Here is a 56536-nt window from a genome sequence, read left to right on the forward strand (position 1 = left end):
GCTGGTCGAGGCCCGGCTGCCCGAGCCCACCGTCGGCCGGGCCCGCGACCGCCTGCTGCGCGCGCTGCACACCGACGGCGCCGCCGAGACCCCCGACGGGCTGCTCCGGGTGGACCCCGGCGACGGCCGGATCCTCGACGGCGCCGGGCGGCCGCATCCCCGGCGCTTCGCGCTCGGCCCGTACACCGACGCCCGCACCCCCGGCGCCTTCACCCGGCCGCGCACCGGCGGGGCCGCGTTCCGGCAGAACGACGCCACCGCCCGGGCGGCGCTGTCCTTCCTGAGCACCTCACTCGAGAGGGAACTCGCGCGATGAGCGTCATGGCCGGCATCCGGTCGGTGCACAAGAGCTTCGCGGCTGTCCTGCTGTGCGACGAGCCGACCTCGGCGCTCGGGCCCGAACTCGAACAGGGGCCGCCGGGCGAGGGGCTGGACCGGGCGCGGCACGAGCGGGCGCGGGCATTTGTGGCGAAGGCGCTGTGAGGGTGGGCGTCGCTGTGGGGTGCGGTGCGTTCGGCACCGCCGGTCCGAGCCCTTGTGGTTGCCCGCCGTCCCGGCGGAGGCAAGGGATGCCGAGGCAAGGGGAGCGGAGGCCTCGGGTATGAGCCAGCTGCTGCATCTCGCCGCCGCCGTCGATCTGCCGGGCTGTTCCGCTGCCGAACCGTACGTCGAGCTGGTCCGGCTGGCCGAGCGCGGGCGGCTGGACTTCGTCACGCTGGAGGACTCCTTCGCCCGGCCCGGGCCCGACGCGCTCGCCGTGCTGTGCCGGGCGGCGCCCGCGACCCGGCGCATCGGTCTGGTCCCGACCGTCACCACCACCCCCACCGAACCCCTGGTGGCGCAGGCGGCCGTGGCGACGCTGGACCGGGTCAGCGGTGGGCGGGCCGGCTGGCGGCTGGACGTGTCCGCCGGTGCGGAGGAGCCGCACCACATCGACTTCACCGGCACCGCCTTCTCGGTCCGGGACCCCTCGACCGTGCCCCGGCCGCCGCAGGGTCACCCCGTCCGCCTGGTCGACGCCACCGAGCGCCATGCCCGTACCGTCGCCGCCCGGTACGCCGACGTGGCCCTGGTGCGCGCCGCGACCCCGGCGCAGGCCACCGCCGTACGCGACGAACTGCGCGCCCGTGCCGCCGAGTTCGGGCGGGATCCGGACGCTCTCCGGGTCCTGACGGGTCTGCTGGTCGACCTCGGCGACGGCGAGCACGCGGCCGAGCCCGGACACGGGGGCGGGGGTCCGCGGGCGACCGGGCGGGGGCCGCTCTACCGGGGCGGCCCGGTCGACCTGGCCGAACTGGTCGCCGGCTGGCACGCCGACGGTGTCACCGACGGCTTCCACTTCGTGCCCGTCGAGCCGCGCCGTGATCTGGAGCGGCTGGTCAACGGCACGGTGGCGCTGCTCCAGCACCGCGGCCGGTTCCGCACCTTCTACCCGGGCAGCACCCTGCGCGAGCACCTGGGCCTCACCCGGCCCGCCAACCGGTACGCCATGAACATGAGATATGTGGATGAAGGGAACGACGGCATGACGACGGACGCGGCCGACGCATGGAAGCAGTGGCACGAGGAGCGGGTCGAGAAGGTGTCCGCGCCCTACGGTCCGCTCGCGCTGACCGCCACGCACTGGATCGAGGACTATCCGGAGGGGCGAATTCCGGACATTCCCGGGACCTGGGTGGTGGCCGAGCGGGAGGGCGTGCTGCTCACCGCTGTCGAGGCTGACGGCCTGAGCGTGGACGGGCGGCCGTTCGCGGGCGAGGTCCGGCTCGCCGCCGATCGCGGACCGGAGGCGGAGGCGCGCGTCGCGCTGGGGGAGAAGCGGCTGTTCGTGCTGGTGCGGGAAGGGGTGTGGGGGGTGCGGGTGTACGACCCCGAGGCCGCGGCCCGGCGTGCCTTCCGGGGGATCGAGGCCTCGCCGTACGACCCCCGCTGGTCGGTGCCGGGGCGGTTCACGCCGTACGACGGCACCCGCACCGTGCGGGTCGGCAACGCGGACGGGCGTGAGCGGGGGCTCGCCCTCGCCGGTGAGCTCGCCTTCGCCCTGGACGGGCGGGAGCTGACGCTGCAGGTCGCCCAGCAGGGCGACGGGCCGCTGTGGGCGGTGTTCGCCGACGCCACCAGCGGCGACACCAGCTTCCGGTTCCGCTTCCTCCACCCGGCCGCGCCGGACGCCGAGGGGCGTACGACCGTCGACCTCAACCGCGCCCAACTCCCGCCGTGCGCCTTCGCCGACCACTTCATCTGCCCGTTCCCGCCGCCCGGCAACACACTGGACGTGGCGATCGAGGCGGGGGAGCGGGCGGTGCGCTGACCCTGTGGTGACGGCCGCGGTCACCGCCGGCGGCGTGTGCTGAGCGGGTGTCAGGGGGGTCCTGCGTAAAGGTGGTTTAAAAGCCAACGGCCGAAAGCCACTCTTGTGGCGACCGGTCGTTCGGCCGAATACTCCCCCTCAGCGCTTGCCAGGGGGCATGCATGTTCGCAACCCGGCGCACCCCCTGGCTGCGCCTCACCGGGCCCCGACCCCACGCGGGCCCCCGACTTCCCCTGGGAGGGAACGAAAAGTGAGGATCAAGCGCAACACTCCCCGCAGCGGCACCGCGAGACGGACCCGGCTGATCGCCGTGGCCACCGGCCTCCTGGCCGCGGCCGCGCTCGCCGCCCCCACCGCGCACGCCGGCGACGACCACACGTTCAGCGCAGCCCAGCTCAGCAAGGCGAACGACGCCGTTCTCAAGGCCGACGTACCCGGTACGGCCTGGGCGACGGACAGCAGGACCAACCGCGTCGTCGTCACCGTCGACAGCACGGTGTCCAAGGCCGAGATCGCCAAGATCAAGCAGCAGGCCGGCGGCGAGGCGAACGCGCTCACCATCAAGCACACCCCCGGCAAGTTCAACAAGCTGATCACCGGCGGCGACGCCATCTACGGCGGCCAGTACCGCTGCTCGCTCGGCTTCAACGTGCACAGCGGCAGCACGTACTACTTCCTCACCGCCGGTCACTGCGGTCAGGTGGCGTCCACCTGGTACAGCAACTCCAGCCACAGCACGGTGCTCGGCACCAACGTCGGCTACAGCTTCCCGGGCAACGACTTCGCGCTCGTGCGCTACACCAACTCCTCGATCTCGCACCCGAGTTCGGTGGGCAGCCAGTCCATCACGAGCGCGGCCACGCCGTCCGTGGGCACGACCGTGTACCGGCGCGGTTCCACCACCGGTACGCACAGCGGGCGGGTCACCGCACTGAACGCCACCGTCAACTACGGCAGCGGCGACATCGTCTACGGGCTGATCCAGACCACGGTGTGCGCCGAGGGCGGCGACAGCGGTGGTCCGCTGTACGCGGGGACCGTGGCGTACGGGCTGACCTCCGGGGGCAGTGGTGACTGCACCTCCGGCGGTACGACGTTCTTCCAGCCGGTGACCGAGGCGTTGAGTTACTACGGGGTCACGCTGCCCTGACGCTCCGCTCCTGTGGGCCCCCGCATGCCGGTTGGTGTGCGGGGGCTTCTTGGTGGGTGTGGTGCGTATGGTTTCGGCCAGTCGCTTTGGTCACCGTCCGGTGTGGGTCACGTGCGTGTTGTGTTTGCTGTGCGAATCACGCTGGGGTGACCGTGTACGGTCAAACAGGGGAGGGGTGTGCAAGACCCGTCCGTGCGCGGCCTGAAGTCAACCTTGTGTGCCCCTGTGTCATTCGGAAGAGTGGACGCTCGTCAACCAGCCTTCCGGTCCGTCGAGTCCCCACAACTCGCGGGCCATCCCCCCACAGGAGGACGTGAGTTGAAGCACCGACGCATACCCAGGCGGCGGGTCGCCGTGGCCGGGGCGGGAATCGCCGCACTGGTCGCCGCGGGTGTCACCTTGCAGAACGCGAACGCCAGCGAGCCTGTGAAGTCGGCTCCGGAGCCGCAGGTTCTGTCCGCTCCGGCGGCTGGAAACCTCGCCTCGACGCTGTTGAGTCGCCTCGGGTCCGAGGCCGCGGGCAGCTACTACGACGCCTCGGCCAAGAGGCTCGTCGTCAACGTGGTCGACAAGGGTGCGGTGAACGCCGTCGAGGCGGCCGGGGCCAAGGCGAGACTCGTCACCAACTCGCTGGCCGCGCTCGACGGCGCGCGGACGACGCTGAAGAAGGACGCGACCATACCGGGGACGTCGTGGGCGGCCGACCCGGTGAGCAACAAAGTCGTCGTCACCGCCGACAAGACGGTCTCCGGCGCGCAGTGGGCCAAGCTGAGCAAGGTGGTCGACGGGCTCGGCGGCACGGCGGAGCTGAGGAGGTCGAAGGGGGAGTTCAAGCCCTTCATCGCCGGTGGTGATGCCATCAGCGGGTCCGGCGGGCGCTGCTCGCTCGGCTTCAACGTGGTCAAGGACGGGCAGCCGTACTTCCTGACCGCCGGGCACTGCACCGCGGCGATCTCCAACTGGTCGGACTCCAGTGGCCAGGAGATCGGGCAGAACGCGGAGTCCCACTTCCCGGGGACCGACTTCGGGCTCGTGAAGTACACGGCGCAGGTGGACCACCCGAGTGAGGTCGACCTGTACGACGGGTCCACCCAGAAGATCACCGGTGCCGCCGAGGCGACGGTGGGGATGAAGGTGACGCGCAGTGGGTCGACGACCCATGTGCACGACGGTACGGTCACCGGGCTGAACGCCACGGTGAACTACCAGGAGGGCACCGTCAGCGGTCTCATCCAGACCGACGTGTGCGCCGAGCCCGGTGACAGTGGTGGGTCGCTGTTCTCGGGGAGCGAGGCCATCGGGCTGACGTCCGGCGGCAGTGGTGACTGCACCTCCGGTGGGGAGACGTTCTTCCAGCCGGTCACCGCTGCGTTGTCCGCCACGGGGGCGCAGATCGGCTGACGCCTTTGGTGAGCGGTTCGTGGAGTCCCGTCCCCGGGTGCGTGGGGGCGGGGCTTCGTGTCGTATGCCTGCGCCGGCCCTTCCCGCCGTGCGCGGCCGCGGGCCGTCGGGAGCGCGCCGTCGCATGGATCACGAGCGCGGGGTCGTGGGGTGCCTCGGGCGAGTGTTTGTGCAGGTGAAAGGCGGTCGAGCGGGTGTCGTACGCATGTTCGAGAAAGGGGGTATGGTGGGGGTGGAAGTAGGGAACTGATGTTCGAGAGCTGTTCGGGGCTCACGAGTGCGGGAGGTGCGTGTGCCGGGCTTCGCGCATCTGCACACCGTCTCCGGGTTCTCCCTGAGGTACGGGGCATCCCATCCGGAGCGGCTGGCCGAGCGTGCCTCGGAGCGGGGGATGGAGGTGCTCGCTCTCACCGACCGGGACACCGTCGCGGGGGCGGTGCGCTTCGCCAAGGCCTGCGCCGGGGTGGGGGTGCGGCCGGTCTTCGGGGTGGATCTGGCGGTGGGCGAGGCCGAGGCCGTACGGCATGCGCGGCGGAAGGTGCCGGTGCGGGGCGGGGCCTTCGTGGACGAGTCGGCTCCCCGGGTGACCTTTCTCGCCCGGGACGGGGCGCGGGGGTGGGCCGACCTGTGCCGGATCGTCACGGCGGCGCACGCGGGAGAGGGCGCTCCGCTGCTTCCCTGGCCCGGGAATCACGGGGAGGGACTCGTGGTGCTGCTCGGGCCAGGGTCGGATGTGGGGCGGGCTCTTGCGGCGGGGCGTCCGGACCGGGCCGCGCGGCTGCTCGGGGCGTGGCGTGAGGTCTACGGCGACGCGCTGCGGCTGGAGGCCGTCTGGCACGGGCGTGGGGGTACGGGGCCCGGTTCGCTGCGGCTGGCCGCCCGTACCGTCGGGTTCGCCGCCGAGCAGGGGGTCCGGCCGGTGCTCAGCAACGCCGTCCGGTATGCCGATCCGGGGGCGGGGCCCGTCGCCGATGTGCTGGATGCCGCGCGGCGGCTGGTTCCGATCGATCCGCGCGGGGAGCTGGACTCCGGTGAGGCCTGGCTGAAGGACGCGCAGGCGATGGTGGGGGTTGCCGAGCGGGTGGTGGAGGCTGCCGGGTACCGGCGGGACACCGCCCTGCGGCTGGTGGAGCAGACCCTGGCCGCGGCCGAGGAGTGCCGGGTCGATCCCGAGAGGGATCTCGGGATCGGGACCGTGCACTTTCCCGAGGCCCATCTGGTCGGTGCCGGGCTGCGTACCGCCCAGCGGGCTCTTGCCTCGCGGGCGGTGGCGGGGATGGTGCGGCTCGGGTATGGGGGGAGGCGTGCGTACTGGGAGCGGATGCACCATGAGCTGGACATCATCGCCCATCACGGCTTCGCCTCTTATTTTCTGACGGTTGCTCAGGTCGTGGACGATGTACGGGAGATGGGGATCCGGGTGGCCGCCCGGGGGTCCGGGGCCGGGTCGCTCGTCAATCATCTCCTGGGGATCGCGCACGCCGATCCGGTCGAGCACGGGTTGCTGATGGAGCGCTTCCTGTCCAAGGAGCGTGTGGTGCTGCCCGATATCGACATCGATGTGGAGTCCGCCCGGCGGCTGGAGGTGTATCGGGCGATCATCCGGCGGTTCGGTGAGGAGCGGGTGGCGACCGTTTCCATGCCGGAGACCTATCGGGTGCGGCATGCCATCCGGGATGTGGGTGCCGCCCTGTCCATGGATCCGGGCGAGATCGATCGGGTGGCCAAGTCCTTTCCGCATATCCGGGCCCGGGACGCGCGGGCGGCGCTGGAGGAGCTGCCCGAGTTGAGGCGGCTCGCGGGGGAGAAGAAGCGGTACGGCAGGCTGTGGGAGCTGGTCGAGGCGCTCGACGCCCTGCCGCGCGGCGTCGCCATGCATCCGTGCGGGGTGCTGCTGTCCGATGCCTCGCTCCTCGCCCGTACGCCGGTGGTGCCGACCAGCGGTGAGGGGCTGCCCATGTCGCAGTTCGACAAGGAGGACGTGGAGGACCTCGGGCTGCTCAAGCTCGATGTGCTGGGCGTGCGGATGCAGTCGGCCATGGCGCACGCGGTCGCCGAGGTGGAGCGGGTGACGGGGGAGCGGATCGATCTGGACGCGGTGCCGGCGGGGGATCCGGAGACCTATCGGCTGATCCGGTCCACCGAGACGCTGGGGTGCTTCCAGATCGAGTCGCCCGGGCAGCGGGATCTGGTGGGGCGGCTGCAGCCGAGCACCTTTCATGATCTCGTCGTGGATATTTCGCTGTTCCGGCCCGGGCCCGTCGCAGCCGACATGGTGCGGCCCTTCATCGAGGCACGGCACGGGCGGGCGCCGGTGCGTTATCCGCATCCTGATCTGGAAGAGCCGTTGCGCGGGACGTACGGCGTTGTCGTCTTTCACGAGCAGGTCATCGACATCGTCGCCATCATGACCGGATGCGGGCGGGGTGAGGCCGACCGGGTGCGGCGGGGGCTGTCCGACCCGGAGTCGCAGGGGCGGATCAAGGTGTGGTTCGCGCAGCAGGCCGCGGCCAGGGGGTATGGGGCGGAAACGATTCAGCGGACCTGGGAGATCGTGGAGGCCTTCGGGTCGTACGGGTTCTGCAAGGCGCACGCCGTCGCCTTCGCCGTGCCGACGTATCAGTCGGCCTGGCTGAAGGCCCATCATCCGGCCGCCTTCTATGCCGGGCTGCTCACGCATGATCCGGGGATGTATCCGAAGCGGCTGCTGCTGGCCGACGCGCGGCGGCGCGGGGTGCCGATCCTGCCGTTGGACGTGAATGTGTCCGGGGTCGCTCACCGGATCGAACTGGTGTCCGAGTCCGGGGTATGGGGGCTGCGGCTCGCCCTCTCCGATGTGCACGGCATCAGTGAGGCGGAGGCGAAGAGGATCGCGGACGGGCAGCCGTACTCCTCCCTGGTGGACTTCTGGGAGCGGGCGCGGCCGAGCCGGCCGTTGGCTCAAAGGCTCGCCCAGGTCGGCGCGTTGGATGCCTTCGGTGCCAACCGGCGGGATCTGCAACTGCACCTGACCGAGCTGCACCGGGGCGCCCGGAGTGGTGGTGGCGGTCAGCTGCCGTTGGCGGGCGGGCGGAAGACCGCGCCGGCGGGGCTGCCGGACCTGACGTCGGCGGAACGGCTCAGCGCCGAGCTGGGTGTGCTGTCCATGGACGCCTCGCGCAATCTGATGGACGACCACCGGGAGTTCCTCAGGGAGCTGGGCGTGGTCTCCGCGCGCCGGCTGCGCGAGGCGCGGCACGGCGAGACCGTGCTGGTCGCGGGCGCCAAGGCGGCCACCCAGACCCCGCCGATCCGCTCCGGCAAGCGGGTCGTCTTCTCCACGCTGGACGACGGCACGGGCCTGGTCGACCTGGCGTTCTTCGACGATTCGCATGACGCGTGTGCCCACACCGTCTTCCACTCGTGGCTGCTGCTGGTGCGGGGAGTGGTGCAGCGGCGTGGTCCGCGCAGTCTGAGCGTGGTGGGGTCCGCCGCCTGGAACCTCGCCGAGCTGGTGGAACTGCGTGCCGAGGGTGGCCTCGACGAGGTGGCGGCGCGGCTCGCGGAGCCCGTGGCCGAGGGCGCGGGCGGTGATCCGACCGGTGGGCGGCGGATCCAGCTGCCGACCGGATACCAGATGCATCCGTGGGCCGATCTGCGGCCCGCGGGGCAGGAGGCCGCACAAGGGCCTGCTGCCGTACGGAAGTTGTGGCACCAGAGTCCGGGGAGTGCGGGATGACCATTCTCTGCGTACGTTTCCAGCTGCCGCCGATGGACGAGGCGGCCCTGCCGGGACTGCTCGGACTGCTGGAGGACTTCACCCCGGTCGTGGAGGCGCTGCCGCCGGACGGGGCGCTGGCCGATCTGCGCGGTGCCGAGCGGTACTTCGGGCGCAGCGCGGTGGAGCTGGCCTCGGTGATCCGGGTGCGGGCGCTCGCGCGGTACGGCGTCGACTGTGTGATCGGCGCCGGTCCCGGCCCGATGCTGGCCCGTGTGGCGCTGCGGGACGCCGGGCCCGGGGTGACGTGTGTCGTGCCCGAGGATCCGGAGGGCATCGCGGAGTTCCTCGCCGAGCGGCCCGTGTCCGCGCTGCCCGGCGTCGGCACGGCGACCGCCCGCACCCTGAGCGAGTACGGCCTGGACACCCTGGGCCTGGTCGCCGGTGCGCCGCTGTCCACGCTCCAGCGGCTGACCGGCGCGAAGGCGGGCCGTGAGCTGCACGAGAAGGCGAGTGGCATCGACCGGGGCCGGGTCGTGCCGAACGCCGTCTCGCGGTCGCTGGCCACGGAACGGGCCTTCGACCTCGACGAGCTGGACCCCGGCCGGCACCGCAGGGCGCTGCTGTCCGCCGCCGAGGAACTGGGCGCCCGGTTGCGCGCGGTGCGGAAGATCTGCCGCACCCTGACCCTCACCGTGCGCTACGCCGACCGGTCCTCGACCACCCGTAGCCGCACCCTGAAGGAGCCGACCGCGCACTCGGCGGCCCTGACCAGGGCGGCCTACGACATGTACGAGGCGCTCGGCCTGCAGCGTGCCCGGGTCCGCGCGATCACCTTGCGGGCCGAGGGCCTGGCCCCCGCCGACCAGGCCTCCTACCAGCTCACCTTCGACCCCGTGGACGAGAGGATCCGCCGTATCGAGGAGGTCGCGGACCGCGCGCGGGCGAAGTTCGGGCCCCGGGCGGTGATGCCGGGGGCGCTGGGGCGTGACGGCGGCTCGACGGCCGTCAGTTGGCCCAGGGTGGCGTGATACGGGCGCCGTCGGCCAGCTCCGCCTCCAGGCCGACGGAGGTGGTGACCCAGGAGAGCGCGGTGTGGTCGGTCGGGTTCTCCACGGTGAGGGTGGCGCCGGGGTTCACGATCACCGTGTCGCCGGCGGAGATCCGCTCGGTCCGGCCGTCGAGCGTGATCAGCAGTTCCCCGACGAGCAGATGGAAGATCTCCTCTCGGCTGACGGTGTGGGCGGGCGCCCTGGTGCCCGCCGGGATCTCCCCGCGCCAGGCGCAGAGCTCCTTGCTGCCGGTGAGTGGGGTGGCGTACGAGACGAAGCGGGCGCCGTGGATCTCATGGGTCGTGGCCTCCGACGAGCGGACGACGGGCATGGCGGTGATCTCCGTTCAGTGGTCAAGCAACTTGACTATATGGTCAAGCTACTTGACCAACCTGTCAAGGGTGTTTCAATGCCTCCGTGCAGAACTCCGAAGCCATGGCCCTGTCCGCCGCCCTGCTCGCCGTCGCCGGCGACCTCACGCAACGCATCCATGACGGGGTCACGGCGCGCGGATTCACCGATCTGCGGCCGGCGCACGGCTTCGCCTTCGCGCGGCTCGCCCCGGACGGGGCCACCGTCACCGACCTCGCGGCGCACCTCGGGGTGACCAAGCAGGCCGCGAGTCAGCTGGTGGACGAGGTCGTACGCAAGGGATACGCCGAGCGCCGGCCGCATCCGCAGGATGCGCGGGCCCGGCTGGTCGTGCTGACGGAGCGGGGGTGGGCCTGCACCCGGGCGGCCGAGGAGGCGGCGGCCGAGGTCGTAGGGGTGTGGGCCGGCCTGCTGGGCGAACGTGAAGTGCGCGCGCTGGGTGAGCGTTTGGCGCGGATCGCTCCCTATGGTCCGATCAGGCCTGCCTGGTGACGGTCCGTCAGTGTTCGACGGCGCTCCGGTTACCACTGGAAGTTTTTACTGACGCGTAACTTCACGTCTGCACTACTCGCTCGTAACTTGACGAGTGAACAGCATCCTCGTGATCCGGATCACAGGGCAAGGCCCCCACCTCCCTTGAGCCGCAAGGAGATCACACGATGCTGCCCTGGAAGCGAGTGCTCAGACCGCTTGCCGCGCTGCTCCTCACCGCCGCCGTCGCCACCGTTCCCGCCGCAACGGCGGCTGCCGCGGACGCCGCCCCGAGCACCGGCTGGAACGACTTCTCCTGCAAGCCCTCCGCCGCCCACCCCCGCCCGGTCGTCCTGGTGCACGGCACCCTGGGCAACTCGGTCGACAACTGGCTCTCCCTCGCGCCCTATCTGGAGACTCGCGGGTACTGCGTCTTCTCCCTCGACTACGGACAGCTGACCGGCGTCCCCGTCTTCTACGGCCTCGGCCCCATCGACACGTCGGCCGGGCAGCTGTCGGCCTTCGTGGACAGGGTGCTCGCTGCGACCGGAGCCGCCAAGGCCGACCTGGTCGGGCACTCCCAAGGCGGCCTGATGCCCCGCTACTACCTGAAGTTCCTCGGCGGAGCCGCCAAGGTGAACGCCCTCGTCGGCCTGGCCCCCGACAACCACGGCGCCACGCTGAGCGGCCTCACCAACCTGCTGCCGTACTTCCCCGGCGCCTCGGACCTGGTCAAGGCCACCACCCCCGGCCTCGCCGACCAGATCCCCGGCTCCGGCTTCCTCACCAAGCTCGACGCGGGCGGCGACACCGTCCCCGGAGTGCACTACACGGTCATCGCCACCAAGTACGACGAGGTGGCCACCCCTTGGCAGAGCCAGTACCTGAGCGGCTCCGACGTGCACAACGTCCTGCTCCAGGACCTGTGCCCGCTCGATCTCTCCGAGCACGTCGCCATCGGCCTGTTCGACCGCATCGCCTTCCACGAGGTGGCGAACGCGCTCGACCCGCCCCACGCCACCGCCACCACCTGCGCGTCGGCCTTCAGCTGACGCGCCGCCGGGGCCTGTCCGGCCTGAGCCGCCGGACAGGCCCCGGAACCTCAGCGGCGGTGGGCGGCACCCGCCGCGCGCCGCCGCACCGACAGGAACAGCGCCGCCGAACCGAGCGCCAGCGCCGCCGCGCCGCCGATCGCGGCATAGGCGGTACCGGAGGAGGCGCCGGTCTCCGCCAGATCGCGCGAAGTGCCCGCCGCCCGGGGTGCATTGGGGGCGGTCGAGGGCTGCCCTGCGGGCTGCTGGGACGGGGTGGCCGTGGCGTCGCCGCCGTGACCGTGGTGCCGCATCGTCGACTTGTCGGCACCGGCCGCGATCTGCCGGTCGGAGGGCGCGGAGGCGGTCGGGGCGGGAGTGGAGCCCGTGCTCCCCGTGCCGGCGCCGCCGAAGTCCACGTCCGAGCAGGAGTAGAACGCCTCCGGGCTGTCCGAGCGCTGCCAGATCGCGTACAGCAGCTGCCGGCCGGACCGCGCGGGAAGGGTGCCGGAGAACGTGTAGAAGCCGCCCGAGGCGACCGGGTCGGTGACCGTCGCCACCGGGTGCTGCAGATCCAGCTCGGACCAGGCCGGCGGCTTGGCGGGGTCGTAACCCGGCTTGGTGAGGTAGACCTTGAAGGTGCCCTTGTGCGGCGCCGTCACCCGGTACTTGAAGGTGTACGACCCGCCGTGCACGCTCGTCGCCGGCCAGTCGGCGCGGGCCAGATCGAGGCCCTTGAACTCCTCGTTGTTCGCGCTGCACAGCTTGCCGTCCGGGATCAGCTTCTGGTGCTGCCCGGCGGCATCGCCGATCCGGATGCCGTTCCAGTCGTACAGCGCCTGCGTGCCGCCGGCCGCCACGGCCGCCTTGCATGCCGCCGACTTCGGGCTCTGAGGACCCTCCGCGTAGCACTGCGAGACACGGCTGACCGGGTCACCCATCGAACCGTGCGCGGAAGCCGGAGCGGCGGCGAGCCCGGTCAGGGCAAGGGGCGGCAGACCGAGCACGGCGACGACGGCGGCCGTGCGGCGGGCGCGAGCGGACATGCGGAACTCCTCGGCAGACGGTCCTTCGGTGGGGCGGAACCCGTGGGGGGCGATCCGAAGCTAGCCCCAAGAACCCCCGAAACGGCCTGCTGAGGGCGGGTGGAGGACATCCTTATGGTGCCGTTAAGGCGGGACTAACCGGGGGCTCAGGCTGCCCACACGCGGTGACTTCGTCATTCCGTGCCGTAGTACAGCCGCAGGAACTCCTCCATCGCCGCGTCCACGCCGGCGCGGTCGCCGGTGGCGAGCAGGTCGAGCAGCAGGCCGCGGACGGTGGCGAGTCCCAGCCGGGCGCGGCTCCGGGCCGTGGCGGGCTCCGTGCCCGCGGCGGTCTCGGCGGCCACGAGCGGCTCCAGCCAGTCCGTCACCAGCCCTTCGAGGACGGGGGCGGCCTCGGGGCGGCCGCGCAGCGCCTGTCCGCAGATCTCGAAGAAGAGCCGCTCCTGCCCGGCCAGCCGAGGGTCCGTCAGCTGCCGCCACAGCAGCCGGGCGACATCGGCGGGCGGGCGTCCGGGCTCCAGGTGGAGCCGGGACAGCAGCTCGCGCTGGCGCCGTTCCGACGTCCGGACGATCTCGACGAGCAGCTGTTCCTTGGACCCGAAGTAGTGGATCAGCATGCGGTGACTGACGCCGATCGCGGCGCCGAGGCGGCGCAGGCTCAGATCCGCGATGCCGTGCGCCGCGACGTGGTCGACGGCCGCGTCCACGAGGTGTGCGCGCCGGTCCTGGTCCACGCCGCTCCCGGCCTCGTCCTCGGGATGCGGGTCGCCCGTATTCGCCACGACGTGAGTGTACCAATTGGTACATGGGCCATGTACCGTGTGGTACATGAAGCCGGTCACCGTGTCGATCGACGTACCGCAGACACCCGAGCAGGTCTACGACTTCCTCGATGTCATGGCCCACCACGAGCGATTCACCGACCACTACCTGACCGACTGGCGCTACAGCGGCCCCCGCCGGGGCGTCGGATCGTGCGCCACGGTCACCGCCGCGCTGGGCGGCGTGCGGACCGACGTCACCATCGAGGTCGTCGAGGCCGAGGCGCCACGGCGGATCGTCGAACACAACGTCAGCGCGGCCGGCCGGCGCCGGGCCCGCGGCACCTACGTCATCGACCCCCTGCCCGCCGGCGGGAGCCGCGTCTCGTTCACGTACACCTGGGTGCGCGCCCCGCTGGCCGACCGGCTGCTGGCTCCCGTCGTACGGACCACCATGCGGCGCGCCAACGGCACGGTCATGCGGCGCCTGGCCACCGAGTTGGCTCGGGTGGATACCGTGCGTCCATGATCGAAGAGAACCCGGAGCGCGTGCGGCCGGCCGTCGCCGAGGACGTGCCGGCCGTCAAGGCCGTGACGGACGCGGCCTACCACCCCTACATCGAGCGCATCGGAGTGGTGCCGCAGCCCATGGCGGCGGACCACGCCGCGAACGTGGCCGCCGGAAGGGTGTTCGTCACCGGAGAGCCCGTCGACGGGCTGGTCGTGATCGAGGCGTTCGCCGACCATCTCTTCCTGGACAGCATCGCCGTCCGCCCCGGTGCCCACGGCACGGGCGTCGGACGGCGGCTGCTGCGTTTCGTCGACGCACGCGCGCGTGAGCTGGGCCTCGGCGAGATCAGGCTCTACACGAACGCGTTGATGTGGGAGAACCAGAAGATCTATCCGAAGTACGGATACGAGGTCGTGGAACGCCGTGTCGACGGCCCCTACGACCGCATCCACTACCGCAAGCGGCTGGCCTGACGGCCCGCCGGCGGGGTCAGTCGTCGGGCCACCAGGTGCGCGCGATGTCCTTGCGCACCTCGGGACGTTTCGCGGGGCGTTCCTCCGCCTCTTCGTGGATCCGGCGGCTGTCCGTCTTCTTCAGGGGCTTGTGCACGATGCGGCGCATGGCTGCCTCCTTCAGAGCCTACCGAGTTTCCGTGTCGTCACGGTGGTAGACGCTTTTGCCGAGAGTTCCTCATCGGAGCCGGGTTGTCAGTGGTGGCTGTCACTCTTGGGGCATGACGAACGTGAATGACGACACGGTCGCGGCGGGCACCCCGGACCTGGACTGGGACGCCGCGGCCGGCGCCTTCGACGACGAGCCGGACCACGGCCTGCGCGACCCCGGCATCCGCGCGGCCTGGGCGGCCCGGCTCCGCTCCTGGCTGCCCGAGCGCCCCGCCGACGTCCTCGACCTCGGCTGCGGCACCGGCAGCCTGTCGCTCCTCGCGGCCGAACAGGGACACCGGGTGACGGGCGTCGACTCGTCCCCGGCCATGGTCGAGCGGGCCCGTGCCAAGCTCGCCGGGCGCGACACCGTGATCCTGTGCGGGGAGGCGGCGACGCCGCCGGTCGGGGAACAGCGCTTCGACGTCGTCCTCGTACGGCACGTCCTGTGGACCCTGCCGGATCCCGGCCGGGTCCTGCGGCGCTGGCGGGATCTCCTGCGCCCCGGGGGCCGTTTCGTCCTGGTCGAGGGTGTCTGGGGCGCCCCGCACCCCGTGGGCATCCCCGCCGACCGCCTCACCGCGCTCCTGGCCCCGCTGAGCCCGGACGTGCGCGTGGAGCGCCTGTCCGACGACCCGCTTTTGTGGGGGAGACCGGTGGAGGACGAGCGGTACGCGGTGGTGGCGGTGGTGTGAGGGAGGGCCGCCTCCCTGGCTGACGGCGTCAGGTCAGCAACCGGTCGAAGTCGCCGGTGCGGGCCAGCGTCTCCAGTTCGTCGAGGGCGGCCAGGGCGGCGGACGCGGCCTCGGGGTCCGTCTCCGTGAGGCCGCTCTCCGCGAACTCGTCCTCGTCCAGACGCCGTACGTCGCTGCCGTCGGCGGAGCGCCACAGATCCAGGTCCAGGTCCTCCACGACCAGTTCACCGTCGGTGCGGACCGCCGGCCTGGTGATGTCGCAGTACCAGCCCTTCAGAGTGCCGTCGGCGGCGCGCACCTCCTTCACCGAGTACCAGCGGTCCCGCCAGTAGTACTCGGTGAATACGTCGCCCGCCTCGAAGCGCACGAAGCCGAAGTCGCGGACGCCGGAGCCCGCCCAGGGCGCGCGCACGGCGATGCGGGTGCCGTCGTCGCCGAGCAGCCCGGCCGGGTAACGGATCTTCGTCCGGCCCGCCTTGACCAGGACGACGTCCAGCGGGGCCGTCGGTTCAGCCGAGTTCGCGGACATGGCGCACCTCCGTGGCGCAGATCTCGTATCCGAGCCACTTGTTGATCGCGATCATGGGCTCGTTGCCGGCGTCGTTGCCCGTGAAGGCCTCGGTGAGACCGGCGGCGCGAGCCCGGTACAGGGAGTGGATCTTGGCGAGCTTCGCCAGGCCACGGCCGCGGTGGGCGCGGGCGGTGCTGGTCATCGCGGTGGAGTAGCGGGCGGCGCCGTCGGTGTAGGCCACGCTGAAGGCGACCGGACGGCCGTCGACACACGCGGCCACCGTCAGGTCGCGGTCCAGCAGCGGATGCTTCCAGTACTGCTCGACCCAGGCGTCGTAGTCCGCGTACTCGTAGTCGATGTCACTCGGCTCGTCGCTCATCGTCTGGGCGTCCAGCTCGAACAGCGGGCGTGGGTCGTCCGCGAAGTCCGCGGCCGTTCGGAGTTCGACGTCCGGCGGGGTCCGAGGCAACGGAGGGAGGGCGGTGCCCGCGAGATCGAGGCGGAGGAAGTGGGCGGACCGGCTGTCCCGGTAGCCGTGCCGCTGCGCGAAGGCGCGGTTGGCCGGCTCGTCGAGGACCCAGCTGAGCAGCCTGGTCGCTCCCTGCGCGGCGAGGTGCTCCTCGGCGGCCCGCAGCAACAGCCCGCCGGCGCCGCGACCGGTCCGGTCCGGCCGGACGTAGATGTTCAGCAGGCCCTGGCCCGGCTCGGTGCTGTCGTAGGCCAGGTGGACCTGGGCCGTGCCGATCACCTCGCCGTCCTCCTCCGCGATCAGCGGGCGGTAGCGGGCGTCGGGCGGCATGTGGACGGCGTTGTGACGGACCGAGTCCGAGGTGAACAGGATGTACGGCAGGGCGAGATGGCGGACCCGGGCGAAGCCCTCGGTGTCGGCCGCGGACTCGGGGCGCAGATCACGCACGATCACTGTCATGGAGAGGCACCGTACGGGGCCGCGTGCCGGGGATGCCTCTCATTTTCCGCCGGGTACGGGACAATCGGCCCGTGAGCCTGAAGATCCGCATCGATGACAGCGCGCCCCCGTACGAGCAGGTGCGGGCGCAGATTTCCGAGCAGGCGCGGTCCGGGGCACTGCCCGTGGGATACCGGCTGCCGACCGTGCGGGGGCTTGCCGAGTCCCTGGGCCTCGCGGTGAACACGGTGGCCAAGGCGTACCGGGCGCTGGAGGGCGACGGGGTGATCGAGACGCGGGGGCGCAACGGAACGTTCGTGGCTGCCGCCGGCTCGGCCGCGGAACGTGAGGCTTCCCTGGCCGCGCAGGCGTACGCCGAGCGTGTCCGGCGGCTTGGGCTCACCGAGGACGCGGCGTCGGCCGCCGCGCGGGACGCCCTGCGGGCCGCCTATGGGGAGTAGGGGTCCGGTTACGGGCTTCGGCTGAGGAGCGTTCGGCACCGCCGGACAGCGCCGTCGTGGCTGAGCGCCGTCGCGGCGGAATCAGCTCACCGGCGTGCCATCGGCTCCGGGGTTCTGGTCACCGTCAGCCCCGCCCGCCTCGCCGTCCTCCCGAAGGCCACCGCATCCGCCACCGCCGCACCCCCCGGATCATTGTTGAAGTACGCGTACACGTCCTCCCCCTGCTCCCACGTCGTCGCGATGCGGTCGACCCACGTCTCCAGGGACCGCTTGCCGTAGCGGGGCCAGGGGTGGGCCCGGCCCTGGTGGAAGCGGGCGTAGCCCCAGTCGGTGGTGCGCCACAGCGGGGTGACCGGGCGGGCCAGGACGTCCGCCCAGCACAGGGCCGCGCCCCGGGCCGACAGGACGTCCCGGACCTCCCGTGTCCACCAGGAGTCGTGGCGTGGCTCGACCGCGACGCGCGTGCCGGACGGGAAGCAGGCCAGGCAGGCGTCCAGGAGCCCGGGGTCGGCGCGCAGCGTCGGGGGGAGCTGGAGGAGGACCGGGCCCAGGCGGTCGCCGAGGCCCGCCGCATGGCTCATCAGGCGGTGAACCGGTTCCTCGGGGTTCTTCAGGCGCTTGATGTGGGTCAGATAGCGGCTGGCCTTGACCGCGACCACGAAGTCCTCCGGGACCCGGTCCCGCCACGCCTCGAAGTTCTCGCGCGAGGGGAGGCGGTAGAAGGCGTTGTTGATCTCCACGGTCGCGAACAGGCGCGTGTACTCCTCCAGCCACAGCCGCGCCGGGACCCCGGCCGGATAGACGAGGTCCCGCCAGTCCTTGTACTGCCACCCGGAGGTGCCGACGAACAAGGTCACAGCACCATCAAAGCACTACAGGTACAGGCCCGCGTCCGCGCCGTCCCGCGCCCCGGGCACCGAGGTCGGTGCCGTGCCCCGGCGCAGGGCGAACAACTCGGCCAGCGTCGCCCCGTCCCGGCCGACGGCCTCCTCCCGGTCCCGGGCCTCGCCGCCGAGCCAGTTCACCGCCTCCCGGTGGGTCAGCTTGCCCACCTCGATACGGGCCAGGCAGCGGCCGGGGCGGACCACGGCCGGGTGCAGGCGCTCCAGGTCCTCGTTGGTGGTGACGCCGACCAGGACGTTGCGGCCCTGGCCGAGCAGGCCGTCGGTGAGGTTCAGCAGCCGGGACAGGGCCTGGCCCGCCGTGTGCTTGGCCTCGCCGCGGATCAGTTCGTCGCAGTCCTCCAGCAGCAGCAGCCGCCAGCGGCCCTTGCCGGCGCTGTCCTCCTCGCCGATCGCGATGTCCATCAGATAGCCGACGTCGGAGAAGAGGCGCTCGGGGTCCAGCACGCAGTCCACCTGACACCAGTCGCGCCAGGAGCGGGCCAGCGTGCGCAGGGCGGAGGTCTTGCCGGTGCCCGGAGGGCCGTGGAGGAGGAGCAGACGGCCCGCGATGTCCTGCGGGGTCGTCTTCATCAGACGGTCCATGGCCTCCGCCACGGGTGCCGTGTAGTTGGGCCGGACCTCCTCCCAGGTGCCCGCGGAGATCTGCCGGGTGGTGCGGTGCGGGCCGCGCCTGGGGGAGACGTACCAGAAGCCCATCGTCACGTTCTCGGGCTGGGGCTCGGGCTCGTCGGCGGCACCGTCCGTGGCCTGGTCGAGGACGTTCTTGGCCAGTTCGGCGCTGGTCGCGGTCACCGTGACGTCCGCGCCGCGGTTCCAGCGGGAGACCAGCAGGGTCCAGCCGTCGCCCTCGGCGAGGGTGGCGCTGCGGTCGTCGTCGCGGGCGGCCCGCAGCACCCGGGCGCCGTCGGGCAGCAGGGTCGCGCCGGAGCGGACGCGGTCGATGTTCGCCGCGTGCGAGTACGGCTGCTCGCCCGTCGCGAAGCGGCCGAGGAACAGCGCGTCGACGACGTCGGACGGCGAGTCGGAGTCGTCGACGTGGAGCCGGATCGGCAGAGCGTCGTGTGGGTTCGCAGACATGGGGCCATGATCCGGCACGGGTGTGCTGTGCGCACGGCATTTCGCATCGGCGGAAGCGTTGTTCGTCGGCTGCGGGCCGTCCTGGGCCGGTCGCTCCCCCCAAGTTCTCGACTTCGCTCGAACCCGGGGGACCCCCATCGCGGCGGGGCCGCATATCGAAACAGCCCCGCGCCCCTTGCGGGGCGCTGCCCTCCGCGTGTTTCCAAGTCCTGCCCGATGCGCGGCTTCCGCCGATACTGTTGTCCCCGATGGGACGTCATGGGTGGGATTCGGATACTCGGCGGTGGCGGCTCACCGCCCTGCTCGGTGTGGGCGCCGTCGCGCTGGCCCTGGCGGTGACCCTGTTCAGCACGCTGTCCGGCGGGCCGAGTACGGCCGGCACCATACGTGACGGCGACAAGGTGCACGGCACCCCCGCGAGCCCCGGCGCGAAACCGGAGCCGTACGTCGGCTGGGGCTTCACCCACACCCAGTACAGCGCCGACGAGGGCGCCGGGGCGGCCACCGCGCGGGTGGAGAAACTGCTCGGGCAGGACGCCGGGCTGGCGCAGAACCAGCACATCATGGGCTGGGGCGCCGACAACCCCGAACCGGTCAAGGGGCACTACGACTTCGGCGCCCTCGACCGCCGTGTCGACTTCATGCGCGCCTCCGGCGGCACCCCGGTGATCACGCTGTGCTGCTCCCCGGACTGGATGAAGGGCGGCACGGCCGGGGCCGACAACACGAACTGGAGCCGGGCCGCCCTGGAGACGGCGCCCACCCCCGACCACTACCAGGACTTCGCCGGCCTCGCCGCCACCGTGGCCCGGCGCTACCCGGACGTGAAGCACTTCATCGTCTGGAACGAGTTCAAGGGCTTCTGGAACGACGCCAAGTCCCGCTGGGACTACGAGGGTTACACGAAGATGTACAACCTCGTGTTCCGGGCCCTGAAGAAGGTCGACAAGGACATCATGGTCGGCGGGCCGTATCTGGTGATGGACAGCGTCGACCCGCGCGACCAGGACGCCTCCGCCACGCTGAAGGGGCCCTGGGGCGCCATGGACCAGCGGGTGCTCGACGCCTTCTCCTACTGGAACACGCACAAGGCGGGCGCCGACTTCGCCGTGGTCGACGGCTCCAGCTACACCCGCGACGACGACATGCTGCCGAACGAGTTCGCGGCCACCGACAAGCTGACGGCGGTCGGCGCGTGGGTGCGACGGCAGACCCACGGCCTGCCGCTGTGGTGGGCCGAGTACTACGTGGAGCCCGGCGACGGCAACGACGACCGCAAGGGCTGGTCCGAGTCGCACCGCGTCGCCGTCCAGGCCACCGGGATGATCGCCATGGTCAAGGGCGGCGCCGAGTCCGGCTTCTACTGGAACCCGGAGGAGAAGACGGGCACCGCCTGCGCGGGCTGCCTGTGGACGCCCACCGACGGCACGGGCGGCGGCAGGGCCCTGCCCATGTACGGCCTGGTGTCCCGGTTCGCCAAGGCGTTCCCGCCGGGGACGCGGTACGAGAACGTGTCCGTGGCGGCCGACGACGTGCCCGATGTCCGCGTCCTGGCGAGCGACAGGACCGTCCTCGTGGTCAACACGCAGAACCGGACGATCAGCGCCCAGGTCGACGGCAAGCGATTCGACATGCGGCCGTACGAGGTGAAGTGGCTCGACCGCTGAGCCACCCCACCTTCCCTCATTTCAGCGTCATTTCATCGTCAGGAACCGCTGCACCAGCGAGGCCAGCACCACCGTCAGCAGCGGCAGCGCGAACCAGAACGAGCCCTGGAGCAGCCGCAGTTGACGCACGCCGGGGCGGACGGCGACCCGTACGACCTCCCGGGCGGCCAGCAGCAGGATCAGGACGACGGCGGCCAGCGCGCCCACCACCGACCAGGGCGTCCAGGTCACCTGTGGGCCGATCGGCCCCGGTTTCGGCAGCGGCACCGGGCCGGCCGGCTGCCTGCGCAGCGCGAACACGGTGACATCATCGTTGACCAGGACCTTCGTCAGCTCCTGCCGGTTGTCCAGGTTCTGGATCAGCCGGGGTTCCCAGGTCGCGGAGTAGCCCGCGTCCAGCTGCAGATAGGTCACCTGACTTCGGTTGATCATCAGATATGAGTTCGGGCCGGCGTCCTTCAACGCCTTGACCAGGCCCGACACCAGCACCGGGTCGGCGGGGGCGAGAGTGGGCACGTAGTTCACCCGCTCCATGTCCTTCGACCCCCACGGCATCGCCGGCGTCACGTCGTTGACCGTGTCCTGGGTCAGCCACAGCAGCCGCACCGTCGGCTTGTCATGGGCGTACACCCAGTTCATGGCCGCGACCTCGCCGGGCCGGGTGCGCTCGAAGGGCTCGTTGCCCCAGCGGGCCACCAGGAAGCCGCCCATCAGCAGCAGCCCGGCCAGCAGCGCGGCCAGCGGGGCGAGGCTCACCCGGTCCTTCGCGCGTTCCTGCGCGGTGACGCCGGTGCGCGGGAAGAGGGCGAGGGCGCCGAGCAGGGCCGCGCCGGGCACGGCGAACATGAAGACGCGCAGCGCCATCTCACCGCCGTACGACTGCATGCCGAAGCCCAGGAACGGCACGAAGGTCAGCACCAGCAGGGCGCGTTCGCGGTAGCGGTGGAAACGCCGGCGCCACCAGCCCCAGCAGGCGAACGCCATGACGGAGCCGGCCAGCAGCACCCGGGTGTACAGCACCAGCTTGTGGGTGGAACTCCCGCCCTGGATACGGCCGGAGACGGAGGTCGAGACATTGCTGCCGACGCCGCCCACCCCGCCGAACAGGTCGTTGAAGTGCCCGGACCAGTACGGCTCGGCCATGAAGCCCACCCAGACCGCGACCAGCACCGCGAACAGCAGCGGCAGGCCGCGCAGTTCGGACCGGCCGAGCAGGACCAGGACGGCGAGCACGCCGAGCATGACGAACGGGGTGAGCTGGTGCGCGGGGACGCTCGCCGCGTACAGGCCGATCAGCACCAGCAGCAGGACCGCCCGCTGGCGGCGGTCGGCCGGTTCCACCTCGGCCTCGCCCGGACGGAACTTCGTCCAGATCACGCGGGGCGGACGGAACCAGACCAGCAGGATCGCCACGAACATCAGGTACAGCAGGTAGGTGAAGCCCTGGGGCGAGAAGTAGTCCTGGCCGACCCAGCCGCACAGCACGAACAGCCACACGCCGGTCCACTTCGCCCGCCAGCTCGCCCGCAGAGACCGGGTGAGCAGGAACATCGGTGCCAGATAGGCAAGTTGGACGGCTGTCGGCCACCAGCGGATGACCTCGGTGAAGTCGGTGACCCCGCAGGCCCGGCCGACGAACGCGGCCACCGCGAAGAAGCCCGGCCAGCTCCAGCGGGCGTCCAGGTCCGGTACGGCGGACCCGGTGCGGTCGATGTAGTCGATGAACCCGAGGTGCTGCCAGGCCGTCGGGAAGCGCGGCTCGGTCTCGATCACGGCGGGCAGCGCGTGCAGCGAGACGACCGTCGCCACCAGCGTGAGCAGCAGCAGCGCCCGGTGCTCGCGGCGCAACCAGAGCAGCGCGGCGAAGACGGTCACCAGCAGGGCCGCTCCGACCAGCGTCGGCAGCGGCAGCACCGAGACCAGCCCGAGCCCGCCCATCCGGTCGAGGTCGGCCTCGCCGAGCCGGAGCGCGGGCACCCAGTACAGCAGCAGTGCGGCGACCAGCAGACAGCCGAGGACCACGCCGGTACGGGTGGGCAGCAGCCGCTGGCGAAGCGGCACAGCAGCCGGTGGCTCCTCGGCCACGGGTTCGTCCGGTACGGGCTCCGCCGGGAGGGGCGCGTCGGTCTCCACCACGGAGTCCATTCTCCCGAGGGACGCCTCCAACTCCTCCTCCGTGAACGGCGCGTCGACCTCCGCCGCTTCCGCCTCCCGCAGCAGTTCGGCCTCGGCGGGGCCCAGCGAGACCTCGCTGCCCGGCTCCCTCTCCTCGACGGGAAGCCCCACCGGTAGGCCCAGCGGGGGCGCCGGCGTGCCGGCGGGCGGGGTGCCGGGGCCCGGGCGGACGTCCGGACGGCGCTCCACGTGGTCGAAGTCGACGTGGATGCCGAGGGCGAGCGTGTCGGAGTCCAGCGCCCAGGCCGGGCTGTGCCGGCGCGCCGGGACGGCGGCCGGGATCTCGCGGGGCCCGAGGTCGGCGAGGTCCCCGTCGGGTGCCGTCGTGTCGGGCACGGATTCGGTCGCGGTCCGGACCGTCCTCCAGAGCTTCGGCGCGGCGATCGCGGCGATCACCGCGAGGCTGGCGGCCTCGGCGAGGCCCGCGCCGGTCAGTCCCATCCGGGGCAGGAGCAGCAGCGTCAGGCCCAGTGTCAGCAGGCACAGCAGGCCCTGCAGCCAGGCGAGCCCGGCGGTGCGGCTGCGCGCGCGCAGCACCGCGAAGTAGGTCTCGATCACGACCCGCAGCATCGAGCCGACCGCGAGCCAGCGCAGCAGCGGGGTCGCCGCGTGCGCGTAGCCCGCGCCGAACACGCCGAGTATCCAGGGCGCGCCGATGATCCACAGGCCCGCGATCGGCAGCATGATCCGGGCCATCCGCTTCAGCGCGGCCCGGGTGTTGGCGGCCAGCCGTCCCGGGTCGTGCGAGCCCTCGACCGTGAGCGACGCGCCCATGTTGATGGCGAGCAGGTCGGTGGTGCCGCCGATGGTGGTGGCGATGTAGAAGTACGCGTTCTCCGCCGAGCTGACCTGCGCGGCGACGATCACCGGCACCAGGTAGATCACCGCGAGCGAGAACAGCGAGCCGGTGTAGTCCCCGGCCAGGAACCTGCCGACCTGCTTCAGCGTCGGCGGCGTGGCGTGGCCCTCGGTCGCCTCGACGTGCCGGGGCACCAGCCGCCGGAACACCAGCCAGCCCAGCGGCACCACCGAGGTGGCGATCGCGGCCACCCAGGACACGAAGACACCGGTGGTCGGGATGGCGACGGCGAACGCGACGAGCAGGGCCAGCTTCACGGCCGAGAACACGGTGTTGCCCACCGGCACCCAGGTGGCGTTGCGCAGCCCGGTCAGCACCCCGTCCTGCAGGGTGAGCACGTTCCAGGCGACGACGGCCGCGATGAAGCCGAGCCCGTTGACCGTCCCGTGCAGGAAGCGGTACGACGGCCCCCAGGCGTCCAGGGTCAGCAGGAAGACGCCCGCCGCGAGCGCAACCAGCAGCGAACTGCCCGCGTAGGTACGGAAGATGAGTTTGCCGGTGCGGTGCCCGGCGACCGGGATGAAGCGGGCCAGGGCGCCGGTCAGGGTCACCGCGGTCAGCCCGGCGAGGAACTTCATCGCGGCGATGGCGGCCGAGCCCTGCCCGACCGCCGACTCGGAGTAGTAGCGTGCCGCGGCCAGCCAGAAGCCGAGTCCGAGGACGGCGGAGATGCCGGTGTTGAGCATCAGCGCATAGGCGTTGCGGAACAGCGGGCTGCCGTCGGCGGACCGGCCCGTGCCGGGCAGCCGGAGGCGGCGCCCGGACTTCTCGGGCGCCTCGGCGTCGGTCGTCGTGGAGTCGGTCGTGGTCGTCGTGTCAGACACGGGAACGGATGGCCTTCCGGCGGACCTGACGGGTTCTGCGGACGAGGGCGTAGCCCTTGGTGAGGGCGCGGTCCCGGGCGAAGGCGCGGGCGACGGCCCGGCCGCTCAGCAGCCGCTCGAACTCCTCCACGCCGGTGGAGCGCCGGACCGTGACCCGCCGGAGCGCGTACGGCCCCTGGCGGCGGCGGGCGAGGCCGTTGCCGACGGCGAGGGCCTGACCGTACCCGTTCTCGCGTACGGCCCGGCGGACCCTGCGGTCGGAGTAACCGTAGGGGTAGGCGAAGGACACCGGCCGCGCGCCGAGTTCGTCCGTGACGATCTCCGTGCAGCGGGTCAGTTCCTCGGACAGGGTGGTGTCGTCGAGCTGGTCGAGCTGCGGGTGGGTGTGGCTGTGCCCGCCGATCTCGACGCCGGCGGCGGCCAGTTCGCGCACCTGCGGCCAGTCGAGCATGCTGTCCAGGCCGCCTCCGGTGTCGTATGCGCCCCTGATCCAGCCGGTGGAGACGAACAGGGTGGCCGGGAAGCCGTGCTTGGCCAGGACGGGCAGGGCGTGCCGGTGCACGCCCTCGTAGCCGTCGTCGAAGGTGATCAGCACCGGCCGGGCGGGCAGCGGGTGGCCGGAGCGCCAGCGGGCCGCGAGGTCGGCGGTGCCGACCGGGGTCAGACCCAGGTCGCCGATGAGCGCCATCTGCTCCGCGAACGCCTCCGGCGCGACCGACAGGGCACGGGTGGCGTCGTTGGGCGCGGTGGCCACGGAGTGGTACATGAGGATGGGTACGGGAGTGTCAGTCATCCGTGCCCCCTTGGTGACGCTCGCCGCCGTTTCCGGCGTGCTCGACGGCGTCGGCGTCGGCCGCTACGCCCCGGCCGCCGCTCGGCCCCGCGCCGCCCGCGGCGGGGGCGCGGCTTTCCTGGGCGGGGTCGGCGCCGCCGGTCCGCCGGACTCGGCCGCGGGCCGGTTCACCGCCGGCCGGGGCCGCCTCGGCGCTGCCTGCGGGCCGTCCGCCGCCCTCCCGGACCGGCGCCGACGAGAAAGCCGTACCGTTCCGGTACGCCCTCAGGGTCCCCACCGCATACCCGCCGGCGGCGCTCAGTACTCCGGCGACGATCGCGCCCGCGCGTCCCGCGCCGCCCGGCCGGGCCAGCAGGGCGTCCCGCAGGCCGCGAGCGACCCCCGCGGGCAGCACCCTGGTGGTGTACCGGCGTTCGGACTCCAGGCCCTTGTCCGCGCCGACGCTCTTCGCGACCAGCGCCTTGGACAGGCCCTCGGCGTAGGTGCGGGTGCGGAAGTAGGCGAAGTGCTCGCGGGGCCCCGGCACCCGGTGGTGGATCACCGCGCGGTCGTCGATGAGCAGGACGGCGTCGGGTCGGGCCCGGGTGAGGCGGATGCACAGTTCCGTCTCCTCGCAGCCCAGCGGGCGGCGGTCGCCGTCGCGGCCGATGCCGGTCGCGAAGCCGCCCGCCGCGTCGAACGCCGTACGCCGGAAGGAAGCGTTTCCGCCCAGCACGTTGCGGACCCGGACCCGGCCCGGCGGCAGCCCCTTGTAGGTGCAGCCCACCACCCAGTCGAACTCCTCCGGGAACCAGGCCGGCCGCCGGCCCGACGCCCAGACGGGCATCGTACGGCCGCCGACCGCCATGACGTGCGGGTCGGCGTAGCCCTCGGCGAAGTGGCGCAGCCAGTCGCGTTCGGCCACGGCGTCGTCGTCCAGGAAGGCGATGACCTCGCCGTGGGAGGTGGCGATACCGGTGTTGCGGCCGGCGGACAGGCCGCGTGGGCCCGCGTTGGCCAGCACCCGGACGCCCTCGGTCTCCTTGTACTCGCGCTCCAGCCGGTCCTTCAGGGCCGGGTTGTGGTCCACGACCAGGAGCGTCTCCAGCGCCGGGTACGACTGCGCGCGCACCGAGGAGACCGCCGCGAGGATGTCCTCCCAGCGGTCCTCGGTGTACACGCAGATCACGACGGAGATGCCGGGATCTCTCAAGACACCTCTCCCCGGACCGTGTCGAGCATCGGCGACTGGCGTTCCTGGCGGCGCAGTTCGCGCCGGTTGGAGCGCTCCTTGAGAATGACCTTGAGCACCCGGAACCCGTCGCGCACGGCCCGCAGATTGCTGGTGCCGTGGATGCGGAGGTACTCGTGGCTCGGGATCTCCTGGACCTTCAGGCCGGCCTTGACCACTCTGATGTTCATCAGCGTCTCGACCTCGAAGCCGGTGCAGTCCAGGTCGATCTTGTCGAGGCAGTGCCGCCAGAACGCGTTGTAGCCGTAGCAGAGGTCGGTGTAGCGGGCGCCGAACTTGCGGTTGACGACCGTGCACAGCGCCCAGTTGCCGAGCTTGCGGATGAAGGTCATGTCGTCGGTGCCGCCGCCGTTGGCGAAGCGCGACCCCTTGGCGAAGTCGGCGCCGGAGACCAGCGCGGAGACGTACGACACGATCTCGTTGCCGTCGGCGGAGCCGTCCGCGTCGACCATCACGATGATGTCGCCGCTGCATGCCTCGAACCCGGTGATCAGGGCGTCCCCCTTGCCCTTGCCGTGCTGTTCGACGACCTTGACGTCCGGCCACAGGGACCGGGCGACTTCGACGGTGTCGTCCGTGGAGTTGCCGTCCACCAGGACGACTTCGTGTATCCAGTCCGGAAGCGTCTTGAAGACGTAGGGCAGGTTCTCCGCCTCGTTCATGGCGGGGATCACCACGCTCACCGGCGGAGTGATGGCCAGGTGAGAGGAGATCGGCCGGTAGTGGGCGGCGATTAAAGGATCTTGGCCCGAACTCGGCGGGCGCAGGACGGAACTCATGAGTCTTTTCCCTCTCGTCCGGTGGACCGCCCACCCCCGGGCGGCCCGGCTCTGTGTCCGGTTCGAAAGGGGGGTTCTCATCTTCGGCGCGGTGAACTGGTCTCCGTGCACGCCGATGAGCTGGCAAAGCTGACCGGTCTGCCGGTGAAGAACGGCAGCCGGTCGCGCGGCACGGCTCGGTCACATGTGCGGTCACCGAGCACGGCACCCCCCTACCGCGCCCCGCGCCGGTGGACGCCGCGGCCCTGAGCCCTCCCCTGGAGCCGTATGCCGACGTGCCGGTGCGGGTGAGATGTACGACGGTATTGACGATTGAACCCGAAAGGCAACCCCTGGGGGCTGTCTCACAGTTTTGTTGGTTTGCGCGTTACACAACTTTGGCCGGTGTTGCTCGGTCTTGTGTACGTTTTCCCGAAATTCGTTCCAGGATCGGGAGCAGGAGCAGGAGCAGCAGGCTCAGCGCGGTCACCGCGACCACACCGCCGCGGACCGACCAGCGGTGGACGGCGAGCATGCCTTGGGCAACCAGCATGTTGAGGACAACCGAGCCCGCAAGCGCGCAGAGCGCTCGGCCGAAGGGATCCAGCCCGCGCAGCGCGGCGGCGAGCGCCGCGGCCGGCGCCGCGAGCAGGAAGAGCAGGGTGCACGGGCCGCGCAGCGCAGACGCGGAATCGGTGAGAGCGAGCAGCGCGCCGGCCAGTGCCACGGCGGTTGCTGCCCCCGCGAGCAGCGGCAATGAAGAGGTCTTGTTGCGTATGGTCTGCATGGCCGACTTTGCCCCCCGACGTGCCGGATGCCGGGCTTCAATGTGGCGCAGTCCATGTGGGGTCGTCAAGACGGCAGTTGTCGAACCGTCAACAGAAGTCGTATGTCCCTGCAACAGATGAGCAGTGAACGTTTCGCGTTGATCCTGTTGAGACCCCAAAAGTCTTGGCATGGACACTTCCCGTCAACACGCGTAGTTGCTACGACAGTTGTGGCAGAGATCCTGCTAAAGGGAGGTTCCATGAGACGTTCCCGACTTACCGGATTCGTTACCTCGCTCCTCCTCGCCGCCGGCCTCGGTCTCACGGGAGCCGGCCACGCGACCGCGGCGACCGGCGGCTATGTGGCACTCGGCGACTCCTACTCCTCCGGAGTCGGCGCGGGCAGCTACATCAGCTCCAGCGGCTCCTGCGACCGCAGCACCAAGGCGTACCCGTACCTGTGGAACGCCGCCCACGGCCCGTCCTCGTTCGCCTTCAACGCCTGCTCGGGCGCCACGACGGACGACGTCCTCGCGAACCAGCTCGGCTCGCTGAACTCCTCCACCTCACTGGTGTCCATCACCATCGGCGGCAACGACGCCGGGTTCTCCGACGTCATGACGACCTGTGTGATCCAGTCGGACAGCGCCTGCATCGACCGGATCAACACGGCCAAGGCGTACGTCGACTCCACGCTCCCCGGCAAGCTGGACACCGTCTACAACGCGATCAGCGCCAAGGCCCCGAACGCCCAGGTGGTCGTGCTCAGCTACCCCCGCTTCTACCTGCTCGGCCAGACCTGCCTCGGCCTCTCCGACACCAAGCGGTCCGCGATCAACGACGCGGCCGACTACATGGACGCCGCCATCCAGAAGCGCGCCCAGGCCCACGGCTTCGTCTTCGGTGACGTCCGCACCGCGTTCTCCACCCACGAGATCTGCTCCGGCGACTCGTGGCTGCACAGCGTCAACTGGCTCGACATCGGCGAGTCGTACCACCCCACCGCGGCCGGCCACTCCGGCGGCTATCTGCCGGTGTTCACGAACAACGCGTGACCCGAACGGGCTCGCCCCTCAGGGTGAACTCCCCGGTGAGCCCGACGCCGAAGCGGAGGCCCCGTCCGACGGGGTCTCCGTCGCCGTGGCCGTCGTACAGCTCACCGAGAACGGGACCGCGTTCGACGTGGTCTGCACGGGAGCGCGCACCTTCACGCTGATCCGGTCCTCGGTCGTCCCGTCGCCCCGGTACACCGTCAGGGTCACCCGCACCTGCCGGGTCTTCCCGCCGCCGTCCGGGAACGACAGCGTGTGCCATCCCGGGTCGGACACCGATCCCCGGGTCGTCACCCACCGGTACTCCACCTGCGCGGGCAGCCGCCCCACCGTGAACGTCGCCGTGAAGGCGGGCGTCTGCGCGTCCGGCGGCGGACAGCTCCCCGCGTACGTCGTGTGGGCGCCGGCCACGGTGACCTGGACGGACTGGGCCGGCCGGGTGCTCGCCGACGCGCTGCTGCTCGGGGCCGACGGCGTTCCCGCGCCCGAGTTCGCGCTGCCGTGCGCGGTCGGCGTCCGCGCGCCGCCGCTCGTGCGGGTGTCACCGGCCGCGTCGTCCCGACGGCCACCGTTGTCACGGTTCAGCAGCGCGTACGTCAGCCCCGCCAGCGCGAGCGCGACCAGGAGCAGACCCGCCACCAGCACCGCGCCCGCCCGCCGGTTGCGCTGCCGCCCGTCGGACGTCGTGGACGTCGTGGGCGCCGTGGCGCCGGCCAGGGGCAGCGGCGGGGTGGGGGAGGGCTGTTGGTGCGGGGCCGCGACCGTCGGGGCGGCGTACGGCGGCACCGGCGTCGTGGCCGCCCGGGGCACGCCCCCCGCCGCGACGATCCGCAGCTCGTGTTCTGCCCGCTCGGCGTCCAGCCGCTCGGCGGGGTCCTTGCGCAGCAGCCCCTCGATGACCGGGGCGAGCGGGCCGGCCCGGTGCGGCGGCGGCAACTCCTCGTCCACCACGGCACGCAGGGTGCTGAGCGGGGTGTCGTACCGGAACGGCGAGACGCCCTCGACCGCCGCGTACAGCAGCACGCCCAGCGACCACAGGTCCGACTCCGGCCCGAACGCCCGTCCCAACGCCCGCTCCGGGGCGAGGAATTCGGGCGAGCCGATCACCTCGCCGGTCATTGTCAGCGCGGAGCTGCCCTCGACCGAGGCGATCCCGAAGTCGGTCAGCACCACCCGGCCGTCGTTCGCGAGCAGCACATTGGCCGGCTTCACGTCCCGGTGCAGCACCCCGGCGTCGTGCGCGGCGCGCAGCGCGGACAGCACCTCGGCCCCGATGTGGGCCGCCCGCTGGGGCGACAGCGGGCCCTCCGCCTCCAGCCGGTCGGCCAGCGACAGCCCGCGCACCAGCTCCATCACGATCCACGGCCGGCCGCCCTCCAGGGCCACGTCGTACACCATGACCACGTTGCGGTTGGCGACCCGGGCCGCCGCCCACGCCTCCCGCTCCAGGCGCGCGTACATCCGCTCCACGTCGGAGGCCGGCAGCCCGGCCGGGGCCCGCACCTCCTTGACGGCCACCTCGCGGTGCAGCACCTCGTCCCGGGCGCGCCACACGGTGCCCATGCCGCCCTCGCCCAGCGGGGACAGCAGACGGTAGCGGCCCGCGATCACACGTTCGCGGCCCGGCTCTTCGGACACGGCGCCCCCAAGGCAAGTCGCGTGATGTCTCCCCGTCGCGTGATGTCACCCCAAGTTAGCTCAGCCGAGCGCGGATGCGGCCCCCTTGAGCACCAATCCGGCGCCCAGGGCCATGACGACCAGCGCGGACGCGAGCGGCACGGAGCGGCGCACCAGCCCGGCCACCGGGTGGGCGGTCCAGCGCGGACGCCGCTCCAGCACCCGGCTCACCCCCGACCCCAGCCGCACCACGGCGAACCCGGCCGCGGTGAGCGTCAGCGCGAGCCCGGCGCCGTAGGCCACGACGAGCAGCAGTCCGAACCAGGCCTTCCCGAGCGCGGCGGCACCGACGAGGACCACCACGGCGGAGGGGCTGGGCACCAGGCCGCCGGCGAAGCCGAGCAGGATGGTGCCGCGGAGGGTGGGAGCGGTGGGGTGGGTGTGGGTGTGGCCTCCGTGGGTGTGGGTGAGGGTGAGGGTGTGCCCTTCATGGGTGTGGGTGTCACTGGAGTGGCCGCGGCTGTGGGCGTGTCCTGCATGGTCGTGCCCCACATGGTCGTGCTCCCCATGGTGCGCGGGGCGATGGTGGCGGGCTGACCACACCCTCCGTACGAGGCCCGCGCCCGCCGCCAGGACCAGCGCCCCTCCCGCGATGCCCAGCCAGGCGATCACCGACGGCGTGGCGGCGGAGCCGGCCGTGACCAGCAGGCCCAGGGCGACCACTCCGAGGGTGTGGGTCACGGTGACCGAGGCGGCCAGCGGCAGCACGTCCCGGAGCCTCGCCCGGCCCCCACGGGCCGCCGCTGCCGCGGCCATCAGCGTCTTGCCGTGGCCCGGCGCGAGCGCGTGCAGCGCGCCCAGGACGACCGCGACGAGCAGGGCGAGCGCGGCGAAGCCGGCCGTGAGGTCGTGGCGGGCCACGAGGTCGTCCAGCGCACGGGTCCAGCGGTCGGCGCCCCGCGGCAGGATCGCGGCTCCCGGTTCCGCCTGCCGCTCCTCGTCGAGGGCCGGGCCGCCGGGGCGCAGGCGCACGGAGGCGGCGGTGGTGTCGGCCGGTGAGGACAGCAAGTCCTTCGGATACCCGGTCAGTTCGTGCGAGACCGACGCCTTCGGCACGTCCGTCGCGGTGAGCGTCATACGGTCGCCGCGCGCGGTGATCTCCCGCCAGCCGGGTCCGCCTGCGGCGTCCGCGCTGTGGAAGCCGAGGGTCACGGTGGCGCCGCGGGGGAGCGGGGCGGTCAGCCGGCACTCCACGCGGAGGGTGTGCAGCCCGGCCTGGCCGGGACGCAGCCGCGCCGAGGCGCCGACGGCGGTCAACGTGGCCGTACGGCCGTCGACCGTGAGCCCGCTGCCCTCCGCGGCCCGCGAACACCGCTGCCTCGCCCACGCGTCCGTGCCCAGCCGTTGGAGGTCCGGCCCGGCCTGGGTCGCCGGGATCTCGGCGAGGTCCTCCACATGGTCGACGCGGAGCTGCCCGGGGGCGGCGACCAGGCCGTCGTACCGGTTGACGGTGAAGTTCCCGAGCGGGTGCGCGCTCGCCGGGCCGCTGGGAACGAGGGCCAGGACACCGGTGGCCAGCAGGAGGAACACGAGCCGTGGCTTCACTGCGCGGCCTCCAGAGCCTTGCGGGCCTCGGCCGCGCCGAGCGGGGAGAAGCCGGGATTCAGGCGCAGGGCCGAGGTGAGGGAGGCGTGGCCGGCCAGGCGGTGGCCCGTGGCCAGCTCGATCACGCCGCGGTGGTACAGGAAGGCGGCGTTGCGGTAACCGGTGGCGGTGGCCCGGCGGGCGTAGGGCAGGGCCTCGGCGTCCCGGCCGTTCACATGCAGTGCCCAGGCCAGCGCGTCCGCGGTGTGCACGGTGTGCCGGCGGGCCCATTCGGCGCGGGCCGCGCGCAGGGCGGCCGCCTTGTCGCCGTGGTCGGCGGCGGCCAGCGCGGTGTCGAGGTCGGCGTCGACTCCATTGGCCCGGGCCAGCGCGATCCACGCGTCCACCAGGGCGTACTGCCGGCGCGCCCTTTCCCGGTCGCCGGCCGCGCCCCGCGCCTCGTACAGCTCGCCCAGCTCGACGAGCGGACCCGGCAGCGGATACCGGGACACCACCGTCTCCATCCCCCTGATCGCCGCCGCGCGGTCCCCGCTCGCCGCCTGCGCCCGGGCGCGGCCCTCCAGCGCCGGCAGGTAGGTGTCGTCGGCGGCGAGGGCGCGGGCGTAGTACGTGAGGGCGGACTTGTCGTCACCCTGGCTCCAGGCGAGTTGGCCGAGCTGGGTGGCCACGTACGCGATGTCGCCGGGTGAGGTGGTGCCCGCCAGCGCCTGTGCGAGGACCCGGTGTGCGGTCGTCACATCACCCCGCAGCTCGTGCACATACGCGTACCGCGTGAAGACCGGCACCCCCGGCTTGCGGGCGTCGGCGGTCTCGGCCGCTTTCGACGCCTCCGCGTACCGGCCGAGTTCGACCAGGGCGTCGATACGGGAGGACAGCGCGCGCTCGCTGTACGGGTTCTGCCGCAGTGCCCGGTCCGCGTAGGTCAGGGCGTCCGTGAAGTCGTGCCGGGCGGCGGCGAGGGCGGCGCGCCCGGCCAGCGCCTGATCGTTGTCCGGGACCAGCGCGAGAGACCGCCCCAGTGCCTTGTCCGCCTGCGGATAGCGCGCCGGATCCCCCTTGGTCCGCGCCTGCTCGACGTATGCCAGGCCCAGCGTGGCCCAACTGCCGGCGTCCTGGGGCTGGCTCCGCAGATGCGCCTGCAGCGCGGCGATGCCCGCGTCCAGGTCGCCGCCGCCGAGCACACCGGGGTCCACGGCAGCGGAGGCGGCCGGCACGGTGACGGCCCCCCGGTCGGCCCCGAGGGCGATGGCCCCGCCGGTCAGGGCGACGGCCAACAGCGCGGCACAGCCCATGAGTTGCGCGGCCCGCCGGCGCCGTCCGGCGGCGGTGAACCGCCGAACGGCGGCCACACGCGGGTCGGATCCGTCGGCGGAGGGTGTTTCGGGGCCGGAGGCCGCGAGGTCGTCGGGGGTGGTGGGGGCCGACGCCGGGGGGTCTTCGGCCGTCTCCGTCGGTCCGTCGTTCACCGCCGGCTCACCACGCGCCGTCCGCTCGTCCATGCCGTCGTCGTCCTGTCTGCGCGCGCCCATGCCGTTCTCCTGCGTCCGTCGGTCGTGTGGAAGGCGCGGCCCGCCGTGGGGGAGAGGAAGGTACGGGCCGCGCCGGTCTGGATGAGGGGCGTGGGTCAGTACGGGCGGCGTATGCGCCGGCGCCACCAGCCGAGGGCCGTGCCGAGGAGCAGGATCCCGGCCGCGCCCGAGGCGGCCGACGCGGCGATCAGCACCGTGTCGGCCGAGCCGGAGCCGCCGGAGGAGCCGGCCGGCTGGAGCGCGTCGCCCAGCTGGCTGCGGACGTCCGTGCCTGCCGTCGTGCCCTTGGCGAGGGGGCCGCGGGAACCGGAGGTGGGCTCGGCGACGTACGGGAAGTACTTCTCGAAGCCCTTGTCGTTCTTGTCCACCGCGTCGCCCAGGTCGTTCTTCGAGCCGACCAGTTCCCCCTCGACGACCTGCAACGCCTCGTCGATCACGTCGTCGGTGAGCCGGCGCCCGTTCGGGAAGCCCGCGTTGTCGCCGTCGAGCACGCCGAGCCGCTTGGGGTGCGCGGCCGGCTTGACGGAGGTGTTCAGGCGCAGCTCCTCCGCAGGGCGCACGCCCGGCGGCTGGTTGAGCCCCTTCACGCCCTTCAGGAAGACGTCGACCAGGTCGTTGCGCGGCTCGCTCGGCGCCTTGATCTTGTAGATCGACTCGATGAGCCTGGGCAGTTCGGGGTTCGTGACGTTCTTCAGGAACTGGGCGTCGTACCAGGGCTGGGAGGCGTTGAACCGGTCCTTGTCCTTCTGCGGGTTGACCACCTCGTTGACCAGCGGGTTGCCCAGGCGGGAGACCTGGCTGTAGTAGCCCTGGGCGTTGCGGCGCTGGGTGGTGGACCAGATGCCGACGACCGGCTGCCCCGCCGACTCCCGGATCAGGTCGTTCGGCACCTGCAGGGCGATGGTGTTGACGTTGTAGCCCTTCAGGGTGTCCCGGCCGACCTCGCTGAGGTTGCCGCCGTACAGCAGGTCGAAGACGCGCAGGTCCGCGAAGAACGGGTCGTCCGCCTGTCCGGCGAAGGTCGCGGCGCCGCCCGCCGTCTTGTACACGGCCTGGGCGCGCAGCTTGCCGTAGTCCGGCATGGACGCCTTGCCGACGTCCGACGGCGCCACCGGCACGTCGTCCGCGAGCTTGGTGTCCGACAGCACGTGCTGGTTCTTCAGCCGGATCAGATCGATGTCGTACGTCTGTGTGATGTTGAGGTCGGGGTCGGCCAGGCTGGTGACCGGGCCCGTGTTGTACAGGAACGTGTTGCCGTTCTTCGTATGCGTCGTGAAGGTGTAGCGGAACACCAGCTCGCCCTGTGCGTCACCGTTGTTGTCGATGTGGATGTCGTACTGGGCGTCGTCGGCGAACGTGTAGAAGTTCGGTCCGCCCGCCGGCTCCTCGAACGGGATCCAGTCGGCCACGATCGTCGTCGTGTCGGGCCTGTCCGGGCTGACGAACGCGTACAGGTCGGTGTTGTCGTACTGCGGGGTCCCCGAGATCAGCGGGGCCTCGCGGTGGGAGGAGGCGGAGGCCGCCCCGGGTCCCAGCGCGGCGACGCCGGCGGCCGCGAGCGCTCCGGCCGCCAGCGCACCGCTGACGAGCGCGGCGAGGGCCGTGCGTCCCGTGCCGCTTCTCGGGAAGGGCCCCCTGGAGAAGAGAGGTGTCATGCCGTCCGTCCTCAGTGCCGACTTGCCTTTGACGGACGGGTCTTCGGAGCGGGGCCGCCGGTCGGATTGGTCGGCGGAGAAAAACTTTTGGGCGTCTTCCGACCCGCGTTTTCGGCCCGCTGATCCGTATCTCCCGCGGGAGGTGTGCGGTCGTGCGGATGCGTGGAGTGCGCGGGAGGGCCGGCTGTGGCCACGGAGAGGGGGCCCGCATGCGGGCGGACGAGCTGCTGGTGCTCGTCGCGGGCGGCGACCAGCGGGCGTTCGAGGATCTGTACGCACTGGTGTCCGGGCCGGTGTACGGACTCGTACGACGGGTGGTGCGCGACCCCGCCCAGTCCGAGGAGGTCGCCCAGGAGGTGCTGCTGGAGACATGGCGCTCGGCCGCCCGGTACGACCCCGGCCGGGGCAGCGCGCTGTCCTGGATCCTCACCCTCGCCCACCGCCGTGCCGTCGACCGGGTGCGCAGCGCCCGCGCGGCCGGCGAACGCGAGCAGCGGGAGGCCCTGCGCGTGGGGGAACCCGCCTTCGACCAGGTCGCCGAGGAGGTCGAGGCCGGGATGGAGCGCGAGTGGGTACGCCGCTGTCTGCGCCGGCTCACGGATCTGCAACGCCAGTCCGTGACCCTCGCCTACTACGACGGCTACACCTACCGTGAGGTGGCCGAGCGGCTCTCGCTGCCGCTCGGCACGGTCAAGACGCGCATGCGCGACGGGCTCACCCGGCTCCGCGACTGCCTGGGAGGTGTCGCGTGAGCCTCCTCGGCAAGCTGCTGCGCCGCGAGGACCTGCACTCCCTCGCCGCGCCCTACGCCCTCGACGCCCTGGAACCGGGCGAGCGGCGCCGGTTCGAGAAACACCTGCACGGCTGCGAGCGCTGCGCCGGCGAGGTGCGGGCACTGGCCGAGGACGCGGTCCGCCTGGCCTGGTCCACGGCCGCCCACGCGCCGCCCGCCCTGCGCGAGCGGGTGCTGGCGGCCGTACCGACCATCCCGCAGGAGCAGGCCCAGGCACCGGCCCGGGAGCGCACGCCGCAGCTGCCGCCGCACGTCTGGGGCACCCAGCCCCCGCCGGGCCGCACCCGTACGCCCCGCACGCGCCCCCTGTTCGTGCCGTTCGCCACGGCCACCGCGGCGGCGGCCCTCGTCGTCGCCTCGCTCTTCGCCGTGCAGGCCCAGCGCACCCAGCACCGGCTGGACGCGGAGCGGGCCCGGGGACGTGAGATCGCCCACGTTCTGGCCGCGCCGGACGCCCACGCCACCACCAGCAAGGACGCACGGGGCCGCGCGATCGGAGTGATCGCTTCCGCCTCGCAGGGAGAAGCCGTCGTCACCCTCAGCGGATACGGCAGCCCGCCCGCCGGCCGCGTTCGCCAGCTCTGGCTCATGCGCCCCCGGGCGCAACCGCGCTCCCTCGGGCTCCTCGCGGGCGACACGCCCTTGGTCGCGAAGGGTCTCGACACCTCCTCGACGTCACTCGCCGTGACCGTCGAGCCTGACGGTGGCTCAGCGCAGCCCACCGGCCAGCCCATTGTCCAACTCACCCTGAAATCGGTCGGATTCGGAGAGTAGTCAAAGACGGATGGTCAACCTCCTTGCAGGGAAGGTGAATCCTGTGGACGCGATACACGCGTGCCCCCATGGGGCGATAGGGTTACTCTGCCCGGGCCGGGTGGACTCGTACGGGTGGGGAGTGACATGGAGCAGATAACAGTGCGCAGCAGGGCCAGGGTCCCTGCGATCACCTGCGGCAGCAGCGCGACCAGTTCGCGCCTCGACCGCCATCTGTCGGTGCTGGCGGGTCCCGCCATACCGCAGCGCGAGACGGTCGAGGCGACCTCCCTGATGCGCGAGCTGACGGCGCGTGACACCACGCACGAGCGTACGGGCCGGGGTGCCCGGGTGCGCCGGGTCTCGCTCTTCGCCCCGCTGCGTCGACTGCGCCGTTCGCTGTTCGGCGGCCACAAGCACTGAGTGCGCCGCGCGCTCAGGCGGCCACACCGTCCCGGCGCATCGCTGCGATCTCGTCGTCCGTCATCCCCACGGCACGCAGCAGCGCCTCGGTGTGCTGCCCGAGCGCGGGCACCTCACCCATCCGCGCCTCGTCCCCGCCCGGCAGTGTGATGGGAGGCAGCAGCGCTTTCAGCGGCCCGACCGGCGACCCCACCTCACGCCACCGCTCCCGGGCCGCCAGCTGCGGATGCCCGGCCAGTTCGTGCAGATCGCGCAGCCGGGCGCAGGCGATGCCGGCCTTCTCCAGCCGGGCCTGCGCCTCCTCGGCGTCCAGCACGCCGAGCGCCCGCGCCACCAGCTCGTCCGTCTTCTCCCGGTTGGCAACCCGTGAAGCGTTCGTCGCATATGCCGGATCCGTCCCCAATTCCGGGCGCCCTATGACCTGTTCGGCCAGCCGCCGCCACTCCCGGTCGTTCTGCACCGACAACAGCACGCGCCCGCCGTCCGCCGTCGAATAGGCGTCGTACGGCGCGATGACGGCGTGCGCCAGGCCGGTGCGCGCCGGGGGCTCACCTCCGTGCATCGCGTGATGCAGGGGATGCCCCAGCCACTCGGCGAGCGCCTCCAGCATCGACACCTCCACCGGCCCGCCCCGTCCGGTCGTCCCGCGCCGGACGAGAGCCGCGAGCACGCCCGAGAACGCGTACATCGCCGCCGCGATGTCCGCCGCCGGGACGCCCGCCTTCACCGGCTGCTCCGGCGTCCCGGTCACCGACACGAGCCCCGCCTCGCACTGCACGAGCATGTCGTACGCCCGCTTGTCCGCGTACGGTCCGAAGGAGCCGTACCCGGAGATGTCCACGGCGATCAGCCGCGGATGCTCCGCGCACAGCGTGGCCGCGTCGAGGCCGAGCCGGGCGGCCGCCCCGTGGGCGAGGTTCTGCACGAACACGTCCGCGTCCGCGATCAGCCGCTTGGCGGCGGCCAGGCCGCGCGGGTCCTTCAGGTCCAGGGCGAGGGACTCCTTGCCGCGGTTGCACCACACGAAGTGCGAGGCGAGACCGCGGGCGGCCGTGTCGTATCCGCGCGCGAAGTCGCCGCCGTCGACCCGCTCCACCTTGATGACCCGGGCGCCCAGGTCGGCGAGCTGCCGGGTCGCGAAGGGCGCGGACACGGCTTGTTCGACGGCGACGACGGTGATGCCGGCCAGGGGCAGGGGCTGCAGGTCCGTGGGCTGTTCCATGCCCGGATCATGGCCTGTGACCGGCGGGTCTGTCAGCAGTGCGGCAGCGGATCGGCACCGGGACGCGTGTGCGCCGCGCCGGCTGGGGCGGTCCTCCGAGTGCGGGTTGAGTGTGGCTGGACGCGCAGTTCCCCGCGCCGCGTGGCTGCGTGGTGGCTGGGCCATGGACCTCTTATTGGCCGCAGTCACCCGGGAGGTGGACGGCAGCTTCACGCTGGTGGACCGGGATGGGGCGGGACGGGTGGTCGTCGCTGGTGGGCCCTGGGGTCGCGCGGCTGGAGGCCGCCCTGAAGCACCGCTGGTGCTGTGACCGCATAGGTTCACCGGGTTGGCGGTCGTGGCGGTTGGATGTCCGGCGACGTCCGATCCGATCGCTGGAGGCCCGGTGGCCGAACCTGGCCTGCCTGGACCCTCGCTGGGCGGGAGGCCGTCCCCGCCTACTCAGTCCTGACGAGGAAGACTTCGACATCCAGACGGCCACCACCCGCCCCACCAAGCTCGGCCAACCCTTCACCCGCTGGTCGATCCGCAAACTCGCCGCCTGCCTGCGGAAAGTGCACGGCCGCGTCATCCGCATCGGCCGTGAAGCCTTACGGTGCCTGCTCCGGCGCCGCGGCATCACCTTCCAGCGCACCAAGACCCGGAAGGAGTCGCCCGACCCTGATCGCGACGCCAGGCTCGACCGGATTGAGCAGGTGCTGGACCGCTTCCCGGACCGGGTCTTCGCCTTCGACGAGTTCGGGCCCCTGGGGATCCGGCCCACCGCGGGCTCCTGCTGGGCGAGGCAGGGCAAGCCAAACCGGCTGCCGGCGGCCTACCGCCGAACCCACGGCGTCACCTGCGTCCACGGCTGCTACTCCGCGGGCGACGACCGCCTGTGGGGCGTCAACCGACGTCGCAAGGGCACCGCCAACACCCTGGCCGCGCTCAAGTCGATCCGCGCCGCCCGACCCGACGGCGCCCCGATCTACATCAGCCTGCGCTTCCTGGGCCAATCCGATCGAGGCCCACTTCGGCCCGCTGCGGCAGTTCACCCTGGCCGACTCCCACCACCGCAGCCACCCCGCGCAAAGCCAGGCACTGCACCGCTACCTGCGCCGGCGCAATACCAACGCCCGCCACCCCGACGTACTCACCGCCCAACGCAAGGAACGCGCCCGCGTCCGCAGCGAGAAGGGCATCCGCTGGGGCGGACGCCCCCTCAACACCGCAGCCTGACCAACCGCGAACCGCAGCCCCCGAGCGCCGAAGGGGGCAAGTTCAGGAGAAGGACAGCGACAGAAGGATGACTCAGGAGGCGGACGGTTCGATCTCCCCCGCGAAGACGATGACCTGGTCGATGAGGCTCCGCCGCAGATGGACCACATCCGTTCCCGCCAGGCGGGGACCTCCATCCGGCGTGGTGAAGACCCACTGGTACCGGGCCCACTCGTCAGGCATGTCCACCGCCGAGCAGCGCACCATCGTGCCGGTCCCCGCCGGGTGGCGCCGGATGTCCAGCACGAACCGCTCGACCGCCGCGATTCCTTCGCTGCGACCCAACGGCCCCCAGAAGACCACGTCTGAGGTCAGAGCCTGGGAGAGCAGGGCAGTCACATAGCTGTCGTCCGAGGCGTTGAACGCGGAGATGAACGTGTCGATCGCGGAGCGTGCAATCTCTTCCTGCATGCCCCAGTAATACCAGCCGTTTCGCGTGCGCTCGTCCCGCGCGCCGCCCTCCGATCACGGTGAACCATCCCGGTCACAGCACTAGATCAGGGCGAACTGGCCCTCCGGCCCCTCCTCGTGATGGTCCAGGACCGAGGCGGGGCGGCGGGACGCCTCCGGTACCGGGAGGACGCCGGCCTTCCGGAGGCCGGTTGCCGTGATCGAGGTCGCCACCTTCAACTCGGCCCGCTGGGGCCGTAGTTCCGCCAGCAGGGCCAGGACGGTGATCAGTTCCAGCAGTTCCGACGTCCAGGTCTGCGGCCAGCCTGCCGGGCGGATCGCGGCCAGCGTGCCTGGTTCGGCCGGTGTGGTGCGGGTGGTGAACCAGGACTCCAGGACCCGGGCCCCGGCCACCTCGTAGTCCCAGGCCTCCGGTGGGACGGGCGAGATGCGGCCCTCGTCGACGTGGAGGGTCTCCTCGTCCGGGTCGTAGAGAAGGGTGACGGGCCGGGCCGGCAGGGGTGCGCGGACGTAGGGCCGGCGACCGCCCGGCAGCTTGGGGCGTTCGCCGTCGCGGCGCATCAGCCACAGCATGCGGCGGCCGAGGTCGACACCGGCCGACCAGAGGCCGGGGTCGTCGGTGAGCGGGACCGTCAGGTCGGGGGCGGTGGCCGCCAGGATCCAGGAGAGGACATCGACCGGAGCCGGGGACTCGCCCAGGCGGTCGGCGAGGTGCGCCGTCAGGCCCGGTGCGAGGTTCGGTTCCGTGCCGCCGGGGCGGCGGAACAGGGGACGGACGCGGCCGGTGCGGAGGGTGGGGAGCAGGGAGGTCGCCAGGAGCGGGTCGTCGCCGTCACCCGTCTCCACCGTGAAGACCTGGTGCGCGTCCGCCACCCGCCACAACTCCGGGCGCGCGGTGTCGACCAGCCGGTGGTCCGGGATCAGCCACTGCTCGTCGAAGGGCCCCGCCAGCACGCGGACCGGCTCGGCGCACGGGCCCTCGGCACGGGCCAGCCGCTCGGTACCGGAGGGCTGGCCGGGGAGTTGGCCCACCGCGGAGTTCGGCGTGCGGGAGCGGCTCGGCTCGAAGAGGGCCTCGCGTTGCGGCCCTTCGGCCTTCAGCAGAGCGTCCCAACGGGCCTTCAGCGCGCCGGGATCGGGCGCCGTCGGCCACGCGCGGCCCACCCGCGGCGGTGCGACGGACCACGGCATGAGGTCCGCCAACGGCGGAGCGTCGTCGTACGTCACGCAGGGCATGGTACGACAGAGCCTTGCTCGGCAGCGCCCCGTTGGACGGCGCCCCGAAGGGGCGCGAGGCTGTGTTTGACATGCGGCTCCGCCGCGTGGGCGCGACCAGCCGCAACGAACCCGCAGACAACCGGCGACGCATCCTGGCACTGACCACCACGGCCCCCAGCGGAGCGTCTACGCCTCCAAGGTGACCGTGAACGAGAACCGGTCCCCCCGGTACTGGATCACCGCCACATCCAGGACCCGCCCACCGCTGTCATACGTCACACCCGTGTAGTGCAGGATCGGACTGAGCAACGGCACCTGAAGCAGCCGGGCGGTCTCAGGATCGGCGAGGCGGGCCTCCACCGTGTCCGTGATACGGCTGATGTCCGCCCCCACCACGTCCCGCAGCACCTTCGTCATCGGCCAGCGGACCAGGTCATCCAGGTCGATGCGCGCGGCGAGTTCGGGGCGGACATGGTTGACGGCGTGGTTGGTCGGCTCGCCGGTCTTCTCGTCGCTGCGCAGGCGGTGGTACGTCGCCACCTCCGCGAGGTCCGGGAAGTACTCGGTGACACCGGCCGGGACCGGTGTCATGCCGTGGTCCAGCAGCTGCGTCGTCATCCCGGACTGCTGGGCCACGATCGCGTCCACCGAGCCCAGCAGCCGGACGGGCGCGCCCCGCCGGACGTCAGGCTCGATGAACGTGCCGCGCCGCCGGTGGCGGCTGATCAGCCCCTCGTCCTCCAGCTCCTTCAGCGCCTGCCGCATGGTCAGCACGCTCACGCCGTAGTGCTCCGCCAACTGCTCCTCGGTGGGCAGCCGCAGCGGGTCCTCCGGGGAGCGGCCGAGTATCGAGGCGCGCAGCGACTGCGACACCTGATACCACAGCGGCAGCTTGCGGTTCAGGACGATCGAATCCGGGGCGAAGGAGGTCACTTGGTTATCCGTACCGGTCGATGAACGTCAGGCGCAACAGAGGCGTCATGAGGGCCTCATCCGCGGAAATGGCGCTCGAGGCCCCGCCACACGTCGTCGTAGCGCTGCTGGAGGTGGTCCGCGCCGGCCGCGTGCGGGGTGAGGGCCACCGGCCAGCGGGTCTCGAACATGAACGCCAGCCCGTCGTCGATCTTCTGCGGCTTCAGCTCGGCCGCGCTGGCTCTGTCGAAGGTCTCCCGGTCCGGGCCGTGCGCCGACATCATGTTGTGCAGCGAGCCGCCGCCGGGCACGAAGCCCTCCGCCTTGGCGTCGTACGCGCCCTCGACCAGGCCCATGTACTCGCTCATCACATTCCGGTGGAAGTACGGCGGCCGGAAGGTGTCCTCGCCCACCAGCCAGCGCGGTGCGAAGACGACGAAGTCGACGCCGGCCAGGCCCGGGGTGTCCGACGGTGAGGTCAGGACCGTGAAGATGGAGGGGTCCGGGTGGTCGTAGGAGATGGTGCCGATCACATTGAAACGGCGCAGGTCATAGACGTACGGCACATGGTTGCCGTGCCAGGCGACCACGTTGAGCGGGGAGTGGTCGTAGGTGGCCGTCCACAGGTTGCCGCAGAACTTGTTCACCACCTCCACCGGGCCGGTCACGTCCTCGTACGCGGCGACCGGCGCCTGGAAGTCCCGTGCGTTGGCGAGGCCGTTGGCGCCGATCGGTCCGAGGTCGGGGAGACGGAAGGGCGCGCCGTAGTTCTCGCACACATAACCCCGGGCGGACTCATCCAGTAGCTCCACACGGAAGCGCACCCCACGGGGAATCAGCGCCACATGTGCGGGCTCCACAGAGAGCCGGCCGAACTCGGTGTGCAGCAGCAGTCCGCCGCGCTCGGGCACGATCAGCAGTTCGCCGTCGGCGTCGGAGAAGACCCGCTCCATCGAGGTGTTGGCGTGGTACAGGTGCACGGCCATGCCGGTGCGCTGGGTGGCGTCGCCGTTGCCGCCGAGGGTCCACAGGCCGGCGAGGAAGTCGGTGCCGGCCGGCGGCTCGGGCAGCGGGTTCCAGCGCAGCCGGTTGGGGTCGGGCACGGTCTCGGTGAAGGGGGCCGTGCGGATCGCGCCGTCGCCGGTGCGGGTGAACGCCGGGTGCGCGGCCGAGGGGCGGATGCGGTAGAGCCAGGAGCGGCGGTTGTGCGCCCGCGGCTCGGTGAACGCCGAACCGCTCAACTGCTCCGCGTACAGCCCGAGCGGTGCCCGCTGCGGCGAGTTGCGGCCCTCGGGCAGGGCGCCCGGCACCGCCTCCGAGGCGTGTTCGTTGCCGAATCCGGTCAGATACGACAGTCCCGCGGCGGCCTTCCGCGCGTCCCCGCTCATGATCGCTCCCTTGCGCGCGCTTCCTGATTCCTATGTATCACCGTAGGAATAGGTGGGGGCAGGCGCAAGAGGGCCGCCGGACTCCGCAGGTGAGGGGCCGGGTGCACTCCGCGGGCGAGGGGGCCGGGCGTACTCCGCCAGGGGGACCTCACGGGGTGGGTGGAACCAGACTTCAGGCGGATTCGGGAGACCGGAGGGTTGTTCTACTCTCCGGGGCATGCCGAGGACGTCGTGGACCCGCAGGACGCTCGCCGCGCTCGCGGCGGGTGTCCTGCTGCCGCTCGGCGCGGCGGGCTGCGCGACCGGACACGCCCACGGCGGCACGGTCTCGCCCTCGCCGGTCGGCAAGGTCCTGGACGACACCGACGGGACCGGGCGGCATCTGCGCGAGGTCGACAAGAAGGGCGCGCCGGAGGTCGGTGTCGAGGTGACCCCGGACTCCGGCGGCGGCTGGGACGTCCGGCTGACGTTCCGCCACTTCCACTGCTCCGCACCCGGTGCCGGGTCCACAGTGGTCACCGGGCGCGGGCTCGTGCACCTCTTCGTCGACGGCCGGCGGATCGCCCGGCTGCGTTCTGCCGCGTACCACCTGCCCGACGGTCTCGTCCCGCACGGCACGCACCACGTCACCGCCCGCCTGTACGCCGACGACGGCACCGTGTGGGCCGTGCACGGCAAGCCGGTGCAGAGCACCGCCGACATAACGGTGTCGGGCGCGGAGACGGCCCCGGCCCAGCCCACGAGCGGCACGGCGACCCCGTTCGCCGGGAAATGAGTGCACCGGCCACCCTTCTCCGTACTGGAGGGCGAGGTTCACCCGGTCCCGGCGGAGAGGCATCATGAAGTCCGTGCCCCACGCGACATCGCTCCGCCGCGCGCCCGTCCAGCGGCGCAGTGCCGAACGGCTGACCAGGATCCTCGACGCCTGCGCCGAACTCCTCGACGAGGTCGGCTACGACGCCCTGAGCACCCGTGCGGTCGCCCTGCGCGCCGGTGTGCCCATCGGCTCCGTCTACCGGTTCTTCGGCAACAAGCGGCAGATGGCCGACGCCCTCGCCCAGCGCAACCTGGAGCGGTACACCGAGCGGGTCACCGAGCGGCTGAGGAAGGCGGGCGGTGGGGCAGGCTGGCGGGCCGCGATGGACGCCGTGCTCGACGAGTACCTGGCCATGAAGCGCACCGCACCCGGCTTCTCCCTGGTCGACTTCGGCAACCAGATACCGGTCGGCGCCCGCCACGCCGAGCCCAACACCCGCGTCGCCGACCGCCTCACCGACCTGCTGTCCGGCTACCTCGGCCGCACACCCGACGACGATCTGCGCCGGGTCTTCCTGGTCGCCGTGGAGAGCGCGGACACCCTCGTCCAGCTGGCCTTCCGGACCGACCCGCACGGCGACGAGGCGATCATCGGGGAGACCCGCGAGCTGCTGCGGGCCTATCTGGGGCGTGTGCTCGACTGAGGCCCGGCCGGATTCCGGTGCGGGGAAGGGACTCCCCTCCATGCATACCGGTCGGTATGCTCGGCCCGTATCCGCGTGCCGCCGCTGCCGCCCCCGGGAGGACCCGTGTCCCGCACCGCCCTGCGAATCTGCCCCCTGTGCGAGGCCACCTGCGGGCTGACCCTCACCATCGAGGGCACCCGTGTCACCGGCGCCCGCGGTGACCGCGAGGACGTCTTCAGCAAGGGCTTCATCTGCCCCAAGGGTGCCTCCTTCGGGGCCGTCGACTCCGACCCGGACCGGCTGCGCACCCCGCTCGTCCGCCGGGACGGCGAACTGCGCGAGGCCACCTGGGAGGAGGCCTTCGACGCGGTCGCCGCAGGGCTGCGCCCCGTGGTGGAGGACCACGGCCCCGACTCCGTCGGCGTGGTCCTCGGCAACCCCAACGTGCACACCGTGGCCGGGGCCCTGTACCCCCCGGTCCTCCTCGCCGGCCTGCGCACCCGCAGCCTGTTCACCGCCTCCACGCTCGACCAGATGCCCAAGCACGTCTCCAGCGGGCTGCTCTTCGGCGACGCCAACGCCATCCCCGTACCGGATCTGGACCACACCGACCACCTGCTGCTCATCGGCGCCAACCCACTGGAGTCCAACGGCAGTCTGTGCACCGCACCCGACTTCCCCGGCAAGCTCAAGGCGCTCAAGGCCCGCGGCGGGCACCTCACCGTGGTGGACCCGCGCCGCACCCGCACCGCGAAGCTCGCCGACCGGCACCTGGCGATCCGCCCCGGCACCGACGCCCTGCTGCTCGCGGCGATGGCGCACACCCTCTTCGCGGAGGACCTGGCCGACCTCGCCCACCTCGCCCCGCATGTCCAGGGGCTGGATGAACTCCGGGAGTCCATACGGGACTTCACGCCCGATGCCGTGGCCGAGGCCTGTGACATCGACGCGCCGACCATCCGTACCCTCGCCCGCGAACTCGCCGCCGCCCCCACCGCCGCCGTCTACGCCCGCATCGGCAGCTGCACCGTCCCGCACGGCACCCTGGCCAGCTGGCTGGTGGACGTCCTCAACATCCTCACCGGCAACCTGGACCGGCCCGGCGGCGCGCTCTTCCCGCAGGCCGCCACCGACAGGACGCCCCGCCCGGCCGGTCCCGGCCACGGCTTCGCGCTCGGCCGCTGGCACTCCCGGGTACGGCAACTCCCCGAGGCCAAGGGAGAGCTGCCGCTCTCCGTGCTCGCCGAGGAGATCGACACCGCGACGGCCGAGGGGGAGCCGGTCCGCGCGCTGATCGTCGTGGCCGCCAACCCGGTGCTGTCCGCGCCCGACGGCGACCGCCTCGACAAGGCCCTGGACTCGCTGGACTTCATGGTCAGCGTCGACCCGTATCTGAACGAGACCTCCCGCCACGCCCACGTCGTCCTGCCCCCGCCCCCGCCCTCCCAGAGCCCGCACCACGACTTCGCCTTCAACACCCTCGCCGTGCGCAACCAGGTCCGCTACAGCCGCCCCGCGGTCCCGCTGGAGCCCGGCCGCATGGCCGAGAGCGAGATCCTCGCCCGGCTCGTCCTCGCCGCCACCGGCATGCACGGCGCCGACCCGGCCGCCGTGGACGCCATGGTCATCGACCAGACCCTCGGCAAGGCCGTACAGGAGGAGCACTCGCCGGTGCACGGCCGGGACCCGAAGGAACTCGCCGCCGTACTCACCGGCGAGACCGGCCCCGAGCGGCGGCTGGACCTGATGCTGCGCCTCGGCCCGTACGGCGACGGCTTCGGCGTACGGCCCGACGGGCTCACCCTGGACAGGCTGCTCGCCCACCCGCACGGCATCGACCTCGGCCCGCTGCGCCCGCGCCTGCCGCAGCCGCTCAAGACCCGCAGCGGCAAGGTGGAACTGCTGCCCGAGCCGATCGCCGCCGACCTGCCCCGGCTGCGCGAGGCCCTGCGGGAGCGACCCGAGGGACTGGTCCTCGTCGGCCGCCGCCACCTTCGCTCCAACAACAGCTGGATGCACAACGTGCCCGCCCTCACCGGCGGATCCAACCGCTGCACCCTGCACATCCACCCCGAGGACGCGGCCCGGCTCGGAGTCCGGGACGGGGCGGACGTCCGCGTGAAGGGCGCCGGGGGAGAGGTGGTGGCGCAGGCCGAGGTCACCGACGCCGTACGGACCGGCGTGGTGAGCCTGCCGCACGGCTGGGGCCACGACCGCGCCGGAATACGGATGAGCCACGCCACGAAGAGCCCCGGCGTCAACGTCAACCAGCTCCTCGACGGCAGTCTCCTCGACCCGCTCTCCGGCAACGCGGTCCTCAACGGCATCCCCGTCCACCTCGCCGTAAGCCTGTGACCTGGACTTTCGCGCTTATTGCTCACGCGTCAACATCTTGTTAACGCCAGTCGACGCGACCTAACGTCATCGCACCGCCGACCCCCAGGTGGGATGTTCAAGGGCGAACGTTAGGTATCCACTCATGCTGACCATCCTCGGCTTCGCCATGATCGCGACCTTCCTGGTCCTGATCATGCTGAAGAAGATGTCGCCGATCGCGGCGCTCGTGCTCATACCCGCGCTGTTCTGCGTGTTCGTGGGCAAGGGTGCCGAGCTCGGCGACTACGTCATCGACGGCGTCACAGGCCTCGCCCCCACCGCGGCGATGCTCATGTTCGCGATCGTCTACTTCGGTGTGATGATCGACGTCGGCCTCTTCGACCCGATCGTGCGGGCCATCCTCAGGTTCTGCAAGGCCGACCCGCTGCGCATCGTCGTCGGTACGGCGGTCCTCGCCGCGATCGTCTCCCTGGACGGCGACGGCTCCACCACCTTCATGATCACCGTCTCGGCGATGTACCCGCTGTACAAGCGCCTGAAGATGTCCCTGGTCGTGATGACCGGCGTGGCCGCCATGGCCAACGGCGTGATGAACACGCTGCCGTGGGGCGGCCCGACCGCCCGTGCCGCCACTGCGCTCAAGGTCGACGCGAGCGACATCTTCGTGCCGATGATCCCGGCCCTCGCCATGGGCCTGCTGTTCGTCCTCGTCCTCGCCTACGTCCTCGGCCGCCGCGAGCGCAAGCGGCTCGGCGTGCTCACGCTGGACGAGGTGCTGGTGGAGGAGAAGGAGACGGTCCTCGTCGGCGCTGGCTCCGGCAAGTCCCCGGCGCTCACCGGCGGTTCGGGGACGGGCCGCACCGAGGAGCCGGACGGCGACGAGGGCTTCCAGGGCCTCGACCCGGACCGCCCCACCCTGCGCCCCAGGCTGTACTGGTTCAACGGACTGCTCACGGTCGCCCTGCTCACCGCCATGATCATGGAGTGGCTGCCGATCCCGGTGCTGTTCCTGCTCGGCGCGGCGCTCGCCCTGACCGTCAACTTCCCGCACATGCCCGACCAGAAGGCCCGGATCGCCGCCCACGCCGAGAACGTCCTGAACGTCTCCGGCATGGTCTTCGCCGCCGCCGTCTTCACCGGCGTCCTCCAGGGCACCGGCATGGTCGACCACATGGCGACGTGGCTGGTGGACAACATCCCGGCCGGCATGGGCCCGCACATGGCCTTCGTGACGGGCGTGCTGAGCATCCCGCTCACGTACTTCATGTCCAACGACGGCTTCTACTTCGGCATCCTGCCGGTGCTCGCCGAGGCGGGCCACGCGCACGGCGTGTCCTCGCTGGAGATCGCCCGCGCCTCGATCGTCGGCCAGCCCCTGCACATGTCCAGCCCGCTGGTCCCCGCCGTCTACGTCCTGGTCGGCATGGCCAAGGTGGAGTTCGGCGACCACACCCGGTTCGTGGTCAAGTGGGCCGCCCTGACATCCCTGGTGGTGCTCGGGGCGGGAATCCTCTTCGGCATCATCTGACCACTCGACGGAGGTCGTACCCATGGCGCCCGGTGGGAACCGCGGCTGGCTGCTCCGCCTCGTCCTCGCCTTCGGCTTCGCGCAGGGGGCGGTGTCGATGGCCCGGCCCGCCGTCTCCTACCGGGCCCTCGCGCTGGGCGCCGACGAGCGAGCGGTCGGCGTCATCGCGGGCGTCTACGCCCTGCTCCCGCTCTTCGCCGCCGTACCGCTCGGCCGGCGCACCGACCACGGCCGCTGCGCACCCCTGCTGCCGGCCGGCGTGGTCCTGATCTCCGGCGGCTGTGCGCTGAGCGGACTGGCCGGCTCGCTCTGGGCGATGGCCCTGTGGAGCGGGGTGATGGGCCTCGGCCACCTCTGCTTCGTCATCGGCGCGCAGTCGCTCGTCGCCCGGCGGTCCGCGCCGCACGAACAGGACCGCAACTTCGGCCACTTCACCATCGGCGCCTCCCTCGGCCAGCTCATCGGCCCCGTCGCGGCCGGCGCCCTGATCGGCGGCCCCGACCGGGCGCACAGCAGCGCGCTCGCCCTGGTGGTCGCGGGTGCGGGCGCGGCGGTCGCGTTCACCTCGCTGTGGCGCATCGAGGACCGTACGGCCGTCAACTCCCGTACCCGGCAAGGGGACCGCGTGGCCTTGGGCCGCATCCTGGGCGCCCGGGGAGTGCCCGCGGGCATGCTGATCAGTCTCTCCGTGCTGTCCGCGACGGACATCCTCACCGCGTATCTCCCGGTGGTCGGCGAACACCGGGCCATCGCCCCCTCGGTGATCGGCGTCCTGCTCAGCCTTCGCGCGGGCGCCACGATCGCCTGCCGGCTGGTGCTCACCCCACTGCTCCGGCTGCTCGGCCGCCCCGTGCTGCTCACGCTGACCTGCTTCCTGGCGGCGGTCCTGTGCGCGGGGGTCGCGGTGCCGGTGCCGGTGTGGGCGCTCGGTCTGATGCTCACGGTGCTGGGCTTCTGCCTGGGGGTGGGCCAGCCGCTGTCGATGACGACGGTGGTGCAGGCGGCTCCGGAGGAGGCCCGCTCGACGGCGCTCGCGTTGCGCCTCACCGGCAACCGGCTCGGCCAGGTGGCGGCGCCGGCCGCGGCGGGCCTGGTCGCGGGCCTCGCGGGCGTGGCGGCGCCGTTCGTGATGCTGGGGGCGTTGCTGCTGCTGTCCTCGGGGGTGGCGCTGCGGTCGCCGGAGCGTACCGAGGGGCGGGCGAGCACCCCGGGGCAGGAGCGGGCGCGCTCCGGATTGCGCCGCACGAGCGATCTCTGACGGTTCGCCGAGTGTCGCTACGTCAGGAATGGCGTAGATCGAGCACAGTCCAGTCGAAAGAACGATTTGTATGAAAATCGTCTGACTCGGAGGAATGTGCATGCCCACCCAGACCTCACCACGTGCCTTCCGCTCCCGTGCGGGCGCCACTGTCGTTCTCACCGCCCTCGCCGCGGCGGGTGCGTCGTGGGTGATGGCACCGACCGCGGCGGCCCAAGGGGAAAACGGCGACATCCGAGTGCACAGCGTGGGCGAGCACGACAGGCTGTCGCCGGACGCGCCAGTGGTCTGCAAGTTCTACCTCGACGCCGTCAACTTCGACATCCTGCCCAACATCGCCTACATCATCCAGGCGCAGCCCCCGCTGCCCACCGCCTCCACCGTCACCGGTGTCATCCAGCTCGCCGGCGGCGCCGGACACACCGACGTGATCGGCCTGGCCGACGGGCAGTACAAGCTCACCTGGGTCGCGTCCGGCGCCGTCAAGGAGAAGCTCTTCCGCGTCAACTGCCGGGACCACGACCACCACGACGGGGACCATGGTCCGAACGGGCAGATCGAGGACCACGACGACCGCCACGACCACCGGCAGGAGGACGGGCCCGGCTGGGGCAGGCGGGACGACGGCGATCCGCCGCGGGGTGGTGTGCACGCGGGCGGCGGCGGGCTGATCGACACGGCCGCCGCCTACTCGCCCGTGGCCGCCGCGGGTGCCGTGGGCCTGGCGGCCGTGGGCGGCACCATGTATGTCCGGCGCAGCCGCCGGCGGCCTCATGGCGCCGCGTAGGCGCAAGAGGAGGCCCTGGTACCGGACCCGCGCCTACCGCCTCGCCAGGACGGCCCTGCTGGTGACCGTCCTGGTGACGGTGGGAAGCCGGTGCGGGGGCGGGCACGCCGGGCCCGGCCGGCCGGGTGACGCGGTGGCGGCCGGCGGACCGGGCGCGAACGGCGGGAAATCCTGCGAGCCCCCTCCCGGGCCCCCGCCGGACCCGCTGCCCCGGTCCCGGCCGACGTCCTTGCGCATCCCCTCCCTGGGCGTCGACGCCCCGATCACGGCCATCGGGCTCGACGGGGAACGACAGCTGGAGACGCCGCCCGTGGACAAGCCCAAGCTGGTCGGCTGGTACCAGGGCGGCCCCACACCGGGTGAGTCCGGCACCGCGATCGCCGTCGGCCACCGCGACACCACGACCGGTCCCGCCGTCTTCGCCACGCTCGCCTTCGTCAAACCCTGCAAGGTGATCGAGGTCAAGCGCGCCGACGGCCGTACCGCCGTCTACACCGTGGACCGGATGAAGGTCTTCGACAAGGCGGGCTTCCCGGACGCGGAGGTCTACGCACCGGCCGCGCGGCCCGAACTCCGCGTGCTGACCTGCGGCGGCTTCTACAGCCGGCGGACGGGCTACACGAGCAACGTCGTGATCTTCGCGCACCTGACCGCGACCGAGTGACGGGACGCGCGGTGCGATGTCTTCCCCAGCGCCGCCACTTTCCGTTAACTTCCGTGACCCACAGGCCCCGTTCGACCCGCGCGGGGCCTTCGGACCACGGAGCAGCGGCGCTCCGGACAGCCCCCGGGGGCGGCAGGCATGACACGCGCCATCGAACTGCACGACGTGAGCAAGTCCTACGCACGCGGCCCGCGTGTGGTCGACAGGCTCTCGCTGGCCATCGCGCCCGGCGAGTTCCTGGTCCTGCTCGGCCCGTCCGGCTGCGGCAAGTCCACCGTGCTGCGGATGATCGCCGGCCTGGAGGACATCGACGAGGGCGAGCTGCTGCTCGACGGGGCGTACGCCAACCACTGGCAGCCCTCCGAGCGGGGCATGGCCATGGTCTTCCAGAACTTCGCCCTGTATCCGAACATGACCGGCCGCGACAACATCGGCTTCCCGCTGCGCATCGAGGACCCCGGCGCCGACCCCGCCCCGCGGGTCTGCGCCACCGCCCGCATGCTGGGCATCGAGGATCTGCTCGACCGCTTCCCGAGCCAGCTCTCCGGCGGCGAACGGCAGCGGGTCGCCATGGGCCGGGCCATCTCGCGCCATCCTTCGGCCTTCCTGATGGACGAGCCGCTGTCCAACCTCGACGCCAAGCTGCGCAACCACCTGCGCGCCGAAATATCCCAGCTCACCCGCGAGTTGGGCGTCACCACGGTGTACGTCACCCACGACCAGGCCGAGGCGATGTCCCTCGGCGACCGGGTGGCCGTGCTGCGCGGCGGAGTGCTCCAGCAGGTCGGCACCCCGCGCCAGGTCTACGCCCTGCCCCGCAACGTCTTCAGCGCCGCCTTCATCGGCACCCCACGCATCAACCTGCTGCGCGGCCTGGTCCGCGCCCCGCTGGACGGTGCCATGACCATCAGCCTGGGCAAGCAGGCCCTGCGCCTGCCCGAACCGCTCTCCCTGGACCACCAGTTGCTCCGCGTGCAGCAGGGCCGCGAGGTGATCGTGGGACTGCGCTCGGAGGCGGTGCGCATCGCCAAGCACAGCTCAGCCCGGCCGGGGGAGGTGGCGATCACGGGGCTGGTGGAGCACGTGGAGTTCCAGGGGCACGAGATCCTCGTCCACTTCGACACCGGCTCACGGCCCGCCGTCGTGCCCGACCTGGAGGCCCCGCGCCCCGCCGCCCGGCCGGCGCGCCGGCGGCGCAGGGAAGGCCCGACCGTGCTGGACCGGCTGCGGGAGCGGACCGGTGCGCGGCGCGCCGGACCGGTGGTCGTGCTCGAACACGCCCGAGACGACGGGCCCGAACCCGCGCCCCCGGAGGGCCGGCTGCCCGGCGACCTGGTGGTGCGCACCACCCCGGACCTCCGGCTGCGCCACGGCATGCAGGTGCCGCTCCTCGTCGACCTCGCCCACCTCTTCGTCTTCGACCAGCACGGCGACCGCATCTGCCCGTCCCCCGACCGGCTGCCCGACCTGGACGAGTGAGCTCCGGCACCCGCACGCGTGAGCACCGGCCGCTCCGGCGATGATGCCCTGGTACGCCCGGCGCCGTCTGGCGCCAGAAAACTAACGCCGCTAGTTTGTGTGCCGGACGACGCAGACCCGCCGGGAGGAAACAGCATGAAGGCACACGACGGCCTCTACATCGACGGCGCCTGGCGCCCCGCCGAGAGCGCGGATGTCATCGAGGTCGTGAACCCGGCCGACGAACAGGTCATCGCCAGGGTCCCGGCGGGCGGCGCCCTGGACGTCGACACCGCCGTACGCGCGGCCCGCGCCGCACTGCCCGCCTGGGCCGCCACGCCGCCGGCCGAGCGCGCCGCCCGCCTCACCGCCCTCCGCGACGCCCTCGTGGCCCGCAAGGACGAGATCGCCGAGACGGTCACCGCCGAGCTGGGCTCCCCGCTGCCGTTCTCCCAGGCCGTGCACGCGGCCGTGCCGATCGCGGTCGCCGGCTCCTACGCCGAGCTGGCCGCGGCCCACTCCTTCGAGGAGAAGGTGGGCAACTCCACGGTCCTGCACGAGCCGATCGGCGTGGTCGCCGCGATCACCCCCTGGAACTACCCCCTGCACCAGATCGTCGCCAAGGTCGCCCCGGCGCTCGCCGCCGGCTGCACGGTGGTCCTCAAGCCCGCCGAGGACACCCCGCTCACCGCCCAGCTGTTCGCCGAGGCCGTCCACGAGGCGGGCGTCCCGGCCGGTGTGTTCAACCTGGTCACCGGCCTCGGCCCGGTCGCCGGCCAGGCGCTCGCCGAGCACCCGGGCGTGGACCTGGTGTCCTTCACCGGCTCCACCGCGGTCGGCAGGCAGATCGGCGCGGTGGCGGGCGCGGCGGTCAAGAAGGTCGCCCTGGAGCTGGGCGGCAAGTCCGCCAACGTCATCCTGCCGAGCGCCGACCTCGCCAAGGCGGTGAACGTCGGCGTCGCCAACGTGATGTCCAACTCCGGGCAGACCTGCAGCGCCTGGACCCGCATGCTGGTCCACCGCGACCAGTACGACGAGGCCGTCGAGCTGGCCGCCGCGGCCGCCGCCAAGTACGGCGAGCGCATCGGCCCGGTCGTCAACGCCAAGCAGCAGGCGAGGGTGCGCGGCTACATCGAGAAGGGCCTCGCCGAGGGCGCCCGCCTGGTCGCCGGCGGCCCCGAATCCCCGCAGGAGAAGGGCTACTTCATCAGCCCCACGGTCTTCGCGGACGTGACCCCGGAGATGACCGTCGCCCAGGAGGAGATCTTCGGCCCGGTCCTGTCGATTCTGCGGTACGACGACGAGGAGGACGCCCTGCGCATCGCCAACGGCACGGTGTACGGCCTCGCGGGCGCCGTGTGGGCCGGTGACGACGCCGAGGCCGTGGCCTTCGCCCGGCGCATGGACACCGGCCAGGTCGACATCAACGGCGGCCGGTTCAACCCCCTCGCCCCCTTCGGCGGCTACAAGCAGTCCGGGGTCGGCCGGGAACTGGGCGCGCACGGACTCACCGAGTACCTCCAGACCAAGTCCCTCCAGTTCTAAGGAAGTCCGCGACCCATGGCCGTACGAGCCGCCGTCCTGCCCGCCATCGGCGCACCCCTGGAGATCACCGGCATCGACCTGCCCGACCCGGGCCCCGGACAGGTCCGGGTCCGCCTCGCCGCCGCCGGTGTCTGCCACTCCGACCTGTCCCTGTCCAACGGCACCATGCGCGTCCCGGTCCCGGCCGTCCTCGGCCACGAGGGCGCCGGCACGGTCGTGGCCGTGGGCGAGGGCGTCACACACGTCGCCGAGGGCGACCCGGTCGTTCTCAACTGGGCCCCGTCCTGCGGCGGTTGCCACGCCTGCGCGCTCGGCGAGGTCTGGCTGTGCGCCAACGCCCTGAACGGCGCCGCCGACGTCTACGCCCGCACCACCGACGGCACCGACCTGCACCCCGGCCTGAACGTGGCCGCGTTCGCCGAGGAGACCGTGGTCTCCGCGTCCTGCGTGCTGCCCCTGCCCAAGGGCGTGCCGCTGGTGGACGCCGCCCTCCTCGGCTGCGCCGTCCTCACCGGCTACGGCGCCGTCCACCACTCGGCGAAAGTCCGCGAGGGCGAGACGGTCGCCGTCTTCGGCGCGGGCGGCGTCGGTCTCGCCACCCTCCAGTCGGCCCGCATCGCGGGCGCCTCCCGGATCATCGCCGTCGACGTCTCCGCGGGGAAGGAGGAGCTGGCCCGCGCGGCCGGTGCCACGGACTACGTGCTCGCCTCCGAGAACACCCCCCGCGAGATCCGCGCCCTCACCGGCAAGCAGGGCGTGGACGTCTCGGTGGAGTGCGTGGGCCGCGCGGTGTCGATCCGCGCGGCCTGGGACTCCACCCGCCGGGGCGGCCGTACGACGGTCGTCGGCATCGGCGGCAAGGACCAGGAGGTCACGTTCAACGCCCTGGAGATCTTCCACTGGGGCCGCACCCTGTCCGGCTGCGTCTACGGCAACTCCGACCCCGCCCGCGATGTGCCGGTGCTCGCCGAGCACGTGAGGGAAGGCCGCCTGGACCTCTCCGCGCTGGTGACGGAGCGGATCGCCCTGGAGGGCATCCCGGCCGCCTTCGCGAACATGCTCGAGGGCAAGGGCGGCCGGGCGCTGGTGGTGTTCTGAGGCTCAGCCGACCTTCTCGGGTCGCGGCTCCCGGCCCGCGACCCGCCTGCTCCGCCCGAGCGTCCGCGACCGCGACACCGCCACGCCGGCGAGGCACAGCACACCACCGACGAGCGTGAGGACACCCGGCACCTCACCGAGCACCAGCCACGACATCAGCACCACCAGCGCGGGCACCGCGTACGTCGTCGCGCCCATGCGGCTGGCGGTGGTGCGGGCGAGGGCGTAGGCCCAGGTGGTGAAGGCGAGCGCGGTCGGGAAAACGCCCAGGTAGACCATGTCGAGGGTGGCCGGCACGGGCGCGTGCGCGGCCTGGTGCACCAGTTGCCCGGCGAACGGCAGACACGCCACCGCCCCGACCAGACACCCGAACGTCGTCACCTGCAGGGCGCTCGCCTGTCCCAGGGCCGGCTTCTGCGCGACGACACCGGCGGCGTACGCCATCGCCGCGAGCAGACACAGCACCACGCCGAGGACGGAGGATCCGCC

50 protein-coding genes and 3 pseudogenes (2 of these 53 only partly in view) are annotated in these 56536 nt (G+C 72.2%); 30 read left to right on the top strand and 23 right to left on the bottom strand.

All coding sequences use genetic code 11. The annotated features are described in order from the left end of the window. From SRB17_RS34070 to SRB17_RS34105, 8 genes and pseudogenes are all read left to right on the top strand, one after another. On the top strand, positions 1-316 hold the 3' end of the coding sequence (locus SRB17_RS34070; RefSeq protein WP_153544287.1) for an FAD/NAD(P)-binding protein. It extends 1544 nt beyond the left edge of the window; 316 of the gene's 1860 nt are visible here — the last part of the coding sequence; its start codon lies beyond the left edge, outside the window; the stop codon is at positions 314-316. Then, a complete protein-coding gene (locus tag SRB17_RS34075) occupies positions 313-483 on the top strand; it encodes a hypothetical protein (protein ID WP_153544289.1) in 171 nt (56 codons plus the stop codon). Before SRB17_RS34070 ends, SRB17_RS34075 begins: the two co-directional genes overlap by 4 nt. A 118-nt stretch (positions 484-601) precedes the next feature. Then, positions 602-1489, top strand: a pseudogene (locus tag SRB17_RS34080) (LLM class flavin-dependent oxidoreductase); the annotation flags it as partial. A gap of 36 nt (positions 1490-1525) precedes the next feature. After that, positions 1526-2311 (top strand): DUF1684 domain-containing protein, encoded by a 786-nt coding sequence (locus SRB17_RS34085; protein WP_153544876.1) that lies wholly within the window; start codon positions 1526-1528, stop codon positions 2309-2311. Positions 2312-2561: 250 nt separating this feature from the next. After that, a complete protein-coding gene (locus tag SRB17_RS34090) occupies positions 2562-3461 on the top strand; it encodes a S1 family peptidase (RefSeq protein ID WP_323376651.1) in 900 nt (299 codons plus the stop codon). A 318-nt stretch (positions 3462-3779) separates the two neighbouring features. Further along, on the top strand, positions 3780-4862 hold the full coding sequence (locus tag SRB17_RS34095) for a S1 family peptidase (RefSeq protein WP_153544293.1): 1083 nt from the start codon (positions 3780-3782) through the stop codon (positions 4860-4862). Between the two features lie 292 nt (positions 4863-5154). Further along, positions 5155-8580, top strand: coding sequence for a DNA polymerase III subunit alpha (locus tag SRB17_RS34100; protein ID WP_323376653.1), 3426 nt, complete (start codon positions 5155-5157; stop codon positions 8578-8580). Then, on the top strand, positions 8577-9590 hold the full coding sequence (locus SRB17_RS34105) for a DNA polymerase Y family protein (protein ID WP_153544295.1): 1014 nt from the start codon (positions 8577-8579) through the stop codon (positions 9588-9590). Before SRB17_RS34100 ends, SRB17_RS34105 begins: the two co-directional genes overlap by 4 nt. Here the strand turns inward: SRB17_RS34105 and SRB17_RS34110 are convergent. Beyond that, positions 9568-9942 carry a cupin domain-containing protein gene (locus tag SRB17_RS34110; RefSeq protein WP_153544297.1) on the bottom strand — a complete coding sequence of 125 codons (375 nt, stop codon included), beginning with the start codon at positions 9940-9942 and terminating at the stop codon, positions 9568-9570. The two genes, SRB17_RS34105 and SRB17_RS34110, sit on opposite strands and share 23 nt — an antisense overlap. Before the next feature lie 86 nt (positions 9943-10028). Between SRB17_RS34110 and SRB17_RS34115 the strand changes: the two genes are divergently transcribed. Then, positions 10029-10475: a MarR family winged helix-turn-helix transcriptional regulator gene (locus SRB17_RS34115; RefSeq protein WP_323376655.1), complete on the top strand. Its 447-nt coding sequence runs from the start codon at positions 10029-10031 to the stop codon at positions 10473-10475. Between the two features lie 167 nt (positions 10476-10642). After that, positions 10643-11506 carry an esterase/lipase family protein gene (locus SRB17_RS34120; protein ID WP_153544299.1) on the top strand — a complete coding sequence of 288 codons (864 nt, stop codon included), beginning with the start codon at positions 10643-10645 and terminating at the stop codon, positions 11504-11506. Positions 11507-11556: 50 nt separating this feature from the next. Here SRB17_RS34120 and SRB17_RS34125 read toward each other — a convergent pair whose 3' ends face one another. Next, complete coding sequence (locus tag SRB17_RS34125; protein ID WP_153544301.1) at positions 11557-12531, bottom strand: lytic polysaccharide monooxygenase auxiliary activity family 9 protein; 975 nt, start codon at positions 12529-12531, stop codon at positions 11557-11559. A gap of 173 nt (positions 12532-12704) precedes the next feature. Then, positions 12705-13313, bottom strand: a complete 609-nt coding sequence (locus SRB17_RS34130) for a TetR/AcrR family transcriptional regulator (RefSeq protein ID WP_323376657.1) — start codon at positions 13311-13313, stop codon at positions 12705-12707. 46 nt (positions 13314-13359) lie between these two features. Here SRB17_RS34130 and SRB17_RS34135 point away from each other — a divergent pair, with 46 nt between their 5' ends. Together SRB17_RS34135 and SRB17_RS34140 are read left to right on the top strand one after the other, a co-directional pair. Beyond that, the gene (locus tag SRB17_RS34135; RefSeq protein WP_153544305.1) at positions 13360-13821 is read left to right on the top strand and encodes an SRPBCC family protein; all 462 of its coding nucleotides are present in this window, start codon (positions 13360-13362) and stop codon (positions 13819-13821) included. Further along, positions 13818-14276, top strand: coding sequence for a GNAT family N-acetyltransferase (locus tag SRB17_RS34140; RefSeq protein ID WP_153544306.1), 459 nt, complete (start codon positions 13818-13820; stop codon positions 14274-14276). The genes SRB17_RS34135 and SRB17_RS34140 overlap by 4 nt, the downstream gene beginning before the upstream one ends. Before the next feature lie 16 nt (positions 14277-14292). Here SRB17_RS34140 and SRB17_RS47715 read toward each other — a convergent pair whose 3' ends face one another. Next, the gene (locus SRB17_RS47715; RefSeq protein WP_153544308.1) at positions 14293-14424 is read right to left on the bottom strand and encodes a hypothetical protein; all 132 of its coding nucleotides are present in this window, start codon (positions 14422-14424) and stop codon (positions 14293-14295) included. A gap of 112 nt (positions 14425-14536) precedes the next feature. Between SRB17_RS47715 and SRB17_RS34150 the strand changes: the two genes are divergently transcribed. Then, entirely contained in the window at positions 14537-15160 is a 624-nt protein-coding gene (locus tag SRB17_RS34150) for a class I SAM-dependent methyltransferase (RefSeq protein ID WP_153544310.1), read from the top strand. Between the two features lie 28 nt (positions 15161-15188). On the opposite strand, the gene SRB17_RS34155 is transcribed toward SRB17_RS34150, so the two are convergent. Beyond that, entirely contained in the window at positions 15189-15689 is a 501-nt protein-coding gene (locus SRB17_RS34155; protein ID WP_153544311.1) for a DUF402 domain-containing protein, read from the bottom strand. After that, the gene (locus tag SRB17_RS34160; protein ID WP_153544313.1) at positions 15670-16599 is read right to left on the bottom strand and encodes a GNAT family N-acetyltransferase; all 930 of its coding nucleotides are present in this window, start codon (positions 16597-16599) and stop codon (positions 15670-15672) included. Before SRB17_RS34160 ends, SRB17_RS34155 begins: the two co-directional genes overlap by 20 nt. A gap of 71 nt (positions 16600-16670) precedes the next feature. Between SRB17_RS34160 and SRB17_RS34165 the strand changes: the two genes are divergently transcribed. After that, complete coding sequence (locus SRB17_RS34165; RefSeq protein ID WP_323376659.1) at positions 16671-17039, top strand: GntR family transcriptional regulator; 369 nt, start codon at positions 16671-16673, stop codon at positions 17037-17039. An 86-nt stretch (positions 17040-17125) separates the two neighbouring features. Here SRB17_RS34165 and SRB17_RS34170 read toward each other — a convergent pair whose 3' ends face one another. Further along, positions 17126-17896 carry a DUF72 domain-containing protein gene (locus SRB17_RS34170; RefSeq protein ID WP_323376661.1) on the bottom strand — a complete coding sequence of 257 codons (771 nt, stop codon included), beginning with the start codon at positions 17894-17896 and terminating at the stop codon, positions 17126-17128. 15 nt (positions 17897-17911) lie between these two features. Further along, complete coding sequence (locus tag SRB17_RS34175; RefSeq protein WP_153544317.1) at positions 17912-19021, bottom strand: DUF5925 domain-containing protein; 1110 nt, start codon at positions 19019-19021, stop codon at positions 17912-17914. A 248-nt stretch (positions 19022-19269) separates the two neighbouring features. Here SRB17_RS34175 and SRB17_RS34180 point away from each other — a divergent pair, with 248 nt between their 5' ends. After that, a complete protein-coding gene (locus SRB17_RS34180) occupies positions 19270-20688 on the top strand; it encodes a GH39 family glycosyl hydrolase (protein WP_153544319.1) in 1419 nt (472 codons plus the stop codon). A 27-nt stretch (positions 20689-20715) separates the two neighbouring features. Here SRB17_RS34180 and SRB17_RS34185 read toward each other — a convergent pair whose 3' ends face one another. From SRB17_RS34185 to SRB17_RS34205, 5 genes and pseudogenes are all read right to left on the bottom strand, one after another. After that, complete coding sequence (locus SRB17_RS34185; RefSeq protein ID WP_323376663.1) at positions 20716-24546, bottom strand: lipopolysaccharide biosynthesis protein; 3831 nt, start codon at positions 24544-24546, stop codon at positions 20716-20718. Then, positions 24539-25339, bottom strand: coding sequence for a polysaccharide deacetylase family protein (locus SRB17_RS34190; protein ID WP_153544321.1), 801 nt, complete (start codon positions 25337-25339; stop codon positions 24539-24541). Before SRB17_RS34190 ends, SRB17_RS34185 begins: the two co-directional genes overlap by 8 nt. A 223-nt stretch (positions 25340-25562) precedes the next feature. Beyond that, a pseudogene (locus tag SRB17_RS34195) lies at positions 25563-26531 on the bottom strand (glycosyltransferase); the annotation flags it as partial. Then, positions 26528-27349: a glycosyltransferase family 2 protein gene (locus tag SRB17_RS34200; protein ID WP_153544323.1), complete on the bottom strand. Its 822-nt coding sequence runs from the start codon at positions 27347-27349 to the stop codon at positions 26528-26530. The gene SRB17_RS34200 and the pseudogene SRB17_RS34195, both read right to left, overlap by 4 nt. A 367-nt stretch (positions 27350-27716) precedes the next feature. Beyond that, positions 27717-28115 (bottom strand): hypothetical protein, encoded by a 399-nt coding sequence (locus SRB17_RS34205; protein WP_153544324.1) that lies wholly within the window; start codon positions 28113-28115, stop codon positions 27717-27719. Between the two features lie 240 nt (positions 28116-28355). Between SRB17_RS34205 and SRB17_RS34210 the strand changes: the two genes are divergently transcribed. Further along, the gene (locus SRB17_RS34210; RefSeq protein ID WP_153544326.1) at positions 28356-29150 is read left to right on the top strand and encodes an SGNH/GDSL hydrolase family protein; all 795 of its coding nucleotides are present in this window, start codon (positions 28356-28358) and stop codon (positions 29148-29150) included. Positions 29151-29168: 18 nt separating this feature from the next. Here the strand turns inward: SRB17_RS34210 and SRB17_RS34215 are convergent, their stop codons facing one another. The 4 genes from SRB17_RS34215 to SRB17_RS34230 form a co-directional block, all read right to left on the bottom strand. Then, positions 29169-30785, bottom strand: a complete 1617-nt coding sequence (locus SRB17_RS34215) for a serine/threonine-protein kinase (protein WP_323376664.1) — start codon at positions 30783-30785, stop codon at positions 29169-29171. Between the two features lie 60 nt (positions 30786-30845). Next, positions 30846-32369 carry a nickel transporter gene (locus SRB17_RS34220; protein ID WP_323376666.1) on the bottom strand — a complete coding sequence of 508 codons (1524 nt, stop codon included), beginning with the start codon at positions 32367-32369 and terminating at the stop codon, positions 30846-30848. Then, positions 32366-33898, bottom strand: coding sequence for a tetratricopeptide repeat protein (locus tag SRB17_RS34225; RefSeq protein WP_228396435.1), 1533 nt, complete (start codon positions 33896-33898; stop codon positions 32366-32368). Before SRB17_RS34225 ends, SRB17_RS34220 begins: the two co-directional genes overlap by 4 nt. 95 nt (positions 33899-33993) lie before the next feature. Further along, positions 33994-35553, bottom strand: coding sequence for a DUF4331 domain-containing protein (locus tag SRB17_RS34230; RefSeq protein WP_153544328.1), 1560 nt, complete (start codon positions 35551-35553; stop codon positions 33994-33996). 209 nt (positions 35554-35762) lie between these two features. On the opposite strand from SRB17_RS34230, the gene SRB17_RS34235 reads away from it, so the two are divergent. The 3 genes from SRB17_RS34235 to SRB17_RS34245 all read left to right on the top strand — a co-directional run bounded on the left by SRB17_RS34235 (position 35763) and on the right by SRB17_RS34245 (position 37522). Further along, complete coding sequence (locus SRB17_RS34235; RefSeq protein ID WP_153544330.1) at positions 35763-36305, top strand: sigma-70 family RNA polymerase sigma factor; 543 nt, start codon at positions 35763-35765, stop codon at positions 36303-36305. Then, positions 36302-37120 (top strand): anti-sigma factor, encoded by an 819-nt coding sequence (locus SRB17_RS34240; RefSeq protein WP_323376668.1) that lies wholly within the window; start codon positions 36302-36304, stop codon positions 37118-37120. Before SRB17_RS34235 ends, SRB17_RS34240 begins: the two co-directional genes overlap by 4 nt. 126 nt (positions 37121-37246) lie before the next feature. Beyond that, positions 37247-37522: a hypothetical protein gene (locus SRB17_RS34245; protein WP_153544334.1), complete on the top strand. Its 276-nt coding sequence runs from the start codon at positions 37247-37249 to the stop codon at positions 37520-37522. A gap of 13 nt (positions 37523-37535) precedes the next feature. Here SRB17_RS34245 and SRB17_RS34250 read toward each other — a convergent pair whose 3' ends face one another. Further along, positions 37536-38744 (bottom strand): CaiB/BaiF CoA transferase family protein, encoded by a 1209-nt coding sequence (locus SRB17_RS34250; protein ID WP_153544336.1) that lies wholly within the window; start codon positions 38742-38744, stop codon positions 37536-37538. Positions 38745-39139: 395 nt separating this feature from the next. Here SRB17_RS34250 and SRB17_RS46855 point away from each other — a divergent pair. Next, positions 39140-39962, top strand: a pseudogene (locus SRB17_RS46855) (IS630 family transposase); the annotation flags it as partial. 72 nt (positions 39963-40034) lie between these two features. Here the strand turns inward: SRB17_RS46855 and SRB17_RS34260 are convergent. The 4 genes from SRB17_RS34260 to hmgA form a co-directional block, all read right to left on the bottom strand. Beyond that, entirely contained in the window at positions 40035-40412 is a 378-nt protein-coding gene (locus SRB17_RS34260) for a hypothetical protein (protein WP_030825962.1), read from the bottom strand. 81 nt (positions 40413-40493) lie between these two features. Then, positions 40494-41648, bottom strand: coding sequence for a type ISP restriction/modification enzyme (locus tag SRB17_RS34265; RefSeq protein WP_153544338.1), 1155 nt, complete (start codon positions 41646-41648; stop codon positions 40494-40496). A gap of 168 nt (positions 41649-41816) precedes the next feature. Continuing rightward, positions 41817-42563, bottom strand: coding sequence for a GntR family transcriptional regulator (locus SRB17_RS34270; RefSeq protein WP_323376670.1), 747 nt, complete (start codon positions 42561-42563; stop codon positions 41817-41819). A 56-nt stretch (positions 42564-42619) separates the two neighbouring features. Continuing rightward, positions 42620-43930 carry a homogentisate 1,2-dioxygenase gene (gene hmgA, locus SRB17_RS34275; RefSeq protein ID WP_153544340.1) on the bottom strand — a complete coding sequence of 437 codons (1311 nt, stop codon included), beginning with the start codon at positions 43928-43930 and terminating at the stop codon, positions 42620-42622. A 217-nt stretch (positions 43931-44147) separates the two neighbouring features. On the opposite strand from hmgA, the gene SRB17_RS34280 reads away from it, so the two are divergent. From SRB17_RS34280 to SRB17_RS34325, 10 genes are all read left to right on the top strand, one after another. Then, positions 44148-44705, top strand: coding sequence for a hypothetical protein (locus SRB17_RS34280; protein WP_153544342.1), 558 nt, complete (start codon positions 44148-44150; stop codon positions 44703-44705). Positions 44706-44769: 64 nt separating this feature from the next. Next, positions 44770-45390, top strand: a complete 621-nt coding sequence (locus SRB17_RS34285; protein WP_153544344.1) for a TetR/AcrR family transcriptional regulator — start codon at positions 44770-44772, stop codon at positions 45388-45390. 105 nt (positions 45391-45495) lie between these two features. Beyond that, positions 45496-47727, top strand: coding sequence for a molybdopterin oxidoreductase family protein (locus SRB17_RS34290; RefSeq protein WP_323376672.1), 2232 nt, complete (start codon positions 45496-45498; stop codon positions 47725-47727). Positions 47728-47851: 124 nt separating this feature from the next. Then, positions 47852-49237, top strand: coding sequence for a CitMHS family transporter (locus SRB17_RS34295; protein WP_153544346.1), 1386 nt, complete (start codon positions 47852-47854; stop codon positions 49235-49237). A gap of 22 nt (positions 49238-49259) precedes the next feature. Continuing rightward, a complete protein-coding gene (locus SRB17_RS34300; RefSeq protein WP_153544348.1) occupies positions 49260-50495 on the top strand; it encodes an MFS transporter in 1236 nt (411 codons plus the stop codon). A 100-nt stretch (positions 50496-50595) separates the two neighbouring features. Next, a complete protein-coding gene (locus tag SRB17_RS34305) occupies positions 50596-51282 on the top strand; it encodes a hypothetical protein (protein ID WP_153544350.1) in 687 nt (228 codons plus the stop codon). After that, a complete protein-coding gene (locus SRB17_RS34310; protein ID WP_153544352.1) occupies positions 51269-51946 on the top strand; it encodes a class F sortase in 678 nt (225 codons plus the stop codon). The genes SRB17_RS34305 and SRB17_RS34310 overlap by 14 nt, the downstream gene beginning before the upstream one ends. A 138-nt stretch (positions 51947-52084) precedes the next feature. Next, the gene (locus tag SRB17_RS34315) at positions 52085-53425 is read left to right on the top strand and encodes an ABC transporter ATP-binding protein (RefSeq protein ID WP_153544354.1); all 1341 of its coding nucleotides are present in this window, start codon (positions 52085-52087) and stop codon (positions 53423-53425) included. A gap of 135 nt (positions 53426-53560) precedes the next feature. Continuing rightward, the gene (locus tag SRB17_RS34320; RefSeq protein ID WP_153544356.1) at positions 53561-54949 is read left to right on the top strand and encodes an aldehyde dehydrogenase family protein; all 1389 of its coding nucleotides are present in this window, start codon (positions 53561-53563) and stop codon (positions 54947-54949) included. 15 nt (positions 54950-54964) lie between these two features. Continuing rightward, positions 54965-56047, top strand: coding sequence for a Zn-dependent alcohol dehydrogenase (locus SRB17_RS34325; RefSeq protein WP_153544358.1), 1083 nt, complete (start codon positions 54965-54967; stop codon positions 56045-56047). Positions 56048-56050: 3 nt separating this feature from the next. On the opposite strand, the gene SRB17_RS34330 is transcribed toward SRB17_RS34325, so the two are convergent. After that, positions 56051-56536 carry the 3' portion of a DMT family transporter gene (locus tag SRB17_RS34330; protein WP_416237115.1) on the bottom strand. It continues 447 nt past the right edge of the window, so the window shows 486 of its 933 coding nt (coding positions 448-933); the start codon falls outside the window, past its right edge — the gene reads right to left on this strand; the stop codon is at positions 56051-56053.

Origin of the sequence: Streptomyces sp. RB17 (assembly GCF_009604455.1) — a bacterium.
Taxonomy (GTDB): Bacteria; Actinomycetota; Actinomycetes; order Streptomycetales; family Streptomycetaceae; genus Streptomyces.

Coding starts and splice junctions, on each gene's coding strand:
- SRB17_RS34085 (WP_153544876.1), top strand. CDS start 1,526: ATGACGACGGACGCGGCCGACGCATGGAAGCAGTGGCACGAGGAGCGG.
- SRB17_RS34160 (WP_153544313.1), bottom strand. CDS start 16,599: ATGACAGTGATCGTGCGTGATCTGCGCCCCGAGTCCGCGGCCGACACC.
- SRB17_RS34075 (WP_153544289.1), top strand. CDS start 313: ATGAGCGTCATGGCCGGCATCCGGTCGGTGCACAAGAGCTTCGCGGCT.
- SRB17_RS34300 (WP_153544348.1), top strand. CDS start 49,260: ATGGCGCCCGGTGGGAACCGCGGCTGGCTGCTCCGCCTCGTCCTCGCC.
- SRB17_RS34205 (WP_153544324.1), bottom strand. CDS start 28,115: ATGCAGACCATACGCAACAAGACCTCTTCATTGCCGCTGCTCGCGGGG.
- SRB17_RS34120 (WP_153544299.1), top strand. CDS start 10,643: ATGCTGCCCTGGAAGCGAGTGCTCAGACCGCTTGCCGCGCTGCTCCTC.
- SRB17_RS34110 (WP_153544297.1), bottom strand. CDS start 9,942: ATGCCCGTCGTCCGCTCGTCGGAGGCCACGACCCATGAGATCCACGGC.
- SRB17_RS34140 (WP_153544306.1), top strand. CDS start 13,818: ATGATCGAAGAGAACCCGGAGCGCGTGCGGCCGGCCGTCGCCGAGGAC.
- SRB17_RS34200 (WP_153544323.1), bottom strand. CDS start 27,349: ATGAGTTCCGTCCTGCGCCCGCCGAGTTCGGGCCAAGATCCTTTAATC.
- SRB17_RS34235 (WP_153544330.1), top strand. CDS start 35,763: ATGCGGGCGGACGAGCTGCTGGTGCTCGTCGCGGGCGGCGACCAGCGG.
- SRB17_RS34175 (WP_153544317.1), bottom strand. CDS start 19,021: ATGTCTGCGAACCCACACGACGCTCTGCCGATCCGGCTCCACGTCGAC.
- SRB17_RS34225 (WP_228396435.1), bottom strand. CDS start 33,898: ATGGGCGCGCGCAGACAGGACGACGACGGCATGGACGAGCGGACGGCG.
- SRB17_RS34295 (WP_153544346.1), top strand. CDS start 47,852: ATGCTGACCATCCTCGGCTTCGCCATGATCGCGACCTTCCTGGTCCTG.
- SRB17_RS34320 (WP_153544356.1), top strand. CDS start 53,561: ATGAAGGCACACGACGGCCTCTACATCGACGGCGCCTGGCGCCCCGCC.
- SRB17_RS34230 (WP_153544328.1), bottom strand. CDS start 35,553: ATGACACCTCTCTTCTCCAGGGGGCCCTTCCCGAGAAGCGGCACGGGA.
- hmgA (WP_153544340.1), bottom strand. CDS start 43,930: ATGAGCGGGGACGCGCGGAAGGCCGCCGCGGGACTGTCGTATCTGACC.
- SRB17_RS34210 (WP_153544326.1), top strand. CDS start 28,356: ATGAGACGTTCCCGACTTACCGGATTCGTTACCTCGCTCCTCCTCGCC.
- SRB17_RS34150 (WP_153544310.1), top strand. CDS start 14,537: ATGACGAACGTGAATGACGACACGGTCGCGGCGGGCACCCCGGACCTG.
- SRB17_RS34155 (WP_153544311.1), bottom strand. CDS start 15,689: ATGTCCGCGAACTCGGCTGAACCGACGGCCCCGCTGGACGTCGTCCTG.
- SRB17_RS34315 (WP_153544354.1), top strand. CDS start 52,085: ATGACACGCGCCATCGAACTGCACGACGTGAGCAAGTCCTACGCACGC.
- SRB17_RS34260 (WP_030825962.1), bottom strand. CDS start 40,412: ATGCAGGAAGAGATTGCACGCTCCGCGATCGACACGTTCATCTCCGCG.
- SRB17_RS47715 (WP_153544308.1), bottom strand. CDS start 14,424: ATGCGCCGCATCGTGCACAAGCCCCTGAAGAAGACGGACAGCCGCCGG.
- SRB17_RS34305 (WP_153544350.1), top strand. CDS start 50,596: ATGCCCACCCAGACCTCACCACGTGCCTTCCGCTCCCGTGCGGGCGCC.
- SRB17_RS34105 (WP_153544295.1), top strand. CDS start 8,577: ATGACCATTCTCTGCGTACGTTTCCAGCTGCCGCCGATGGACGAGGCG.
- SRB17_RS34325 (WP_153544358.1), top strand. CDS start 54,965: ATGGCCGTACGAGCCGCCGTCCTGCCCGCCATCGGCGCACCCCTGGAG.
- SRB17_RS34265 (WP_153544338.1), bottom strand. CDS start 41,648: ATGCCCTGCGTGACGTACGACGACGCTCCGCCGTTGGCGGACCTCATG.
- SRB17_RS34280 (WP_153544342.1), top strand. CDS start 44,148: ATGCCGAGGACGTCGTGGACCCGCAGGACGCTCGCCGCGCTCGCGGCG.
- SRB17_RS34180 (WP_153544319.1), top strand. CDS start 19,270: ATGGGACGTCATGGGTGGGATTCGGATACTCGGCGGTGGCGGCTCACC.
- SRB17_RS34285 (WP_153544344.1), top strand. CDS start 44,770: ATGAAGTCCGTGCCCCACGCGACATCGCTCCGCCGCGCGCCCGTCCAG.
- SRB17_RS34310 (WP_153544352.1), top strand. CDS start 51,269: ATGGCGCCGCGTAGGCGCAAGAGGAGGCCCTGGTACCGGACCCGCGCC.
- SRB17_RS34245 (WP_153544334.1), top strand. CDS start 37,247: ATGGAGCAGATAACAGTGCGCAGCAGGGCCAGGGTCCCTGCGATCACC.
- SRB17_RS34125 (WP_153544301.1), bottom strand. CDS start 12,531: ATGTCCGCTCGCGCCCGCCGCACGGCCGCCGTCGTCGCCGTGCTCGGT.
- SRB17_RS34190 (WP_153544321.1), bottom strand. CDS start 25,339: ATGACTGACACTCCCGTACCCATCCTCATGTACCACTCCGTGGCCACC.
- SRB17_RS34250 (WP_153544336.1), bottom strand. CDS start 38,744: ATGGAACAGCCCACGGACCTGCAGCCCCTGCCCCTGGCCGGCATCACC.
- SRB17_RS34135 (WP_153544305.1), top strand. CDS start 13,360: ATGAAGCCGGTCACCGTGTCGATCGACGTACCGCAGACACCCGAGCAG.